Below are 57,671 nucleotides of genomic sequence, written 5' to 3'. Positions count from 1 at the left end.
CAGTCGCCGTGGCTCGCGCGGCCGCGGTCGGGCGCGCCCGACCGCCCGCCACGCTCGGGAGCCTCGCTCCAGTGCCCGGTGCCGTCCACGACCCGGCCGGTCTCGTGCCAGTCGGCGTCGCGGTCGGAGACCCGCTCCGACACGCGCTCCGACACCGGGCGGCGCTGCTGCGGGATCTCGACGGGGCGGGCGCCGTACACGGTGCCGTCGCGCCGCTGGTCGGTCGGGTCGACGACCATCGTCTTGGTGGTGACCTGCACGGTCTCGGTGTGCCGGAGCACGCCCTGCGGGACCGCGGCGGAGCCGACCGGCTGCGGGCCGCCGTGCTGCGCGGCCGCCGCCTGCTGCGCGGCGCGCGTCGCGCGCTCCAGCTGGCCGCGCATCATGTCGACCTGGTTGCGCAGCGCGTCGACGGTCTCGTGCAGCACGCCGATGCGCTCGACGAGCTGACCGTGCGTGGCGCGCGCCGCGTGGGTGATGTCGCCGCGGATCTCGTCGCGGAGCGTGTCCATCTCCTCGAAGACCGCCTCCTCGACCTCGCTGCGCACGTTGTCGTTGTCGGGGCGCAGCGCGATGGACAGGCCGATGAGCACGACGACGCCGACGGCGAGCACCGCGGCGAGCTGCAGGACGAACCCGCCGCCGACCAGCAGTAACAGTGCCGCCAGCGGAGCCAGGCCGACGCCGGCCCAGAAGAGGATCTGGAGCAGCTTCGCGCTCGGCCGTCCTCCGGTGGTCTCCGCGGCTGGCATGAGCAGAGACCTTACCTACTCTTCAGGGCAAGCGAAATGCCCGCCCTGGAAGGCCAGGACGGGCATCCGCCAACTACCGTGCGTATCGGAGGAGCTAGCCGAGCGAGCCGTCCGAGGAGAAGACGAGCGCGATCGTGGCCGTGCCCTTCTTCAGCGCGTCGAGGCTCTGCGGGCCGCCCGCGTCGAGGCTGACGAACTTGCCGAACTGGATGCTGTAGGTCTTCTCCAGGCCGGGCTGGCAGAACGGCCGCTGCGGGCACTCGGCCGGACCGCCGAGGACGGTGTCCTTGCCGGAGCACTTGGCGGCGAAGTCGCTGAGCGTCTTCACCCCGTTCTTGTCGGCGAACGCGGTGGTGACCGCGAACGCGTTCTGGTCGGCCGCCTTCGACGCCTTGCCGAAGGACAGGCCGGCCTTGCCGCCGATCTCCTTGAGCGCGGTGACGGTCTTGTCGACGTCACCCGAGGCCAGCGTCTTGGCGTCCTTGCCGTTGACCTGCCCGTTGATGAACTCGGTCAGCGTGCCGGCGTACTCCGGGATGACCTGGATGTCGCCCTTGGTCAGCTGGCCGTAGTAGACCTCGCGCTTGCCGATGGTCTGGACGGTCGCGTCGTAGCCGGCGGCGTCGAGGACGATCTCGTAGAGCGCGCCGAGCGTGGCGCTCTCCGCGAAGTCGGCGGCGCCGATCTTGATCGCCCCGCCCTTGCCCTTCTCGATGCCGGTGGTGAGGTTCTCGGCCTTGGCGAAGTCCTCCGCCGCGACCTTGGACGTCTTGCGGTCCACGACGACCGCCTTGTTGAGCTGGATCAGCTTCTCCGTGGTGAGCGCGTCGGAGACCTTGTCCAGCGCCGCGACGAGGGCCGGGTCGGCGGCCTTCGTGTTGATCGCGGCGATGATGTTGTCCGCCGTCTGCAGTTGCTTGTCGTCGGTGAGGACGACGAGCTTGTCCCCGGCGACAGGGGCACAGCCGGCCCCGCTCACACTCGCCGGCGCCTTGGTGCCCGAGGAGCCCTCCTCGCCGCAGGCCGCGAGGCCCACGGTGGCGAGGCCCAGCAGGACCCCGAGCGTGGCGCGCATGGCAGTTCGCAAAATGGCCCGCCTTCCGTGTCCCGGCGCGATCACTGTGACCGGCCGCGTGTCCGACGGACGGCGCTATCGGCTTGAAGCCCGCCCGCTGCTAAATAGGCAACTCTGGCTATGGGAAATCGGCAACCGCAACCAGGCACGGTTTCGTAACAACCCGTCACGGAGCAACCTTCACCGCTGCCCCGGCCGCCGCCGCACCCCTGGTGACCGGCCTTCTGGACCGGTCACGCCCGGCCTGCGGCCTGCCGCAGCACCTTGGGTGTGACCTTGCGCTCCACCAGGGCCATCAGCCCGTCGATCAGCAGCGCGAGCAGGGCCACGAGGACCGCGCCGGCGAGGATCTGGGCGTCGCCGCGGCCCGGGCCGAGACCGAAGCCGGCGGAGATGATGTTGCCGAGGCCGCCGCCGTTGACGAGGGTCGCGAGGGTGGCGGTGGCGACGACCTGGGTGGTCGCGATGCGCAGGCCCGTCGCGAGGTAGGGCACCGCGAGCGGCAGCTCGACCCGCATCAGCATCTGCGCGGACGTCAGGCCCATGCCCCTGCCCGCGTCGCGGACCTCCTCGTCGATCTCGCGCATGCCGGTGTACGCGTTGGCGAGCAGCGGCGGCAGGCAGAACACGGTCAGCGCGACCACCACGGCCGGCTTGCCGATGCCGAGCGGGCTGAGCGACAGGATCGTCAGCAGCGCGATGACGGGCATCGCCTGCGTGATGTTGGACAGGATGACGACCACGCCCGACCCGGCGCCGCGCCGCCCGAGCCAGATCCCGATCGGCCAGGCGACCAGGCTGCCGAAGAGCACCGACAGGAACGAGATCTCCAGGTGCTCCTGCAGGCGCACCAGTACCCCGTCGGGATTGGTCCAGTTCAGCGGATCGTTGAACCAGTTGATCATGTCATTGATGGCGCTCATGCCTTGCTCCTCCTGGTCCACGGGGTGAGGGCCCGGGTCAGTGCGACCAGGAGCAGGTCGAGCACCAGGGCGAGCAGCACGCAGACGAGCGCGGCGGTGGCGATCTGCGCCTTGTAGAAGTTGTTGCGGAAGCCGCTGAGGATCAGCGCGCCGAGGCCGCCCTGCGAGCCGACGGCCGCGCCGACAGTGACCAACGCCACTGTCGAGACCGTCGCGAGCCGCAGCCCGGTCAGGATCGCGGGCAGGGCGAGGGGGAGCTCGACGCGCAGGAGGCGGGCGCCCCGGCCGTAGCCCATCGCGGTGGCGGCTTCGCGCACGTCGCCCGGCACCTGCTGCAGTCCGGTGAGCGAGTTGCGGATGATGACGATCAGCGCGTACATCACCAGCGCCACGACGACCGGAGTGCGTCCCGTGCCCAGGAACGGCGCAAGGAAGGCCAGCAGCGCCAGCGACGGAATCGTGTAAAGCACGCTGGCTGATGTCAGAATCGGCGTGGCGAGCGGGCGCACCCAGTAGGCCAGCACCGCCAGCGGCACCGCGATGGCCACCGCGATCGCGACCGACCACACGGTGATGGCCACGTGATCCAGCAGCGCGTCGCGGATCGTGTCGGCGTTGTCCCGGACATAGCTCCAGGAGAACCAGGGGTTGCCCGCCTCACCGCGAGCCAGGAAGGACATGCGTGGACCGTACCGCGAAGGCCGACGGCGCGCCGATCATGCTCGATCGGCTGGGCAAGACGTATCCGAACAACACCACGGCGGTCGAGGAGCTGAGCCTGGAGATCGCCGGCGGCGACGTGACCGTGCTCATCGGCCCGTCCGGCTGCGGCAAGTCGACCGTGCTCAGGATGGTCAACCGGCTCATCGAGCCGACCCGCGGCCGGGTGCTGGTCGACGGCGAGGACGTGACGCGCGCCGACCCGGTGCGGCTGCGGCGCACGATCGGCTACGTCATCCAGAACGTCGGGCTGTTCCCGCACCAGACGGTCCGCACCAACGTCGGCACCGTGCCGCGGATGCTCGGCTGGGACAAGCAGCGCATCGCCGCTCGCACCGACGAGCTGCTGGAGCTCGTCGGCCTGACGCCGAAGCAGTACGCCTCCCGCTACCCGCACGAGCTGTCCGGCGGCCAGCGGCAGCGGGTCGGGTTCGCCCGGGCGCTCGCCGCGGACCCGGTGGTGCTGCTGATGGACGAGCCGTTCTCCGCCGTCGACCCGATCAACCGCGGGCGGCTGCAGGACGAGTTCCTGCGGCTGCGGCAAAGCGTGCGCAAGACGACGATCGTGGTCACGCACGACCTGCAGGAAGCGATCAAGCTCGGCGACAAGATCGCGGTGCTGTCCGACCGCGGCCACCTAGAGCAGTACGCGACGCCCGCGGAGCTGCTGGCCAACCCCGCGAACGCGTTCGTCGAGCAGTTCATCGGCGAGGACCGCGGGCTGATGCGCCTGTCGGTGACCCCGATCCCCCGCGACCGGCTGCACTCCCTGGACGGCGCGCCCGGCGACCTGCCGGCGGTGTCCGCGGACGCGACCCTGCGCGTCGCCTTCGGCGCGATGCTGGCGGCCGGCGTCGACGCGGTGGTGGTGCGCGAGGGCGACCAGCCGCTCGGGTTGCTGTCTGCCGCTGATGTACGGGTAGCGCTCGCCGAGGCCGACGCCGTCAAACGGTGACCGGCGGTGGGGAGTTCCCGCCGCCGGCGTGCCGCTCTGTCAGGCCCGCGTCTGCCGCGGCGGGCCGCTTCTCGCCAACCCTGTTGCCGTTCTGTCAGGGCCGGCGGCCGGCCATGGTGGCGAGGCCGATGATCCAGCCGACGATGAGCCCGTAGCCGGCGCCACCGGCGGCGGCGACGACCGCGCCGCCGATCGAGGCGTCAGCCAGCAGGAACGCGGTGATGAGGGCGGCCAGCGCCGCCGCGAACATGTAGGCGGCCCAGCCGGTCAGGATCGCCGAGATGGTGCCGCGCGCGCTGGCGAGCTGCGCGCCGACGAGCAGTGTGATGAACACTGCCGTGAACAGGACCAGCAGGATCGCCTTCAGATCGGCGGCGAGCAGGTCACGCACCGACTGGTCGGTGTCGAAGTTCCACGCGGGCCACGCGAGCGTCTCCAGGAACACGCCACGGTCGCCCTCGTTGACCCAGTCGACGTACCAGGGGCTGCCGAAGATCAGCACCAGGAGGAACGCCACCAGGGTGCCCGCGCTTGACGCGGTGCGGTAGCGCGAACGAGTGATTGCCATGCCCCGGATGAGTCCCGGGAAACACGTTTTATAAACAAATACCGATAGTTACTTGGCCGGCGACATGATGTAGTCGATGAACGCGGCGCGGACCAGCGGCTCGGACTCGCCATAGGTGTGGTCGGTGACCTCGCGCCACAGCGCCACGACGTCGTCGATGGTGGCGTCGAGCGAGCCGAGCCAGCCGTCCTGCGTGTCGTCGTTGCTGGTCGTGACGTGCTTGAAGAGGTCCCAGAAGAACTTCACGTCGCGACGCTGCCGGGCGAGGGCGAAGGCACGTTCGCGGAGCTCCTCGGTGGGTAGTGCGTCAAGCTCCGCAAGGGTGGCGTTGGTCATGACCACAGCTTAGCGAGACACCCGCCGCCCTGGTCGGTCGCGCTCACGCCCTCCGTCGCCAGCACTACCCGCACCCAGCGACCCGACGGCACTCGCCCGGCGTGCCGCAGGCCGCTACCCCGGATATGTCCGCTCCGCGAACATATCCGAAATTTCGGTTATGTCGGGGAGCGCAGCGAGTCGACATAACCGGCCTAGGGCGGCACCTGGAGACCGGAGCGAGCCGACATGCCCGCGCTAGAGAAGGAGGCAAGCCGCCACGACCGGCTCGGCGGCGGCACCGAGGAGCGACGCAAGCAGCCCGCCCCGGTGAGGTCCACCCTTCGCCCCGACATATCCGAAATTTCGGTTCTATCGAGGAGCGGAGCGAGCTGACATGACCGGCTCGGCGGTGCAAGAGAACGAGCCAAGCCGACATGAGCAGCCCAGCGGCGACGCCGGAGAAGGACCCGAGCCGACATGACCGGCCCAGCGGCGGTGTCGGAGAGCGAAGCGAGCAGCCCCCGGATATGTCCGCTCCGCGAACATATCCGAAATTTCGGTTATGTCGGGGAGCGGAGCGAGTCGACATAACCGACCCCGGAGTGGTGCTGGAGACCGGAGCGCGCCGGCATGAGCGGCGCGGCGCGGTTCAGCGGTTGCTGCCCCAGCGCTCCTCGACGCCCCAGTCCTCGTCGGTGCTGCGGGCCGGCAGCTGGCTGGTCCAGCCACCGGTGCGCGACGCCGACCAGGCGCTGTCCGGCTCGGCCTGGCTCGACCCGTAGCCGGCGGTCGAGGTGCTGGGCGTCCAGACCTGCTCCTCCTCGACGTCGTCCTCCACGGTCCGCGGCCGGCCGAACGTCTCGATCAGGCGGGTCACGACCAGCCCGATGGCGATCGCGCTACCGCCGACGGCGAGCGGAGCGATGTTCCACTGCTCGGCGGCGGAGTACTGGAACAGCAGCGTGATCGCGGCGACCGCGAGGACGGTGCCGAGCACGCCGCCGCGGCGGCCGTAGACGGAGGTGCCGCCGAGCAGGGCCGCGCCGAGGGCGAGGATGGTGATGGAGAGCCCGGCCGCGGCCATGCCGTTCTGGGTGGTGGTGACCTCGCGCTGGTCGAGCGCGGTCAGCACGCCGGCGAAGGAGGCGAGCAGGGCGGAGCCGGCGATCGCGAAGCCCGTGATGGTGGCGGCGCCGCCACCGCGGCGGCGGGCCGGGTCGGCGACCGGGCGGAAGCGGCCGACCGCGCGGCGGACCGGCCGGATCAGGCCGATGGCGCTGCCGGCGACGGCGACGAGCACGACCCCGAGCATCCACCAGAGTGCCTGGCCGTGCGGGTCGTACGCGCCGGTGACGACCTTCTCGTCGTTCTGGTCGGCGATCCAGGCCATGAGCGCGACCGCGACGCCGAGGCTGGCCGCCCAGCCGGGCACGTGGAAGCCGACGACCAGCACCGCGATGACCACGCCGACGCCGAGCGCGATGAGGGCGGTGATGCCGGCGGTCATCGCCAGGCCGCGGTCGGAGTTGTCGGCGAAGAACAGCGCCGACGCGTACGCGATCGGGCCGAGCGCCAGGTTGGCGGCGCCGGCACGCAGGGTGAGCCCCATCGCGATGCCGACGAGCCCGAGCTCGGCGCCGGCCAGCAGCAGCGACTCGAGCTCGGTGCCGCGCAGGGCCTCCGGTCGGGCGTCGCGCAGCAGGTACAGCAGCGACACCGCGGCGAGGAGCAGCACCATCTCCCAGAGCGCGTGGACGGCCAGCCGGTCGCGGCCGGGCTCGCCGTGCTCCGGGTCGTCGAAGACGTCGCCGAGCTGCGCCGGGCTGGGCGTGGCGCGCCTGGCGGCGAGGCCCAGCGTGCTCTCCGACGGCGGGACGCTGTAGTCGGTGTTCGCCGCGTACGACCCGGGGGTGTAGACGGACTGGTTCGAGACCCCGAGCGTGGGAGCGTCCTCGGGCACCCCGCCCGAGCGGAAGTCGGGCTCCTCCCGGAACCCGGGCTCACCGCGGAACCGCGAGTCGTCGTACGCCATCGCGCGCGCCTCCTGCCAGCCGACGACCGGTTACGCGTCGCACAGTAACCGCGGATTGTGGCCTGCGACAGTCTTTGGGCGAGGAAGACGGCAGTGTTTATGCCAGATCTCTATCGATCGAGGCTTTCGTCCTCGCTGCGATCACCCTCCCGGCGTCCGTCCATGCGGCCCTGCCTGGGAAGATCCTTGTCGCGCTGGCTGGGTGGCACCTGGCACGACCGCTCCAGCCACAGCGCGGCGGCGAGCAGGACGATCGATGCGGCGACGCCCAGCAGCGCCTGCGGCAGGTTCTCCGAGACCTTGGCGAGCACGCCCCGCTGGGTCAGCAGCCACGACGACATGCCCAGGTAGAGGCCGCCGAACAGGGCCGCGACCAGCGCCGACGCCTTGCCGAGCACCGCGTACCGCGCGATGACCAGCGGCTGGAGCGGGCCGGCGCCCTCCTTGCGGAGGATCCGGTTCCGGGTCGAGTACGCCTCGAAGCCCTCGAAGATCGCCAGGCCGATCAGCGTCAGCGGCGGCAGCCACGGCAGCGTCGGCAGGCTGTTCCACAGGCTGCTGATGCCGATCCAGGCCAGCGCGGTGGTCGCGAGCGCGGCGATGACGAGGGTGGCCGGCCTGGTCGGCTCCATCCGGCCCTTGGGTCCGTTCGCGTTCGGTTCGTCGGGTGGCGGCGTGGCCATCGGCTCGGCTCCAGATCACGAATCGAGGTGGATGTCTTCCCGCGGGCGCAGGTCGGCGAGGTCGGCGGCGACCGGGGCGGCCCGGACCAGCTCATACAGCCATCCGTGGCCCGGCACCTGCCCGTAGGGCTGGATGTCGAGCCACGGCCGGAGCACGAACGCCCGGAGATGCGCCCGCGGGTGGGGCAGAGTCAGCTCCGGGTCGTCCGACACGACCGGCCGGTCGTCGTCGTCCCAGACGGCGATGACGTCCACGTCAAGCGTACGCGGGCCGAAGCGCCGCTCCGGATCGCGCACGCGACCGGCGGCCTGCTCCAGCCGGTGGGCGCGGTCGAGCCAGTCGCGGGGCGTCGCGGCCGGGTCGACGGCCAGCACCACCGCGTTGAGGTAGAACGGCTGGTCGGCATCGCCCCACGGGGGTGTCTCGTAGACGCCGGAGACCGCCCGGACGGCGTCGCCGAGTCCCGTGACGGCGCCGCGCAGGTTGGCCTCGCGGTCGTCGAGGTTGCTGCCCAGCGACAGCACGGCCCTGGTCACGGCCTCGTCCGCCGGATGGTCACGGCGACGTCGGCGAACTCGTGCGGGATCGGCGCCTGGGGCTTGTGCACGGTGACGGTCGCCGCCCGTACCCGCGAATCCTCCAGGCAGGAGCCGGCGAGGCGGTGGGCGAGGGTCTCGATCAGGTTGACCGGGTCGCCCGCGACGATCTCCGCGAGCCGTCCGGCCAGCTCCCCGTAGTGCACGGTGTCGGTGACGTCGTCGGACTCCGCGGCGGGGGCGAGATCGAGCTCCAGGATCACGTCGATCACGAAGTCCTGGCCGTCGCGGCGCTCGAAGTCGAACACGCCGTGGTTGCCGCGGACCCGCAGCCCCGTCAGGGTGATCCGGTCAGCCGTCATGCCCTTGTCATCCTCATTCGTCACCGCGCCGCCTGTACGGCCTTCCACACCTTGATCGCGTCCACGTTGCCACGGACCTCGTGGACCCGCACACCCCAGGCACCCGCCGCGACGGACAGCACGGTGGTGGCGATCGTGGCCGCCTCGCGCTCCTCGGTCGGGCGCGGGGAGCCGTCGGCGGCCTGCAGGAGCCGCCCGAGGTGCGACTTGCGGCTCGACCCGACCAGCACGGGGTAGCCCAGGCCGATGAGGTCCGGCAGGTGCGCGGCGAGCCGCCAGGTGTGCTCGGCCTTCTTCGCGAAGCCCAGCCCGGGGTCGAGGATCAGCCGTTCGGGTGCGACGCCGGCGGCGACGGCCTCGTCGACCCGCTCCAGCAGTTCGGCACACACCTCTTTGACGACATCGTCATAAACGGCCAAATCGGCCATCTTGCGCGAGTGGCCGCGCCAGTGCATGAGCACCCAGGGGCAGCCGGCGTCGGCGACCACGCGGGCCATGTCGGGGTCGGCGAGCCCCCCGGAAACGTCGTTGACCAGGGCAGCACCGGCGGCGACGGCCTCGGCGGCGACCGCCGCGCGGGTGGTGTCGATGCTCATCGTGACGCCGGCCGCGGCCAACTCGCGGATCACCGGCAGGACCCGGTCGAGCTCGGTGCGCGCGTCGACCCGGTCCGCGCCCGGGCGGGTGCTCTCACCGCCGATGTCGATCACGTCGGCGCCCTCGGCGACCATCTGCATGGCGTGGTCGACCGCGGCGCCCAGATCGGCGTAGCGGCCGCCGTCGGAGAAGCTGTCCGGGGTCACGTTGAGCACCCCCATGACCACGGGGGAAGGACGGCGAAGGAGCGTCACCTGAATGAAGGTACTCACCTCCGGTCAGTCACCTGTCCCCCACCAGGGGTAACCGCTCAGGCGCCTCATCCGCAACACTGATCACGGACCGGTCAGCTTGTTGGAAAGAGGGCTGCACCGTACTCTCTGCAAGTGAACGTTATTCGGACCGTTAAACCCGACAATGGGCATTTAGCAGGGCAAACGCCCGGATAAGGTTCCGCTGGAGGGCGACACAGCAGCCGGGGTCGTATGACCGGGTCGTCTTATCAGCGAGGCTTAACGCGCGGCGTGCACCTCGCCCGTCGCGCCTCCGGGGAGGTCTGATGATGTTGTTGGAGATCGGCCACGCGTTGTGGGGGGAGACGACCCGCGTCGCTGATGCGATCGCTCTGGCGCCGTCGCCCGAACCCGCACCGAAGACGATCAACACCGACGGCATTCTGCAGTTCTTCACCACGAAGATCGTGCCGATCCTCCTCGCGGCGCTCGGCGTGATCTTCATCGGCCGGGCCAGCAAGGGTGAGGTCTCCCGGGTGCTGACCAGCTCCGCCATCGCGATCATCGGGCTGGCCTTCGTCGCGGGCGCCGCGTCGCTCTTCTTCTTCGGCGACTCCCTCGTCAAACTGCTCTTCAACTAGAGCTGCCGTGCCTTCCGGACTCACTGCTGAGCCTCACTGCTGAGACGAGTGAACAAGACATGCGGCTGCGCACCGACGACGACATCTACCGGGCCCGCCTGGTCTACCTCGGGCCGCCCGGCTACACCCTGCCCATCCAGCTGCCCTATGCGCAGTATGGGGTGTTCGCGCTCCTGGTGCCCCTGTTCATGTTCATCCGTTACCTGATCACACTGCAGGTCGACTACTTCCCCGCCTACGAGATCGCCCTCGCGATCGTGGCGACGTCGCTGATCTTCCGCTACGTCGACCCCGATCGTCCCGCCCGGATGGTGGTCCGCACAGCCCTGACCGACTGGCGCCACACCCGGGAGCCGAGCCACGAGCAGCGTGACGCTCGGCTCGTGGCCACCAGGGTGCGTATCCGCCCGGAACTCACCGGTGATCTCGCATGACCAACCCGCCTCCCCGCCGTCCTGGGGGCTACTCCAACCAGCCGGACGTCGATGACGACGCTGCGCACACGTCCGATTACGACGGTGGCCTGCGGGCCGCCGCCGAGGGCGGTCGCGTGGCGATGTTCCGCGGGCCGGCCCGCGGCCCGTCGGCCGACCGCCCGGCGAGCGCGCCTCCGGCGGCCGACGTCGACTCGCCGTTCCTCGGGCTGTTCGACGACCCGCCGGGCGGGCGGCCGCGCGACCGCGTGACGGCCGGCGACCCCGGCAACCGGCCGATCTCCGGCATCCCGGTGTCGGCGGCCCCGACGTCCGGCGCCGGGCGAGCCCCCGAGGACCTGCGGGCGCCGAAGCGGGTGGTGCCGCGGACGGAGGCGCTGCCGTCCTCCGCCTCCCCTTCCGCCGCTCCGACGTCTGCGGTCCCCTCGTCCGGTTCCGCTTACGACCGGCGGTTGGCCCCGGCCGAGCGGCGGCTGGTGGACGCCGCTGAGCGGCGGCTGCTGGACGCGGCCGCCGAGCGGCAGCAGGCCGACGTCGCCGAGCGGCGGCAGATCGAGGCCGCCGAGCGGCGGCAGGTGGATGCCTATGAGCGGCGGCAGTTGGACCGGGCACCGGCCGACCCGCCGCCCGCGCTTCCCCCGGCCGCCCGGTCCGGACCGCTGACGGCCGCCGAGCGCCTGGAGCGCAGCGGCGAGCACCCGGACGCCTTCGACTGGAGCGGCGAGCACCCGCGGCTCCCCGGCCGGCTGGGCACGGGCGAGCACCCGCAGGTCCCCGGACGGTCAGGCACCGGCGAGCACCCGCAGTACCCCGGACGACCGGGCACCGGTGAGCATCCGCGGCTTCCCGGCAGGCCGGGCACGGGCGACCGCGCGCCCGTCGAGCGGCAGCGGCCGGCGCAGCGGCAGGCGCCAGATCGCGCTCCCCGTCTGACCACACCGGCGATGGGCGACGGCGGCAGTCGTACAGGCGCCAGAACCGCAAACGGAAAAGTCGTGCCGGGCAAGGACCTGGTGCCCCCGGCGCGGCGCTCGAGCCCTCCGCCCAAGCAGCCCGCCCGGCCCACCGGCAAGCGGACGCCGCTGGACCGCACGCCGAAGCCCCGGGTCCGGGACCGGCAGCCGTCGATCGACCTGGCGATCACCGAGATCGCCGGGCACCTGACGTTCACGCCGAACACCGTCACGGCCTGGTACTGGCTGCCCGAGGTCCGCTGGGCGTTCCGCCCCGACGCCGAGCGCGAGGCGCTGCTGTCGGCGATCTCCGAGCAGTACGCCGGACTCGCCGGCTTCCGCCTGCACCTGCGCCGCACGACCCGGCCGTTCCCCGCCGACCAGTGGGCGCGCGTGGTGGACAACAACACGCCGTTCCCGCTGCCCACGGCCGGCGCCGGCCCGTCGTGGACCGACCACCTGGTCGCCGCGCAGAAGCACCTCTTGGCGATCAACCACGCCGAGGGCCAGACGTACCTCGGCATCTCCTTCGCCCGGCGCACCCTCGGCGACACCTTCGCCGAGCGCATCGGCGCCCTCTTCCGCCGCGGCGTCGCCGACGCCGAGCGGCGCCGGATGGCACGGACCGTCGAGCAGTTCGACGAGGTGCTCGGCGCGTTCGGCATGCGCGGCCGCCGGGTCACCGCCTACGAGCTGGAGTGGCTGCTCTACCGCTCCGTCGCACTGTGCATGTCGCCGCCGGCGCACGTCACCTCGCTGGACGGCGGCTGGGACCGCGGCGACCTGCTCGCGCTGACCGAGCAGGTGGAGCGCTACCGGACGCCGTACGGTTCGACCGTCAAGCTGGTCAACCGGGTCAGCGGCGAGGAGCGGCACGTCGCCGTCCTCACCGTCGGCCGCATGGAACCCCTGGAGATCCCCGAGCGGCACGAGCCGTGGCTGCACTTCCACGAGCGGCTGCCCTGGCCGATGGAGCTCTCCTCGCGGATCGACATCCTCGGCCCCAACGACTCGTTCCGTAACCTCGAGCACCGGCTCCGGCTGATCCGCTCCCAGCAGGCCGACTACAGCGAGCACGGCATCGACGCCCCGCCGGAGCTGGAGCGGCTCGCCAAGCGCGCCCTCACCATCGGCGACGAGATCAGCACCGGCCTGCCCGTCGACTCCTCGCGCGCGCACGGCTGGCACCGCATCGCCGTCGGCGGCCGCACCCGTGAGGAGTGCCTGGAGCGCGCCCGCCGGGTCACGCAGATGTACTCCCGCGAGATGCGCGTCGCCCTGCAGCACCCGAAGCAGCAGGACTGGCTCGCGCGCGAGTTCATCCCCGGCGAGCCCCTGGCCAACACCGGCTACCTGCGCCGCATGCCGGTGAAGCTCTTCGCCGCCGCCCTCCCCCAGGCCGCCTCGACCGTCGGCGACCGCCGCGGCGACCTCATCGGCCGCACCGCGGGCACCTCCCGCCGCCCCGTCTTCCTCGACCTGCACTTCCCGATGGAGGTCCGCGAGCGCTCCGGCCTCGCCGTCTTCGTCGCGGAGCCCGGCGGTGGCAAGTCCACCCTCATGGGCGCCCTCGGCTACCTGAACGCCCGCCGCGGTGTACAGGTCACGCTGCTGGACCCCTCAGGGCCGCTCGCCCGCCTCTGCGCGATGCCCGAGCTCGCCCCGTACTCGCGCGTCCTGAACCTCACCGGCTCGGAGCAGGGCACCCTGGCGCCCTACTCGCTGATCCCCACCCCGCAGCGCGGCCACTACGTCCCCGGCCCCTCCGGCGACCGCGAGTTCGAGATCGCCATCTCCAACGCACGCGCCGAGCGCCGCATGCTCGTGCAGGACATCTGCATGATGCTGGTCCCGCCGCAGGTCGCCCGCGAGGCCTCGACCGCCACGATGCTCCGCCACGCCGTCCGCCAGGTCCCGGCCGAGGAGTCGTCGACCCTGGAAGACGTCATCCGCTCCCTGCGCGACACCGGCGACCACGACGCCCTCGAGCTCGGCAACCTCCTCCTGGACACCGCCGAGATGCCCCTCGCCATGCTCTTCTTCGGCACCCCACCGGCCGGCCTCCTCGGCGCCGACGCCACCCTCACCGTCATCACCATGGCCGGCCTGCGCCTACCCGACCTCAAGATCGAGCGCGAGTACTGGTCCGCCGAGGAGTCCCTCGCCCTCCCCATGCTCCACACCGCCCACCGCCTGGCCGTCCGCCGCTGCTACGGCGGCGACATGACCCAGCGCAAGCTCGTCGGCCTGGACGAGGCCCACTTCATGGAAGGCTGGCGCTCCGGCCGCTCCTTCCTGGTCCGCCTCGCCCGCGACTCCCGCAAGTGGAACCTCGCCGCCCTGGTCGCCTCCCAGAACCCTCGCGACATCCTCGGCCTGGACGTGCAGAACCTGGTCTCCACCGTCTTCGTCGGCCGCATCGCCGAGGACTCCGAGATCGCCGCCGAGGCCCTCCGTCTCCTGCGCGTCCCGACCGACGTCGGCTACGAACAGACCCTGGCCGCCCTTTCCCAGGTCGACACGTCCTCATCCTCGCGCCTCGGCTTCCGGGAGTTCGTCATGCGCGACGTCGACGGCCGAGTCCAGAAGGTCCGCGTCGACGTCTCGTACGTCCGCGACCTCCTGCGCTACCTCGACACGACCCCAGGCGGCATCCCAACCGGCGACACCGTCGGCGGCGAGATCGTGGACATCCACGACGACGACTCGGAGGTCGACCGGTGAGACGCCTGCCCGTGCACGCAGCCGTGGTCATCGTCACCGCCCTGGCAACCCTCTTCGCCGGCCCCATCTCCCCAGCCACCGCCACCCCAGCCCGCGCCCCAGGGGACCCGTTGTGCACGGTCCAGGAATGGAGAGTACCGGGGAACTTCGAGAACTGCGCCGATCGATTGCAGGTAGACGTCCAGTCTCGAATTAGCTGCCTGGACGCACCAACTCCGAGCGCGCCAGATTCAGGCATGGCGGGCTGGTTTGCCAGCCGACCCAAAACCGGCACAGGTCTACGCTTTGCCTACCGCTATAGCGAGTATGGATACGCCGGTTACGACTTTTCGACCTACGACTTGAAATGCGCTTCAGTAGTCAGGAATCCAAGCGCAGAGTTCGAAGGAACGATTGCCAACGGCGAATTCCTCGTTGCAACTTCGATCATTGGGGCATCTAACGCTCTGCGAGAGCGGGCGTGGGATCCGTCAGCGACTTGGGGTTGGGCGGATCCTCTCGTCGAGACCGCAACCAAAGCAGTATACGAAAAAGTCTTCACTGCTTTTGGCGCAGTAACATTGACCATTGTCGGAATGTACCTACTCTGGCGCTCACGGCAGGCAGATCTCTCCGGTGCGGTGACCACGGCGGGCTGGGCAATCTTTGTGATGGTCCTCATCACGGGCATTGCATCATGGCCGCAACTCTCTGCCGGTCTCGCCGACAAGACATTGATCGGCAGCCTTGGCGTAATCCACGACGCCATCGGCCCACCTGACGAAAGCATCCCGGCAGATAAATGCCGTAACCCCGAACCAAAAGCGTGCATAGACATACGACCTCCAGCGGCGCGGGCAAGCGACACGGTCGTTGACGGACTTCTGTATCGAAATTGGCTTCGCGGGACACTCGGGTCCGCGGACAGCATCACAGCCCAAAAATATGGCCCCGCACTATATGACGCAAAGTCCTTTAGTTGGGATGAAATTGACAGAATTCGCGCCGCCGAGTCACGGGCTCGCGAAAGCGAAGAAGAACGAATCCGCCTGAAGCGCCCTGGGCCGGCTGTCGAGTCAAACGAACGCAAGATTCTGACTGATCAGAAGAAGAAGCGTTGGATGCAGGTCGCCGAACAGATCAAGACGGAAGATCCTGAGGCGTACGAGCACCTCCAAGGCAGCAATGGCATGGACCGAATCGGCGCCGGATTCCTCGCGATCCTCTCCGCACTGTTCTTCGCCTTATTCGACCTGACCGCATCGGTGCTCGTTTTCCTCGGATTCTTGATTTTCCGATGGGCCGTAATCGCGGCACCAATCCTGGGCACTGTCGGCCTTCTACGCCCAGCAAATGCGGGCCTTCGCCGACTCGGCAATGCGGTGATCGCGGCGATATTCAACATCGTCATTTTTGGAACAGGATCAGCAATCTATCTGCTGGCAGTTACATTGATTCTCGGAACTTCTTCGCTTGCCGGGTGGCTCCAGGTTTTGCTTATTTGGCTGACTGGAGTCGTCGGCTGGCTGTTGCTGCGGCCTTACCGGCGGATCACGCAACTCGGTGGGAAGGATTCCACTCGCGCCATCACATCCGCTGGTAGCTGGCACCGGTTGTTCTTGCGGGACGTGCGGCAGGCTGCGGCGCTCAAGGTCGTTGACGCCGGTGGAACGAATGAGCCGCGGCAACGTGGGGACAGCCTGACGGGGCATCAGCGGCCAGAGCACCGGCCGGAGACGCGGGACGAGGACGTCGTGACGGTCGGTGGGGGTGGCGACCGGACGCGTCCTGAGGAGCGGACGACGCGGCAGGACGGTCCGCAGCGACGGCGGCGGGAGCCGACGTGGGAAGAGCCCGACTTGCCGCAAGAGACCGCGCCGTCGTATTCGATCTATCGGCCCGACTCCGAACGGTCCACGTCCGACCGGTCGCCGGCGCGACGGCCGGAGTCGGCGAACCTGCCGGGGTGAGCGTCCATGCGTACGGTTCTGCGTCTGCTCGGCACGCGGTACGGCATCGCCATGGTCCTGATCGTTGTTGTGCTGATCGTCGTGGGATTCGGCCGCACCGTCTTCACGGACGATGACGGGACCGGCAACGACGCACTCGGACCTACCGTTGCTCCCGCAACGACGACGCCGGACCCGTACAACTCGCTCGGTGACGACGGTGTCGTGGAGGAGCCGAGTTCGGCGGCGCCGTCCCTGAGCAAAGGGGCCGCCGACGCGAGCACGGTGGCCACTCGGTTCGCGAAGGCCTGGCTGCGCAAGCCCGGTATATCCGGCGCCCAGTGGCGGGACGGGTTGAAGCCGGACGCGACGAACGAACTGATGGAAGACCTGGCCGACACGGATCCGAGCGACGTCCCTGCCGCTACGATCACCGGCTCTACGGTCGTGGAGAACCTCGGACAGGTCGCTACCGCCAAGGTTCCGGCTGATGGCGGAACGATCATCCTGCAGCTCGAGGCCATCGGTGGCCGCTGGCAGGTCACCTCGCTGGACTGGGAGGTGGCGTGACCGACTTCGAGACCGCTGACGAGCACGGTGAGGGCGGACAGCGAAGGCTCCGCCCTGCGCTGCTGGTGGCGCTCGCCGCGGTACTGATTCTGGTCTGTTGCGGCGGAGGCGTGGTGTCGTTCTTCCTCGATGCGGCGAACAAGACCGTCACCTACGATTCCGGTTGCGGCAACGGGAAACTGGTCGACGTGGCGGCAGAAATGCCGAATCATCGCAGGCTCGGCCAGGAGCAGGTACGTAATGCGGCGATCATCGTGCGGGTCGGGCAGGATCTCAATGTGCCGCCCCGGGGCTGGGTGATCGCCGTCGCGACGGCGATGCAGGAGTCATGGCTCCGTAACCTGCCGAATCTGGGCGCTCGCAACGACCACGACTCACTCGGGCTCTTCCAGCAGCGACCCAGCACCGGCTGGGGTACACCCGAGCAGATCATGGATCCGAAGTACGCGTCGCGGAAGTTCTACGAGAAGCTGGTGACGATTCCCGGCTGGCAGACCATGAGCCTGACTCGCGCCGCTCAGAAGGTGCAGCGCAGCGCGTACCCCAATGCCTACGCAAAGCATGAGGAACTGGCCTCGACGGTGGTCAACTCCTTGACGGGCGGCGCAGCCCGCGCGGTCGGCGATCAGACCGACCTGCAATGCGTCAGTGCCGGCCAGATCGCCGCCTCTGGCTGGACGGCACCGGTCAAGGGAAAGGTGGGGTCAGGGTTTCGGACCGCCTCCCGCCCCACTCATCAGGGCGTCGATCTCATCGTTCCGCGAGGTACCGTCATCCACGCTGCGGCGGCGGGGCGTGTCATCAAAGTGCGCTGCGACGCGATCGGCCCGAACGGTAAACCGTGGGGCTGCGACCGGGATGGTTCACCATCCGTTCGTGGCTGCGGCTGGTTCGTCGACATTCTGCACGCCAATGGCATCATCACGCGGTACTGCCACATGGTGAAACAGCCGAGCGTCGTGGTGGGCCAAAGCGTTGCGCCCGGTCAGGAGATCGGGCTCTCGGGCACGACCGGACATTCTTCGGGTCCTCACGTGCATTTCGAGACGCACCGGAACAGCGACTCGAGCAAGAACGGCGCGATGGATCCAGTTCAGTTCATGCAGCTGATGGGGGCGCCACTCGGAGGGGAGCCGTGAGCGGTTTCCCGAGCGATGATCTACCCGACTGGGATCTGATTGCCGGCGGCGCCGAACGTGCTCCTGCGGGCATCGAGCTGGTGCCTGCCGTGTCCGTTCGCGACCTCCGCGGGAACCGGGCGATGGTTGGCATGCCGGGTCTTGGCTGGCGGGGTGATCTGCGGGTCGATGACCCGGTGGTGCAGGCGAGCCGGACCTATGTGCCGGCGTTGCCGGAGCAGGAATGGTACCGAGCCGAAGCGGAAAGAACCGAGGTATTTGCGCCGCTGGTGCCGATCGAGCGGGTGTGGGTGGAGCGGACGTCTTCGGCTGTGACCCCCGCCGAGGGGCGTTCAGACCTGGTGGGACGGCTCGTTTCGCTTGACGTGCCGCCGCCTCGGCCGCCTCGGCCGATTCGGGAGGTCGGGGTGGTAACCGGACTCCGCGTGGTACGCGTCGCAGGCCCTGACAACAAGGCCGGGAGGGACGAGCGGAATCTGCGAGCGGTGACAGAGCCGTACAGCAGCACCGAGGGCGACATCTGCGTGCGGGTCTGTAAAGAGTTGGACTGGTATCGGTGGGCTTGGAGCGGACAAACACCGAAGACTCTTGAACTGCCGATCCACCTAATCTGGATCGAGTAGGCGCTACAGCTGCTCCGCACTGCAGATCAACCAGCTGCGGCTCTTTTCCAGCAGGAAACGCCATTCCTGCAAAGAAACAGTTTCACGTCCATCCGACTCTGGCACGAAGACGTTCAGCGTCGCCTTAACCTCTGCCTGAGTCCCGACGGCATTTACATCGAACCGAGCAGGCTTCACCGTAATCCTAATGGCGAATTTTGCCTCCCGCTCTTTGACTGCAGCGAGCGCAGCATCTACTTCCTTAAGGCTAGCAGTGGGACACTCGAAGAGCTTCGCTCGAATGTTGTCTCTGGAGGAAAATTTTGCCTCGATATATTGCTCGAGAACACCTTCGGGCGTGCTGCGGTCGGGGGTGGTGGCTTTGTCGTACAGGATGTATGCGGTAATTGAGCCGCCCAGGCAGAGGCCGGCGGCGGCTACTGCGATCACAAGGAGCAAGGTCTTACGGAGGCCGAGGCCTCGCTTCGGGGGGCTGGATGGCGGGGTGGGGGCGGGGCGGCCGAGGGGCTCGTCCTTGCCGATGATCTCGCCTTCGAGGACCTCGTCGTTGCCGGGGCGGGATCTCGGGATCGACCTGCCCTGATCGAGGTTTGGCTCGTTCGGCTTCGATGCGTCCACGGTTCAGAGGCTATCGGGCCGCATCGAGGCTGGCACGCTCCCACGCGCTCTGAGGGATCGGCGGGGGTGGGTGCAAGATCGGGAGGGGGTGGGGTGTGGTTGGGAGGGTGTGGCGGTCACCTGCGGGAATACAAGACTCCCAGTGCGCCTACTGACTGCTTCCGCGGACTGCGTTACCGTTCCGGCATCTGCTGGATCGGAGCGGGCGGAAAGGGGCACGGTGGCACGGCTGCGGGCACGGATCGAGCGAGCGGCAGCGCTGCACCGGCACACCGCTGCGCTGGTCGCCGCCGCCGGGCCGATCCTCGATGGTTACTCGCCCAGTGCGGCGCCGACGGAGCAGTACGCGGAGCAGCACGACCTGACCGCCGGGCTGCGGGCCGACGCGAACCTGCTGGCGCCCGGCTGGCTCGGGGCGCAGCTGGACGCGCTCTCGCCCACCACGCCGCTCGGGGGGCCGCTGCCGCCGACGTTCGTGCGGGTCGGGCAGGCGCATCCGCTGGATGACGCGCGGTTCCCGGTGGTGGTGCCGTTGCTCCGGGCGGGGCACATCGCCATCGACGCCGACGCGAGGGACAGCCGGGTCGCGGGGTTGCTGCGCAGTCTGGTGCTGCGGCTGCTGGCTTCGTCGCCGCCGGGTTCGGTGCGGATTCGAGCGGTGGACGCGGTCGAGGAAGGGTCCACGTTCGGATGGTTCGCCGGCATCGAGTCGATCATGCCGCCGCCGGCGACCGATGCGGAGGGTCTTCGCGCGGTACTGGATGAGGGCGAGCACTGGCTCGCCGCCCGCACGGACGGTGCCGGGCCGACGCTGCTGATCGTGATCGCGTCGCTGCCGGAGCTGACGGAGGGCCGGGACCTGGCCAGGATCGCGGGGCTGGCGCACGCGGGTCCGGCGGGCCGGCTGCACCTGATCGCCGCGGGCTGGCCGCCGCCGCCGCTGACGGCTGAGACCACGCAGGCACCGTTGCCGCACGCGACGCAGATCGCCATCCGCAACCCGCACGCCTGGGTGGGCGATCCGCCGGGCGCGACGTTCTCAGGCACAGGCGTCACGCCCGGGAGGCTCAACGCCCCGGTGTACCTCGACCCTGAACCGCCCGCGGATCTGGTACGCCGGGTCTGCGCCCAGCTTGTCGGCCCTTGGACCACGCCACCCGCCCCGGTCGGTGAGCCGAGCCGCACGGCCTGGCTCAACTACGTCGCCGCCGGGCAGCGGCTGGACACGGTCCGGCGCGAGGTGATCGCCGTCGTCGCGGAGCACAAAGCAGCGCTGAAGGCCGCCCGCGACGACCTCGCCGCGATCCGGGCGAAGCTCGCCCACCACCAGGCGTACCTGACGGAGGTCGCCCGCGAGGTCGGTGGCCGCCCGTTCGACGTGGTGCCGAGCTGGCAGGAGACGCAGACCGCGGCCTCGGTGCTGACCGGCGCGGCCCAGCCCGGCGGCCGCCGCAGGAGCGCGCCGCAGCAGGCCCCCCGCACGACGGCCCCGGTGAGCTCCCCACCGGCGCCACCGTCATCGCCAGCCGGACCTGCGGGCGCGGTCCCGCCGGTGACGGGCAACCTGTACATGGGCAGCACCGCCGGCAACACGGGCGCGATCATGGGCCCGTACCAGACCTACCCTGGCGCGCTGAACGGCCCCACGGGCGCCCAGCCCGTCTACCGCCCCCCGGGCGGCGCGCTGAACGGCCCCACCGGAGCCCAACCCGTCTACCGCCCGCCGGTCAGCGGCGTCCCCGCCCGTCCGCAGAGTCCGGGTCAGGGTCCGGCGCAGGCGAAGAGCCCGGCTCAGGTCAGCGGCGGCCCCGTGCGCCCCGCGGCCGTCAGCGGCGTGCCGGTCTCCGTTGCGGGCGGCGCGAGCGGTACGGGCGCTGTACGCCCCCAGAGCCCTCCAGCGCCCGAATCGCTGCCGGGGAGGGTGTCCCATGCCCTCCGCGTGGCGGCGGCCGGTCTGAAGCAGTCTGAGGCGGCGCTGGCCGCCCCCGGCAGGTCCGACACCGCCTCCAGCACCAGGGTCTGGATCAACGCCGCGGTCTATTTCACGTTCGCTGTGCTCGCCGCCGTCGTACAGGTGCCGACGCTGCTGGCGGGCGAGCGGTTCGACGAGATCAGCCTTCTGGCGCTGCCGTGTGCTCTGGTACTGCCGGCCCTCGCCTTCGCCCTGGGCTGGCTGACGATCGGCGCGACGACCCGCCGCCCGACCTCCAGAACGCCCGTCATGGGCATGGCGATCAGCCTCCTCGCCCTGATCCCCATGATCGTCTTCGCCGCCGTACTCTTCCTGGGCTGACACCCTTCACGAGCCCCCCCGGCGAGTAAGCCAAGCAACCGCCGGGCAGCCAAGCGCCGCGCCGGAATAGGCAGCACCCCGCCGGGAAGCCAAGCGCCGCGGCGGAATGGCAGGCGCCGCGGCGGTCAGCGCCCGCAGGAAACGCGAAAGCCCGGCCACCAACCGGCGACCGGGCTCAGCAAACACCTGGGCGCTAGCCGCTCAGAATCAGCGACATCGCCTCGGCGCGGGACTTGGCGTCGTCGCGAAGCAGGCCGCGGACCGCCGACGTGATCGTCCGCGAGCCGCCCTTCTGGATGCCCCGCATCGACATGCACATGTGGGCGCACTCGATGACCACGATGACGCCGCGCGGGTTGAGCTCCTCCATCAGCCGGTCGGCGATCTGCGCGGTGAGCCGCTCCTGCACCTGCGGCCGCCGCGCGTACACCTCGACCAGCCGCGCCAGCTTCGACAGCCCCGTGATGCGGCCGTCGTGGCCCGGGATGTAGCCGATGTGCGCGACGCCGTGGAACGGCAGCAGGTGGTGCTCGCACATCGACATGACCTCGATGTCGCGGACGAGGACGAGCTCCTCGTGGTCCGCCTCGAAGGTCGTGGAGAGGACCGTGGCGGGGTCGACCCGCAGCCCGGCGAAGAGCTCGGCGTAGGCCCGGGCGACCCGGCCGGGCGTCTTGCGCAGCCCGTCGCGGTCGGGGTCCTCGCCGACGGCGATGAGGATCTCGCGGACGGCGGCCTCGATGCGCTTCAGGTCGACGTTGCGCTCGACCTCCACACCTCCGAGCTTCCCACTGACGAGGCGGGCGGCCACGTGGTCGAGCTCGCCACTGACGAAGGGCTCCGTGGAAACACCGAACCCGGCGCCATCGTCATCGGCGTCGGGCTCGGTGCTGCTGATCTCGTTCAGTTCTTGCCGTCCGTGGTCTCGCCGCCGCTGGTGATCCGCACGTGGTCACCGTCGCCGTTCACCCCGACGGGCGTCCCGAGCTCGGCACCGTTGGCGCCGGCCTCCAGAGCCCTCCGCCGGCGGCCGTTGCCGCTGTACGGCGCCATCGGCGGCCGCTTCACGACGCGGGCGCAGATGCGCGCCATGTCGTTCTGCGAGATGGTCTCCTTCTCGAACAGCTCCTCGACGATCTGGTCCAGGACGTCCCGGTACTCGACCAGGATCTCCCACGCCTCGTCGTGCGCGATCTCGATGAGGGCGCGCATCTCGCCGTCGATCTCGGCCGCGACCTTCTCCGAGTAGTCCCGCTCGTGGCCCATGGTGCGGCCGAGGAACGGCTCGCCGTCGCCCACGCCGTACTTGACGGCGCCGAGCTTGGAGCTCATGCCGTACTCCGTGATCATGGAGCGGGCGAGCGCGGTCGCCTTCTCGATGTCGTTGCCGGCGCCGGTGGTCGGCTCGTGGAAGACGAGCTCCTCGGCGGCCCGGCCACCCAGCGCGTAGGCGAGGGTGTCGATCATCTCGGAGCGGGTCTGCGTGTACTTGTCCTCGGTCGGCAGGACCAGCGTGTGCCCCAGCGAACGGCCACGGGACAGGATCGTCACCTTGTGCACCGGCGCCGAGTGCGGCAGCGCCCAGGCGACCAGCGCGTGGCCGCCCTCGTGGTAGGCGGTGACCTTCTTCTCGTGGTCGCTCATGATGCGGGTGCGCCGCTCGGGGCCGGCGATCACCCGGTCGATGGCCTCTTCGAGGTAGTCGTTGGTGATCGCGCGCTTGTCGCTGCGGGCGGTGAGCAGCGCCGACTCGTTGATGACGTTGGCCAGGTCCGCACCGGTGAAGCCGGGCGTGCGGCGGGCGACCGAGTCGAGGTCGACGTCGGGCGTGAAGGGCTTGCCCTTCGCGTGCACCCGGAGGATGGCCTTGCGGCCCTCCATGTCGGGCCGGTCGACGGCGATCTGCCGGTCGAAGCGGCCCGGGCGCAGCAGCGCGGGGTCGAGGATGTCGGGCCGGTTGGTCGCGGCGATCAGGATCACGCCGCCCTTGGTGTCGAAGCCGTCCATCTCGACGAGGAGCTGGTTGAGGGTCTGCTCGCGCTCGTCGTGACCGCCGCCCATGCCGGCGCCGCGGTGACGGCCGACGGCGTCGATCTCGTCGACGAAGACGATGGCGGGCGCGTTGGCCTTGGCCTGCTCGAACAGGTCACGGACCCGGGAGGCGCCGACACCGACGAACATCTCGACGAAGTCCGAGCCGGAGATCGAGTAGAACGGCACGCCGGCCTCGCCTGCGACGGCGCGGGCCAGCAGCGTCTTACCGGTGCCGGGCGGGCCGTAGAGCAGGACGCCCTTCGGGATCTTGGCACCGAGGGCCTGGTACTTCGCCGGTGCCTGCAGGAAGTCCTTGATCTCGTGCAGCTCTTCGACGGCCTCGTCGGAGCCGGCCACGTCGGCGAAGGTCGTCTTCGGCGTGTCCTTGGAGATCAGCTTGGCCTTCGACTTGCCGAAGTTGAGCACCCGCGAGCCGCCGCCCTGCATCTGCGACATGAAGAGCAGCAGGAGGACGACCAGCACCGCGATCGGCAGCAGGTTGATCAGCAGGCTGACGAAGATATTGTCCTGCGTGACATTGACGTTGTACTGGTCGAGCTTCTTAGCCGCCTGCAGCTCGTTGAGCTCATTCTGCAGGTCGTTGGCCGACCGGGCGGTGAACTGGGTCTCGACCTTGTCGGTCTTGGAACCCTTGATCGACTCCTTCGTCTTCAGGTCAAGCTTGAGCGTCTGCTCCTTGTCCTGAATCACCGCCTTCTTGGCCTTGCCCTCGCGCAACAAGGCAAGCACCTGCGATGTGTCCGCCTTCGTGTAGCTGGGGCCGGACGTGAAAAGGGAGCTAAGGATGATCGCACCGATGATCACCACAAGGATCCAGACCACCGGCCGGCGGAACAAACGGGTACGTTCCATGTTGTCGTCGAGCGCACGCGGCGCCCGGCCCCTCCATCCGTAAGACCGCTGACCGCGCCGGACCCAGTGTGCCGACGCGATGTCGAAAGCGTCGACAGAATGGCCTAGTTGACGCTCGCGACCATTTGACGGTACACCGTGGCACCGACAGTCGCGGATCGGCGTGGGCCGGGACGGAGATGCTCCCAGCAGACTCCCAGGAAGTGCGGGGTCAGCCGCGGCCGTACACCGACGGCTTCAGGACACCGACAAAGGGCAGGTCACGGTAGCGCTCGGCGTAGTCGAGCCCGTATCCGACCACGAATTCGCTAGGGATGTCGAAGCCGACATACCGCACAGGAACGTTCACTCTCAGCGCATCGGGCTTGCGCAGCAGCGCCACCACCTCGACCTGGGCCGCGGAGCGGCTCTCGAGGTACTTCAGCAACCAGGACAGCGTGAGGCCGGAGTCGACGATGTCCTCGACGACGATCACGTGCCGGTCGGTGATGTCGCGGTCCAGGTCCTTGAGGATGCGGACGACCCCGGACGAGGTCGTGCCCTGCCCGTACGACGAGACGGCCATGAACTCGAGCTCCACGGGCGGGCCGACCCGGCCCAGCGCGCGGGCGAAGTCCGCCATGAACATGACGGCGCCCTTGAGCACCCCGACCAGGAGGATCGACTTGGCGTCGGCGTGGTCCGCCGCCACCTGCTTGGCGAGCTCCGCCGTCTTGTCGCGGATCTGCTCCTCGCTGATGATCACGTGGTCGATGTCGGACGCGTGCCAGGTGCTGCCGTCGGCCATGGATCTAGCCTGCCGTATCGGCCCTCCCGGATCGACGGCGGGTCACCCTCAAGGAGACATCCGCCATCAATAGCCCAGTGCCGCGCCGTCGGCCCGCGGCTCGGAGCCCGCCACGTAACCGGACGGTGTGCGCCAGATCGCCTGTCCGTAGCCGAAGGCGCCCTGCTCGTCGACGATGCGCACCCGGTGACCGCGCCGTCGCAGGTCGTCCGCGGCGCCGGCGAGGCCGGGCTCGAGGCGCACGTCCAGCCCCGTGTGCCAGTACCAGCGCGGCCGGTCGAGCGACGCCTGCGGATCCAGCAGGTCGTCGACGGTCGACCGGACCACCTGCACGTGGCCTTGTGGCTGCATGTGGCCACCCATCACGCCGAACGGCCCGACCGGCGCTCCGTCCCTGGTCAGGAAGCCCGGGATGATCGTGTGGAACGGCCTGCGCCGCGGTCCGACCTCGTTCGGGTGACCCTCGGCGAGCACGAACCCGGCACCCCGGTTCTGCAGGCTGAAGCCGGTGCCCGGCACGACCACGTGCGAGCCGAAGCCCATGTAGTTCGACTGGATCAGGCTGACCATGCGGCCGTCGGCGTCCGCGGTGCAGAGGTAGACCGTCCCGCCCCGCGCGGGATCGCCGGGCGGGTGCTCCGCGGCGTCCTCGCCGATCATCTCCCGCCGCTTCGCCAGATAGTCCTCCGTGAGCAGCGGCGGCCACTGTACAGCCGGCGAAGGGTCGCCCACGTAAGCATGGGCGTCGGCGAACCCGAGCTTGACCGCCTCGATCTGCCGGTGCAGGTCAGCGGCGCCGCCGGCCCCGAAGCCGTCGAGGATGCCGAGCGCCTGCAGCGCCACGATGCCCTGGCCGTTCGGGGGCAGCTCCCAGACGTCGTGTCCGCGGTACCGGACGGAAAGCGGCTCGACCCAGAGCGACGCGTGCTCCGCCAGGTCGGCCTCCCGCAGCAGCCCACCGGTCCGCTCGGCGTGCGCCACCATCCGCTCGGCCAGCTCACCGCGGTAGAACGTGGCACCGCCGGTGGCCGCGATCGCGCGCAGCGTGCGGGCGGCGTCCGGGTTGCTGAACCGCTCCCCCGCCCGCGGCGCCCGGCCGCCCAGCGTGAAGACGCGGCCCCACTCGGCGAACTCCTCGCCGGACAGCCCCGCGTGGACGGCCTCGACCGCGCGGTCCCAGTGGTGCGCGACGGTCGGCGAGACCCCGTAGCCGCGCTCGGCGTAGGCGATCGCGTCGTCGAACAGGTCCGCGAACGGCAGCGACCCGAAGCGTTCGTGCAGGTCGTGCCAGCCCGCCGGGGCGCCGGGCACGGTCACGGGCAGCCAGCCGCGGGCCGGCATGACCTGCGCCGCGACGGCCTGCGCGCCGCCGAGCGCGGCGGTGGCCCGGGCGGCCGGGTCACGCTCGACGACGAGGTCGCGGGTCAGCAGCGCCGGCGACCGGCCGGACGCGTTCAGCCCGTGCAGCCGCTCGCCGTCCCACACCAGCGCGAACAGGTCACTGCCGATGTCGTTGGACCCCGGCTGCAGCACCGTCAGCGCCACGGCGGTCGCGATCGCCGCGTCGACGGCGTTGCCGCCCCTGCGCAGCACCGCCAGCCCGGCCGACGCCGCGAGCGGCTGGGTGGTCGCCACGACACCGCGGGGCGCGTACACCGGCCGGCGCGGATGCAGGTCCTTTGACATCTGTGGATCTTACGTGATCCGCCGCAGCCTGCCGCCCTGGCGGGCGACCCGCAGGCCACCCGGCAGCGCCGCGGGCCCCTGCCCGTGCCAGTCGGTGACCAGCGCGTCCATGGCGACCACGTGGCGGTGGGAGAGCGCCCCGCCGGAGACCCCGAGCCGCCGCGCCCACGAGTGCAGCACCCGCGTCCGTACCGGCGCCGGGAGCCGCTCCAGCTGGGCGATGTCGAGCTCGTCCGCCCCCGTCGTCGCCTTCTCGAACGCGTCCGACGCCAGCTCGTCGAGGTGCGCGGTGTCGGCCGCGATCAGCGCCGCCGTGCGGGCCAGATTGTCGATCACCGCCGGTCCGAGCGCCGCCACCAGCGGCCGTACCCGCGACCTGGCGAACGCGTGATCCGTGTTGTGCGGGTCCTCCCACGGCGTCAGCCCCGCCACCTCGCACGCGGCCCTGGTGTCGGCCCGTGTCACGTCCAGCAGCGGCCGGGCGAACAGCACGCCCTGCCGCTCCCGCCTGGCCGGCATCCCGGCGATCCCGCGCGGCCCGGCACCCCTGGTCAGCGCCAGCAGCACCGTCTCGGCCTGGTCGTCGCGGGTGTGGCCGAGCAGGACCAGCGCCGCCCGGTGCGACTTCGCGGCGGCGACCAGCGCCGCATACCGCGCGTTGCGGGCGGACGCCTCGGGCCCGCCGTGCCCGGCCACCTTGACCGTCCGCACGTCCACCGGGTCGAACTCGTGGTCTCTCGCCCACGCCGCGAGCCTGGCGGCCCGCTCCCCCGACCCTGCCTGCAGGCCGTGGTCGACGGTCACCAGCCCGCAGCGCACCCGCAGCCGGGCGGTGACGAACCTGGCCGCCACCGCCAGCGCCAGCGAGTCGGCGCCGCCGGAGCAGGCGACCAGCACCGTGTCGCCGGCCGCCACGTCGCCCAGGCTGCGCCGGACCGCGGCACGCACCGCCGCCACAGCCGGCGGGAGCGCGGCCACCTCGATCAGCCGGTGGCGTCGGGCTTGGCCGGCTGCTCCTGCGCGCCCTCGTCTCCTGCTGCCGCCTGGCTGCCGCCCTGCTTGGCGACCAGCGGCTCCACCTCGGCAGGCTCCGCCTCGGCGTCCTCGCCGGTCCCTTCCGAGGACCCGCCGACCGGCTCTGCCACCGTCTTGGTGGTCGCCGCGGCAGCCCCGTCACCCGGGGCAGCCGTCGTCGCGGGCGTGACCGGGGCGGCCGTCGTCGCGGGCGGGGCCGTGACCTCTTCCACGGACAGGCCCGCAACCTCGGTGGCGTCCGCGATCCCCGCCTCCGCCGGCGCCGTCTCGGCGGGCTCCGGCACCGTCGGCACGGGCGCCGGAGGCGCCTCGACCACGCCGGCCTTCGCGGGCGAACCCTCCGTCACCGGGGGCGCCGCGGCGGCCGCCGCCGGCGGGGCGGGCGGCGAGACCATGGGCCGGTGCAGCGCGCTCGACCCGTGCACCCGCACCACCCAGGCGTCGGGGTCGCTGAGCTCGTCGAGCCGCGGGATGGTCAGCGGCGACTGCCAGATCTTGTTGAAGCCGTCCATGCCGACGCGCTCCACGACCGCGTGGACGAACTTGCGGCCCTCGGCATACTGGCGCATCTTCACGTCGACACCGAGCAGCTTGCGTAGCACCCGGTCGAGCGGGTTGGCGGCCGCTTCGCGGCGCCGGTTGAACTTGGCCCGGATGTCCTCGACGGACGGCACCACGTCGGGGCCGACGCCGTCCATGACGAACTCGGCGTGCCCCTCCAGGACGGTCATCAGGGCGGTGAGCCGGTCGAGCACGGCCCGCTGGCCGGGCGTCTGGACCAGGTCGAGCACCGACACCTTGCTGTTGGGGTCGCGGACCACGTCGGCAAGGGCGCCGATGCCGCGCCGCAGCCGCTCAGCGAGCTGGTCCTGGTTGAGCTGCGACGCGTCCACGAACGCGCCGACCTCGCCCAGGAAGTAGCCCCGCATCCAGGGCACGGCGGTGAACTGGACCCGGTGGGTGACCTCGTGCAGGCACACCCAGAGCCGGAAGTCGCGCGGCTCGGCACCGAGCCGGCGCTCCGCCTCGACGATGTTGGGGGCGACCAGGAGCAGCTGGCCGGGGTCGACGGAGAACACCTCATACTGTCCGAGCACCTTGCCGGACAGATACGCCAGCACGGTGCCGGCCTGCACGCCGGTGAACCGTGACCCGATCGCGCTGGCGACCGGCCCCGGCTGCTTGCCGCCGGCGAGCCGCTCCGCGAGCGGCTGGATCACCTGCCGCAGGCCCTCGATGTTGGTCGCCGCCCAGTCGCGGCGGTCGACGATCCGCACCGGCGGAGCGATGACCTTAGTGCGCAGGCCGGTGAAGGAGCTGACGTGCTCGGTCGCCTCGTCCGCCAGCCCCCGGAGGTTGGTGACTGCGGCGGCGGCCTCCTCGTAGGACACGGCAGGGCCGCTCTTGCCCAACGCCGCGGCGGTTGCAGCGGCCAGATCCCAATCGACGAACTGCGCCATGCACCCACCGTACCCGCGCCGGACCACCGGCTGCTGCTGAGAAGACCCGGAGTCGACCCGTAGCGACGGGCCGACTACCGACAGCCACAAGCGGCGAGCGCGGCAGCGACCCGGTCGAGCGCGACCACTGCCTTGTCCCGGTCGGTGGTCGCGTCGGCCATGAACGCGAAGGCGAGCGTCCGCCCGTCCGCGTCCACCACGATGCCCGCCAGCGAGTTGACCCCGGTCAGTGTGCCCGTCTTGGCCCGGACCAAACCCGCGGCGCCCGCCCCTTCCTGCGTTTTGACGAACCGTCCGGTGAGGGTTCCGCTGTACCCGGCGACCGGGAGCCCGCCGAAGATGCCGTGCAGGTCGGCGCGGTCGGAACGCGCGGACATCGCCAGCAGGGTGGTCAGCAGCGCCGGGGACAGCCGGTCGTTGCGGGAGAACCCGCTGCCGTCGACCAGCCCGTACCCGGTCACGGGCACGTTCAGCTCCTCCAGCACCATCCGCATCGCGGCGGCGCCGCCCTCGAACGACGCGGGCTGGTTCTTGGCGAGCGCGACCTGCCTGGCCAGGATGTCGGCGAGCACGTTGTCGCTCTGCAGCAGCATGGACTCGACGAGCCGCACCATCGGCGCCGACTCGACCTTGCCGAGCTCCTTGGCACCGGCCGGCGCGGTGCCTGCGACGGCCGCGGTGGCCGGCAGGCCGAGCATCTTGGCGAACGCCTGCGCCGCCTGCACGTCCGGCTGCGGGTACCGCTTGGCGTACTGGCCGCCGTTGGGCCGGCCGCCCTCGGTCATCAGCGGGGTGATCACCGCGCCGGACCCCTCGGTGGTGGCATCGGCGTCCCAGCCGGGTCCGATGCCGGAACCGACGAAGAGGGACATGTCGTACACCACCTTCGTCGGCGCGGTGTCGCCCAGCGACTTCTTCACCTGAGCGGCGAGGTCGTCGAGCCGAGCGGCGCCCGGGTAATACGGCGTCTGGAACACCGCGAGCGTCGGGTCGCCGCCGCCGATCAGCACGACCTCGCCGGGTTGCGCGCCGGCCACGACACGGGTCGGGATGCGGTACGCGGGCCCACGCGCGGCGAGCGCCGTCACAGCCGTCACGACCTTCGTCGTCGACGCCGGCGTCATGGCCGCGTCGGGCTCCGAGGAGTACAGGACCTGCCCGGTCGCCACGTCCACGACGGAGGCGGTGATGTGCGGGCCGAGCGCGGGCGCGGTCAGCAGCGACCCGATGGCGGCCTTCACCCCGTCCGGCGACGGCAGCGGGGCCTGGCTGTCCATCGCCGCCAGTACGGCCGGCGGCAGCTCCGGGGTGACCCCTGCGGTCCACTTGGCCTGTTCGTCCGATCCCACGAGTCCCAGCAGGCGGATGGTCTGCGGTCCGGCGTACACCGAACCGAGCGCGGCGACGAGCGCCACGACCAGCGCGACGGCCGCGACGACAGAGCCCAGCTGTGGTCTTTCCCTCGCCAACCGACCCTCCCCGTTCTTCACCGTGGTGCTGTCAGGGAGACTAATGGTCGGCGCAGCGGTGCGAGGGTGAGGAGTCATCAGATGGACTTCGACGTGACGGTCGAAATCCCGAAAGGCCAACGCAACAAGTACGAGGTTGACCATGCGACCGGCCGGATCCGGCTCGACAGGACGCTGTTCACCTCGACGCAGTACCCGGCCGACTACGGCTTCATCGAGGGCACGCTCGGCCAGGACGAGGACCCGCTCGACGCGCTGGTGCTGGTGCAGGCGCCGACGTTCCCGGGCTGCCTGATCCGCTCCCGGGCGATCGGCATGTTCCGGATGACGGACGAGAAGGGCGGCGACGACAAGGTCCTCTGCGTGCCGGCCGACGACCCGCGCCTGGAGCACCTCCGCGACATCCACCACCTCGGCGAGTTCGACCGGCTGGAGATCCAGCACTTCTTCGAGGTCTACAAGGACCTGGAGCCGGGCAAGAGCGTCGAGGGCGCGACGTGGGTCGGACGGGTCGAGGCCGAGGCCGAGATCGCCGCTTCCCGCAAGCGCTACCAGGAGGCGGTCGCCAACGGCACCTACCACGACCCGGGCGTCGCCCCCAACGCGCACCCGACCGAATAGCCCCTTTTCGCCCGCCTCGACGCGCGGAACTCCGCCCGCGTCGAGGGGCGAAACCCCAGCCCACGTCCACGAGCGGACCTGAGCGTGCCCTGACGGGCGAGCTCAGCTCCCGCATCGAGACAGGGCCCCGCGTCGACACGGAACCACGACCCGTGTCGACGCACGGAAACCGAGGCCGCGCCGACACCCGGCGCCAACCCCGTCGACGCGCCACGAACGTCGACGCCAGGGCAGCCTCGACGACCAGGCCGGCGCACTCGACCCGCATCCATGCGGACCCCAACCCGTGCCGACGCGCGAACTCAGCCCGCGTCGACACCCGAGGCCCAGCCGCCTCGACGCGGACCTCAGCCCCCGCGTCGAGGCGGACCTCGGCCCGCGCCCCGCGTCGACGCCCGAAGGTCAGCCGGTCTCGACGCGAACCACAGCCCCGCGGTGATGTCCGGAGCTCGGCCCGTGCCGACCCGCGGAACTCAGCCCGCGCTGAAGTCCGAAGCTCAGCCGGCCTCGACGCGGAACTCAGCCGCGGCGACGCCCGAAGTTCAGTCAGTCTCGACATGCGCGACCTGCACCAGACGCGCGCCGTCGCGGCGGGTGACCAACCACCCCCGTCCGGGCGGCAGCGGGCCGGGACGGAGGTTGCCGAGCAGCGCCCCCTCCTCCCGGTCCCCGGACAGCAGCAGCCCCGGCGACGAGAGCTCCCGCAACCGCTGCAGCACCGGCTCGAACAGGGCCCGTGCGGCGCCGCCGCTGCGCCGGGCCACGACCAGGTGCAGACCGATGTCGCGGGCCTGGGCGAGGTACGGCAGCAACGGCTCGATCGGATTGCCCGACCCGACGGCGACCAGGTCGTAGTCGTCGACCAGCACGAAACACTCCGGCCCGGCCCACCAGCCGCGGCTGCGCAGCTGCTCCTGGGTCACGCCGGGGCCGGGCAGCCGCCGCTGCATGTACGACGCGACCGAGGCGATCAGCTCCTCGGTCTCCTGCCCGCCGGTGCCGTCGCCGATGAGGTGCTCGGTGCTCACCGCGCCGAGCAGGCTGCGCCGGTGGTCGACGAGCACGATCCGCGCCTCCTCGGGCGTGAACCGCTCGGTGATCGTCGTGGCCAGCCCGCGCAGCAGCGTCGACTTGCCCGACCCGGCGTCGCCGAACACCAGCAGGTGCGGCTCCGCGCCGAGGTCGACCAGCGCCGGGCGCAGGTCCGACTCGGCGATGCCGACCGGCAGGTCCAGCGGCTGGCCGGGCTCGGCGGCGGCCGTCATCGCCGCGTGCGGCACCAGGCTCGGCAGCAGCCGCACGCGCGGCGCCGGCGGCCCGTCCCATGCCGCCGCGACCGCCCTGACCAGCCCGGCCTGGTCGCCGCCGGTCAGTGAGGGCAGCGCGACCAGCAGGTGCAGCCCGTCGACGGTGACGCCCCGGCCGGGCGACTCCTTCGGCACGTTCGCCGCGGCCTTGCGCGAGGCGTGCGAGTCGCTGTCGTCGCCGAGGCGCAGCTCGATCCGGGAGCCGAGCAGGTCCCGCAGCGCCGGCCGGAAGTCCATCCATCGCGACGCGGACGCGGCCACATGGATGCCGTACGAGAGGCCACGGGTCGCGATGTCGGTGATCGTGCCCTCAAGGTCCTCGTACTCGCCGCGGACGGTCGCCCACCCGTCGATCACCAGGAACACGTCACCCCACGGGTCGTCACCCCACAGCCCATCGCCTGACGGAACGTCGCCGGCCGAAGGTGCACCCGACCAGAGTTCGCCTGACGAGGGTTCGCCTGACGAGACTTCGCCTGACGAGACGTCGGCCGGCGGGCCGCCGGGCGCGACGCCGGCCCGGTGGCGGCGATACGTGGCCATGCTGTCGATGCCGGCCTCCGCGAACCGCCGCTCCCGATCGGTGAGCAGCGCGGCGACCTCCCCGACGGTGCGGCGGACCGCGGCCGGGTCGAGCCGGCCCGCGACCCCGCCGACGTGCGGGAGGTCGCGGAGCCCGAGCAGCTGCCCGCCGCCGAAGTCGAGACAATACACCTGGACCTCGACCGGCGTGTGGGTCAGCGCGAGCGCCGCGATCAGCGTGCGCAGCGCCACCGACTTGCCGCTCTGCGTGCCGCCGACGACCGCCACGTGCCCGTTGGCGCTGTCGAGGTTGAGCCACAGCACCTCGCGGCGCTGCACCAGCGGCTTGTCGACGACCGCGACCGGCACCTGCAACGCCCCGCGCAGCCGGGGGTCTGTGACCGTCAGCCCGCGCCCCGGCTCGGGTGCGACCGGGCCCAGCAGCTCGTCCAGCGGCGGCGACGCGTTGAGCGGCGGCAGCCACACCTGGTGCGCGGGGACGCCCTGCCCGACCAGCCGGTCGACGAGGATCTCGAGCAGGCTGGAGGTGGCGGCCGGCTCGTCGGTCGCGTCGGGCCGCGCGACCGGCGGCGGCACGAACCGCGTGTCATACGCCGTGACCCGCCGACCGTCGCCGCCGGCACCCGGCCTGCGGCGCCGCCGGTGCGCGCCCGACACGTACGCCGTCTTGAACCTGGCCAGCGGCTCGGTGCCGGCCTTCAGGTAGCCGTGCCCGGGCGATCGCGGCAGCTCATACGCGTCGGGGACGCCGAGCACCGTGCGCGACTCCAGCGACGAGAACGTCCGCAGCCCGATCCGATACGAAAGGTGCGTGTCGAGCCCGCGCAGCCGCCCCTCCTCGAGCCGCTGCGATGCCAGCAGCAGGTGCACGCCCAGCGACCTGCCGACCCGCCCGATCTGCACGAACAGGTCGATGAACTCGGGCTTCGCCTCCAACAGCTCGCTGAACTCGTCGCAGATCACCAGCAGGCTCGGCAGCGGCGCGAGCGGCGCCCCACCGGCGCGGGCGCGCTCGTAGTCGCGGAGCGAGTCGTAGTCACCCGCGCGCCGCAGCACCTCCTGCCGCCGCACGACCTCGCCGTTGATCGCGTCGGTCATGCGGTCGACCAGCGGCAGCTCCGCCTCCAGATTGGTGATGAACGCGGCGACGTGCGGCAGGCGGTCCAGCCGCGCGAACGTCGCGCCGCCCTTGAAGTCGATCAGCACGAAGTTGAGCGTCTCCGACGAGTGCGTCGCGGCCAGGCCCAGCACCAGCGTGCGCAGCAGCTCCGACTTGCCGGACCCGGTCGCGCCGATGAGCAGCCCGTGCGGCCCCATCCCGTCCTGCGCGGACTCCTTCAGGTCGAGCTCCACCGGCTGCCCCTGCGGCCCCACCCCGATCGGCACCCGCAGCCGGTCCCGGTGCGGGCGCGGCGCCCACGCCCTCGCCACGTCGAGCGACCACGGGTCGTCCAGCGCCAGCATCGCCGCCAGGTCGGCACCGGTGTCTCCTCTGGCGTTTTCCTCGTCGGTACGACCAGCGACCGCCAACCGCAACGGAGCCAACCGGCGGGCGATCGCTTCGACCTCGGCGGTGGTGAGCTGGTCGGGCACGCCGATGGACTCGCCCGGCACCACGGGATCGCCGCCGGTCGGCACCGACGTCGTCACCAGCCGGCCGCCGGACGGGTCGAGCACGATCGCGGTCCGATCGGGCAGCCGCGCCGGCGCGCCGCCCAGGTCGATCAGGGTGACCCCGTCGACGCCGCCGTCGGTGCCGAGGTGGGCGCTGCCGGCCAGGTCCCCGCCGTCGAGCACGACGACGATGTGCGGCGACGAGCGCTGCGCCGCCGCCCGGTCGGGCGTGAACCTTCCCCGGTTGGCGAGCAGGTCGTCGAGAAGGCCCTCCAGCTCGACGGCGGAGTCCGCGACGAGCCGGACCGGCCCGACCGCGTCGGTGCGGGTCGGGTGCATCGCGTGCGGCAACCACTTCGTCCACTCCCACCGCTCCCGGCGGTCGGTCGCGGCGCACACCGCCACCAGCAGGTCTTCCGGCGCGTGGAAGACGACCAGTTGCGCCAGCACGGCCCGTACCAAAGCTGCTGACGCCTCATCGGGAGCCTCTGCGCTCAGATGGATGCGGGCGAAGCTGCGCAGCGAGATCGCGACCGGCAGGTCCGGCACCACCGAGCAGGCGTCGAGGAAGCGGCGCAGCGCCCCGGCCGTCAGCGGCTCCAGATCCTCCAGCGGCCCGGTCAGGGGCGGGTGCAGCGGCGTGGCCAGGGTCTGCGGGCCGACCGCCACGCGCACGACCGCGAAGTCACCGTCGGCCGGGCGGCGCTCCCAAAGCCGGAAGCTGTCCACCGTCGACCACAGCGAACCCGGATCGGGATGCCGGTAGTGCAGGCCCGTGCGCTGCTTCTCCGCCGTGTCGCGGACCTGTCGCCGCAGCGACGCGAGGTGGCGCAGATAGTCACGACGCGCCGCCATCATCTGCGCCTTCTTGGGCCCGCTGCCCGCGCCGGCCGAGGTCAGCAGCATGCCCAGCGTCGAGAAGCCGAAGACCGCCCCGATCACGTAGGAGTAGGTGCCACCGTCACGCCCGGCGAACAGCAGCGCGGTCGCCAGCGTGCCGGTCAACATGGGCACCACCTGGACCATCTGCTGCCAGCGCGACGGCGGCGCCGGCGGGATCTCGGGCGGCGGCTGGACAACCAGCTCACCGCTCGGGATCTCGGGCGCGGGGCGCCGAGGCAACCGATTGACGACGATCGTGCTCACGCCAGGCACTGTAAGACCTGCACGAGCAGCGTGGGACGAGGTTGCATCGAGAGTTACATCTCAGTCACACAACGTGCGATCCGAGGTCGCGGGGCGCCATCGCGGCATCGATCGTGGTACCCCTGAGGCATGCCCGCAGCATCCCCTGGCCTGGCCCGCGTGACGATCAACTCGCCCCAGCGGCGCGTCGACGTCGCGCTGCCCGACGGCGTCCCGCTGGCCGAGCTGCTGCCCGAGTTGCTGCAGCACGCGGGGGTCGGCCTCGCCGACGACGGCGAGCGGCACGGCGGGTGGCTCCTGCGCCGCGGCGACGGCACCGCACTGTCCACCACCACCGGCCTGGCCGGTCAGGAGGTCCGCGACGGCGCCGTCCTGCACCTGGTCCCGGCCCGGTCGAGCTGGCCCGATCCCGAGTTCGACGACGTGGTCGACGCGATCGCCGCCGGCGCCCGTCGCCAGGGCGTCGCCTGGAACCCGGCCGCGACACGGGCCGCCGCGCTCACCGCCGCCGGCGCCGGCCTTGCCGTCGTCCTCGTCGCCACGGTCCGCGGCGATCTGGCGCTGGTCGCGGCGGTCGCCGCGCTGGTCCTCGTCCTCACCGGCACCGTTGCGTCCAGGGCCTATGGCGACGCCCTGACCGGCGCGGTCGTGGCCGCGTCCGGGCTGCCGTTCGCGGCCGCGTTCGGCTGGCTCAGCGCCCCGCCGCTCACCGACGCCGCCGGGCGCGTCCTGCTGGCCTCCACGGCACTCCTCGTCATCTCGCTGCTCGCCGGCGCCGGCGTCGCGCACCTGCTCCGGCTCTTCGTCGCCGCGGCGACCGCCGCGCTGCTCGGCGCCGGGGGCGCGTTCCTGGCCGTGCAGCTGCGCCCGGCCGCGGCGGCCGCCGTCGTCCTCGCGGTCGTCGTGGCCGGCGTCGCGGGCACTCCGCTGCTCGCCATCAGGCTGGGCAAGCTGCCCATGCCGGTCGTCGCCCTGCCCGGCGACCTCACCGCGACCGGCGCGGGCCTCGGCACGCCACCGGACCGCGACCGCGTCTTCGCGGCCGTCGCCCGCACCGACGAGATGCTCACCGGCATGCTGCTGGGCTCGGCCCTCGTCGCGGGCGTCGCCGCCGCCGTGCTCACCCACTCCCGCGATGTGTCCGGCCTGGTGCTGGTCGCGGTCGCCGGCGTGGCGCTGGTGCTGCGCGCCCGGATGTTCGTCACGGTGCGCCACCGTGTGCCGTTACTCGCGGCGGGCGGGTGCGCCCTGGTCGCGCTCGCCCTGTCCGCTCCGCCGGGGGCGGTGCTGACGTCGCTGATCGCGGCGGCGGCGCTGGGCACCGCGCTGGTGGGAGCGCGTGCGGCGTTGCGGCCGTTGTCGCCGTACGCGGGCCGCGCCGCCGACATCCTCGACGTCCTCTGCCTGGTGTCGGCGATCCCGCTGGCCTGCGCCGTCCTGGGTCTCTATGGCCTCCTCCGGTGAGACGCATCGCCCTGTACGGGGCCGCTGACGTGAGAGGACGCACCGGCCGGTAGCGAGCTGCTGACGCACCGGCCAGTACGCGGACCGCTGACGGTGAGGACGCACCGACCGGCACGCGGGCCGGTGAAGGGGCCGCTGACAGGCCGCTGACGGGCTGAAGGGGAGGACGCACCAGGAAGGGCGCACCTGGCGGGTCCGGGTCGACGACATGAGAACGCACCGACCTGTACGAGCTGGCTGGCATGAGGATGCATCCGGGCCTGCGCGGCCATCGACGTAGGGGACCCGTCGGCTCAATGAGGGCTTGACGTGAGCTCGCATCGGATCGGGGTTGGTTCTTGGGGGACGTTTAGCGGCTGGTTAAGAATCTGGCGGGACGGTCAGGATGGCTGACAGAGCCTGCCGGCGCGGTCCAGAATGGGTGGCATCGCACCTGTTTCCCTCTTCCGCGCCGCCGCCCGTGGCCTTGTTACGGCGGTCTTCGCGCTGCTGGTGTGCCTGGTCGCGGCGCAGCCGGCCGGGGCCGACCAGACCAGGTCGGCGCAGTGGCAGCTCAACGCGCTCGACGCCAAGGATGCGTGGAAGGTGTCGACGGGCAGCGGGGTGATCGTGGCGGTGCTCGACAGCGGGGTCGACGCGAAGCATCCCGATCTCGCGGGGCAGGTGCTGCCGGGCGTGGATCTCGTCGACGGCGGTGACGGGCGGGTCGATCCGGTCGGGCACGGCACGACGGTCGCGGGGTTGATCGCGGGGCGGGCCGACGACAACAGCGGAGTGGCCGGCGTCGCGCCGGGGGCGAAGATCCTGCCGGTGCGGGTGCTGGACAGGTCGAACAAGTACGACGACCCAGCGGTCGTCGCCAAGGGTGTGCGGTGGGCGGTCGACCACGGGGCGAAGGTGCTCAACCTGTCGCTCGGCGGCGCGCTGCGCAGCGACGAGATCGCCGAGGCGCTGCGGTACGCGGCGGCGCACGACGTCGTCGTCGTGGCCTGCACGGGCAACGTGGCGACGGACCCGTCGATCCACGAGGTCTGGTACCCGGCCCGCGAGCCCGGCGTCGTCGCCGTGGCCGGGCTGAGCGGCGGAGGCGCGGCGCAGCCGAGCGCGAAGCCGGCGCCGAGCACGACCGCCAGTGACAGCGCCGGCGGTGCGGCGGGCGGGGCGGGCGGGTTGTGGACAGGCTCGTTGACGGGGCCGGAGACGGTGCTGACCGCGCCCGCTGACAATCTCACCGGCGCCAGGCCCGGTGGCGGGTACTGGCAGGTGCAGGGCACCAGCTTCGCCGCGCCGCTGGTGGCTGCGACGGCGTCGCTGGTCAGGGCGAAGTATCCGACGATGAGCGCCGCGAACGTGATCAACCGGTTGATCGGCACGGCGAAGGATCTGGGGCCGGCGGGGCGGGACGACGAGTTCGGGTTCGGCGAGGTCGATCCGCTGGCGGCGCTGCGGGAGCCGGTGGCCGAGGTGGTCGCGAACCCGCTGACCGTGGCACCGCCGAAGGGCGAGGCCGGGAAGCCTGCTCAGAGCGGGGCGGCGCCGAGGGAAGAGGCCACCGAGGTGCCGCAGGAGGGCGGCGCCGCGCCGCTGCCGGCCAGCGAGGCGGCCGGCCTGGCCCGGGCCCGGCAGATGGCGGACAGGAGCGTGCCGGTCGGGTCGAGCATCACCGTCGGGCTGCTGGCGATGCTGCTGATCCTCGCCGCCGGCGCCGCCGGAGTCGTGCTCCATCACAGAGCCAGGCACGCCAAGCGCTTCTGACACCGGCAACCGCATCAGACAGCGTCCACCGGCGACGCCGCCAGCTGTCGGGCCGCCGCCCACGAAAGACACCGGAGCCCACTCGAGGCAGCCCACAGTCATCGGAGCCGTAGGGGCACGCGGCCACCAGCGGACTACAACAACATCAGCGAGCCGAAAGCCCCGGCGGCAGTGCCGTACAGGAGGCGAAAAGGCATCAAGCGCACTTGCCTGTGCCTGTCGGGTCGGTGTGGGTCTTGCCGGCGTCGGCGACGGCCGCTGCCTCATCGGCGGTGATGGCGAAGCCCGTGTTCTGGTCGTCGGCGGCGGCGGCGAAGATGACGCCCAGGACGGTGCCGTCGGGGGAGACGAGCGGGCCGCCGGAGTTGCCGCTGCGGACCAGGGCACGGATCGTGTAGATCTCGCGGGTGACCTTGCCGTCCTCGTAGATGTCGGGGCCGGTGATGTTGCGGTGCTCGCGGATGCGGGCGGACTGGGCGTTGTACGGGCCGTCCAGCGGGTAGCCGATCACGATGGCGTCGGCGTTGGTCTCGGCCTTCTTCGTGGCGAACGGCATGATCGGGGCGTTCAGCCCCTTGACGTAGAGGACGGCGAGGTCGCGGTCGGGGTCGTACGCGACGACGACGGCCTTCTTCTGCGAGCCGTTGACCTCGACCGTGGTGGACTTCGTGCCCGCGACGACGTGGGCGTTGGTCATGACGCGGTCGGTGGCGTAGACGAAGCCGGAGCCCTCGATGCGGCGGGAGCAGCTCTGCGCGACGCCGCGGACCTTGACGACTGAGCGCTCCGACTTCTTCACCAGCTCGGAGCCGGCAAGCTTCGGGTCGGGCGCCTCGACCTCGCGGACGCGGGTGGGCGAGAGGCCGTCGAACACGTCGGGGAAGCCGCGCGTGTCGACCGTGTCGCGCAGCGCCTCGGACAGCTTGTCGGCCTCCGAAGGCATGAGCTTGTCGACGCCGTTGAGGATGAACGAGTTGCTCACCGAGCGGGCCAGCCACGGCAGCGACGACTGGCTCAGGGGCGCGGCGACGAGCCAGACCACGACGAGGACGGCGATGACGGAGACGACCGCGCCGCCGGCGTTGTCGAGGCCCTGCGCGGTGCGGTTGACGATCGCCGTACGCAGCCGGTTGCCGACGAAGCTGGCGAGGGCCTGACCGGCGACCGCGAGCCCGAAGACCGCCGCCAACGAGATGACGACCCGGATCGGGTCGTCATCGAAGTGTTCGGCCACGAGTGGCCCGATGCGCAGTCCGAGCAGCGCGCCGCCGAAGAACCCGGCGAAGGACAGCAGACCAACGAGGAACCCCTGGCGGTAGCCGTTGACGGCGAACATCACCACGAGGAGCACAAGGACGATATCGATCACGCTGCCAGACACGCATTCAGCCTACGGGGGCGGCACCAGGTGTCGGCAGTTCCTCAACCCGGTCTGTCGGCCACTCAACCGCCCATCCGCCGAGTTCCAGCAGCGTGGAGACCACGCCGGCGGTGAAGCCCCACACCAACATGTCGTGAATCCGAAACGCCGGACCGATCCATCCGCTGGGGTGACGCACCCGGAGACGGTTCGCCGGGTCGACCAGGTCACGGATCGGCAGGCGCTCGACCCGGGCCACCTCGGCCGGATCGGCGGGTCCGACGAGATGTGGCGAGCGCCACCACGCGACGACCGGCGTGACGAGGAAGTTGCTCACCGGGATCCACAGGGTCGGCAGGGTCGTGATCACCTCGACGCTCGCCGGGTCGAGCCCGACCTCCTCCTCCGCCTCGCGCAGCGCGCACGCGATCGTGTCGGCGTCGGTCGGGTCGACCGCGCCGCCCGGGAACGCGGGCTGGCCGGCATGGTTCCGCATCGTGGCGGCCCGCTGCAGCATCAGGATGTCGGGGCCGCTCTCCTCCTGCTCGCCGAAGAGCACCAGCACCGCGCTCTGCCGCGGCCCCTCGCCGTCGGGGGTCGGCAGCCGCGTGAAGTCGCTCGCCGAGGTGTCCCGGAGGCGGTCGAGCAGGGGTTGGAGCCAGTCGGGACGGTCACTCACGCGGACACCTCAATCCCCAGATACCCGGCCGTGAGGGCGCGGATCTTCTCCTCGTCGAGGGCTTCCCCCTGGTACGTGTGGACGATCCGTCCCCCCGGCGCGACGAACAGCGTGGCCGGCAGCGCGCTGGAGACGGGTTTGCCCACCGCCTGGCTCAACGCGATCGAGAACTGCTGGTCGCGGTCCTCCAGCATCGGGAATGTCAGCTTCTTGTCATCGATCACCGACTGCGCGGCGCTCCGCGAGTCCTTGACGACCACGCCGACGACCCGGACCTTGCCGCCGGCCGCCGTCACGAACCGCTGGAACGCGGGCAGCTCCGTGCGGCAGGGCTCGCAGTACGACCCCCACAGGTTGATGATCGTCGGCGCGTTGCCGAGCAGCGCCGCGTCGACGTAGCGACCACCGTCGAAGCACTTCACAGCCATCGCGGGCAGCGGCTTGCCGTCTTTCGAGGCGGCGGCGGGCGACTCGACGGGGGTCAGGCACGGCGGGCCGGCCGGTGCGGCGGCGGCTCCGTCGTCGGCTGCCGGTGCGTCGCCGGTGCAGCCGGACAGGGCGAACAGGGCGGCCACGACCAGCCCGGTGAGCAGGCGCTTCATGAGGCGAGCGCCAGCTCGGTCAGCTCGGCGACCCGTGGCCCCTTCAACAGGCCGATCGCCGCTTCGAGGTTCGTTTCGCCTATCCCGTACGAGGGGCAGTCGCGCCGCAACGTGCAGGCACCGCACGCCGGTTTGCGGGCGTGACAGACCCGGCGCCCGTGGAAGATCACCCGGTGCGACAGCATGGTCCAGTCGCGGCGCTCGATCAGCGCCCCGACCACGTGCTCGATCTTCACCGGGTCGGTCTCCGTGGTCCAGTGCCAGCGCTGGGTGAGCCGCTGGAAGTGCGTGTCGACGGTGATGCCGGGCACACCGAACGCGTTGCCGAGGATCACGTTGGCGGTCTTGCGCCCGATCCCGGGCAGCGCGACGAGCGCGTCGAGCGTGCCGGGCACCTGCCCGTCGTGCCGATCGATCAGCGCCTGCCCCAGCTTCATCAGCGAGTCGGTCTTGTTGCGGAAGAACCCGAGCGGCACGAGCATTTCCTGCATCTCGATCCGGTCGGCGGCCGCGTACGCGGCAGCGTCCGGGTAGCGCGCGAACAGCTTCGGGGTCACCTGGTTGACCCGCACGTCGGTGGTCTGCGCGGACAGGATCGTGGCGACGGCGAGCTCCAGCGGGGTGCTGAAATCCAGCTCGCAGTGCGCGTCGGGATGGATCTCCGCGAGTGCCCGCCCCATCCTGCGCGCACGCCGCTTCAGCCCCAGCGCAGTCTCAGTCACGCTCCGACTCTACGTCGCCGCCCGGCGGCGACCGGCTCAGCGTCACCGCGCGGAGCTGGCCTGCCCAGCGTCAGCCGCCGGCCCCGCCGGACGATGGGTCAGCCGCTCGGCTGGGTGATGGTCCCGTCGGCGGCGATCTTCGCCCCCGTGGACGGGAAGTCCTGCTTCGTCAGGTTGGATACGAACGGGATCGCCTGCTTCTTCGGGTCCGGCTTCGGCAGGCCCGGCGCCACCATGTACGTCGCGGTCAGCGATCCGCTCTTGAAGGTGCCGTCGCCGGTCATCGTCACCTTGAGCACCCCGCCGATGCCGACGGTGCCGTTGTAGCTCAGCGCCTTGTAACCGGCGAAGTTGCCGAGGCTGTACGCGATCAGCCGGCCCTTGTAGAACTCCATCGCCCGCATGACGTGCGGCCCGTGCCCGACGACCAGGTCGGCGCCGGCGTCGATCACCTTGTGCGCGAACGCGATCGTGTCGCACCGGTTCTCCCCGAGGAAGAACTCCGTGCCGGGCTTGGTGTGCGTCTTGTCGGAGCCTTCCGCCCCCTGGTGGACCTGGACGACGACCAGGTCGGCCTTGGTCGCGGCCTCCTTGATGATCGTCTCCGCCGCGCCGAGGTCGCTGCACAGGTTCGACCACTTGTATGACGCGAACCCGACGACCGCGATCTTCACGCCCTTCGCCTCGCCGACCGAGATCATCCCCGGCCATCCGGTGTACTTGATCCCGGCGCCGTCGAGGGCCTTCTGCGAGTTCTTGTACCCGACCTCACCGAAGTCGTAGGCGTGGTTGTTCGCCATGGTCATCATGTGGAACCCGGCGTCCTTGAGGTTGCTGACGTAGCCGGGCGGCGTCCGGAACGCGAAACACGTCTTGCCGGCCGACTCCGCGGAGCACTTGCCGACACCCGTGTCCTCGGTCAGCACCTGCTCCAGGTTGCCCATCTGGAAGTCCGCGGTCAGGAACTCCTTGACCGGGTCGAAGAACCCCTTGCCGTTGTTGGGCGGCAGGCCGCCCGGCGCCATGCCCATCACGATGTCGCCGGTGGCGGTCATCGTGACCTCCTGCCCGGCCGCCCCGCCCGCCGCGGGCGCGGACGTGCCGCCGCCCGGCGTGCTCGCCTGGCCGCCCGGCTGCGCGACCGCCGGCTGGCTCTTGGTCGGCTCCGGGTCGTCACCGCCCAGGAACGTCGCCGCGCCCGCCGTCCCGGCCCCGATCACCAGCGCCGCGAGCACGCCCAGGATGATCGCCGTCCGGCGGCCGCCCCCGCTCTTCTCCGGCGGCGCCTCCCCGGGCAGCGGCAGCTTCCGCCGCCCGGCCCGCTCCTCGGGCTGGTACGCCTGCGCCGCGAACAGGTCGTCCGGCCCGCGGGTCGCCCCCGGGTCCGGCGCCCGCGTGGCGTTGTAGACCGGCCCGGCCGGCTGGGCGCCGTAGACCGGCCCCGAGGACTGCCCGGTGCCGAAGCCCCGGCCGGAGGGGCCGTCGTTGTAGCTGGGTCCTTCGCCGTACGCGGTTCCTTCGCCGTACAACGGACCGCTCACCGCACCGCCCGAGGCCCGCAGCCCGGCGTCGCGGAACGTGCCCGTGGCCTGCGGGTGCGGATCCCTGAGCGGCCCCGACGGCGGCACATCCCGCAGCGCGCCGCCCTGCGGGTCGCCGTCGCGGAACGTCCCCGTCGCCGGCGGCCGGCCTTCCCGGAACGCACCGGTGGCCTGCGGGTCCGCGTCGCGGAAGGTCCCCGTCGCGGGCGGGCGGGCCTCCCGGAACGCGCCGGTGGCCTGCGGGTCCGCGTCGCGGAACGTGCCGGTCGCGGGTGGCCGGCCGTCACGGAACGAGCCGGTGGCCTGCGGGTCGCCGTCGCGGAAGGTGCCGGCGGCCTGCGGGTCCGCGTCGCGGAAGGTCCCCGTCGCGGGCGGACGGGCCTCCCGGAACGCGCCCGTGGCCTGCGGGTCCGCGTCGCGGAACGCGCCGGTCGGCTCGGCGCCGGGGACGGCGGCGGCGCCATACGTGCCACTCACCGGCCTGGCGCTGCCGCGGACCTGGCCCGTGGCCGGCGCGCCCGGGTCGAACAGCGGTCCGGCCGGCGAAGCGCTCCCCCGGACCTGCCCCGTCGGCTGCCCGCCGGTCTCGAACATGGAGCCCGACGGCTGCGCGCCGCCGCGGACCTGGCCGGTGGGCTGCCCACCGGTCTCGAACATGGACCCGGACGGCTGTGCGCTCCCTCGGACCTGGCCGGTGGCCTGCGCACCCGGGTCGAACAGGGAGCCGGTCGGCTGGGCGCTGCCCCGCGCCGGAAGGCCCGCGTCGAACGGCGGGGGCGGCGGCGCGGCCGAGCCCCGCACCGGGGGCGGGCCGTCATAGCCGGCCGGCGCGGCACCCCGCGGCGGGCCGGACGGGTCGAACAGCGGTCCGGCCGGCGAAGCGCTCCCCCGGACCTGGGAGGTGCCCTGCGCACCCCCGCCGAAGGCCGGGCCGGAGGTCGGCTGCGGGCCGCGGTCGTCGTCGGGCGCCCACGCGCTGCCGGGCGGCTGCGTCGCCCGGAAGTCGCCGCCGCGCAGCTCGCCGCCCTGCGGGTCGCCGGGGCGAGGATCGCCAGCACGGGAGTCGCCCGGACGGCGATCGCCAGAACGGGGGTCGCCGGAACGGGGGTCGGGGCGGGTGTCGGCGCGCCAGGCGGCCGTCGCGGGATCGGCGCCACGGCCGTCACCGCCCCAGACGGCGGCACCGGCGTCGGCGCCCCACGCCGCGGTCCCGGGCTCGGCGGCCCAGTCTCCGGCGCGCGGATCCGGGCCGGGCGGGCCGTAACCTTCGTCGCGGCCGGGCGGTTGGTCCTGTGGAGGCTGCTCGCGATCGTCGGGCCAACGGGAGGGCGATCCGCCGTACACCGTCATGCGCTTCCCACCCCACAGCTGAAACCGGTGGGGTCCACTCGCCCCGCGGCGAACATATCGCACCCCCGCGACCTCGTGACCGTCCGGTTCCGCTGCGTCACCGGTACCGTCGAGAAGGGGCGCGCCCGCAGGTCGGCATGTATTGTGATCATCCTGCCCGACGCCCGGGAGACGACCCCGTGTGCATAAACTGACGTTCGCGTGATTGCTCATGGCGAGCGACGCGCCGACGGATTCGAGGTGGACGCGATGGACGAGGTACTGGCGCGCAGCGGCATTTTCCAGGGCGTCGAGCCCGAGGCTGCCGAATCCCTCGCCAAGGAGATGGAGACGATCGACGTCCGCAAGGGCGAGATCGTGTTCAGTGAGGGCGAGCCGGGCGACAGCCTGTACATCGTGCTGTCCGGAAAGATCAAGGTGGGTCGCCGCGCCGCGGACGGCCGGCAGAACCTGATCGCCGTGATGGGCCCGAGCGACATGGTCGGCGAGCTGTCGCTCTTCGACCCGGGGCCGCGCACCGCGACCGCCACGGCGGTGCTCGACACGCGGCTGGCCCGGCTGCGCAAGCAGGCGCTGCGGCCCTGGCTGACCAACCGGCCGGAGATCGCCGAGCAGCTGCTGCGCGTGCTGGCCAGGAGGCTGCGCCGCACCAACGACGCCCTCGCCGACCTGATCTTCACCGACGTGCCGGGCCGGGTCGCCAAGACGCTGCTGCAGATGGCGGGCCGCTTCGGCACCCGCGACGGCGGCGTCCTGCGGGTCAACCACGACCTGACCCAGGAGGAGATGGCGCAGCTCGTCGGCGCCTCGCGCGAGACGGTCAACAAGGCCCTCGCCGACTTCGCCTCCCGCGGCTGGCTCCGCCTCGACGGCAAGAGCGTCATCATCATGGACCCCGAGCGCCTGGCCCGCCGCGCCCGCGTCTGAGGCACAGAGGAACAGGACAGAGGAACAGAACAGACACCCCAAAAAGGCACGCCGCCGCGTGCCTTTTTGCTTGCGGTCAAAAAAATCAGGCTTGACTGTTTGTTTTGAAGAGGCCAACCTCGAAGGTGTGAGCGCAACCCGAGCCCCGCAGCAGGAGCGCAGCCGCGCCACCCAGCAGCGCCTGCTGGAGGCGACCGTCGACTGCCTGGTCCTGCACGGCTGGTCGGGCGCCACGACCACGGTCATCGCCGAGCGCGCCGGCGTCTCCCGCGGCGCCCAGCTGCACCACTACCCGACCCGCGCCGCCCTGGTGCTCGCCGCCGTCACGCATCTCGCCGAGCGGCGGGCCGAGGAGATCCGCACCGAGGCGGCCGCGCTCACCGGCGACCGCGACGAGCGGCTCGACAAGGTCCTGGACATGCTGGCGGCCGCGTTCACCGGTCCGTTGTTCGTCGCCGCCCTCGAGGTGTGGGTCGCCGCCCGCACCGACGCCGACCTCCGCGACGCGCTGGTGCCCCTGGAGGCGCGGGTGGGCCGCGAGATGCACCGCCTGACGGTCGAGCTGCTCGGGGCCGACGAGCGCCGCCCGGGCGTCCGCGAGGCGGTGCAGGCGACCCTCGACCTGCTGCGCGGCCTCGGCGTGGCCAACCTGCTCACCGACGACAGTCACCGCCGCGGCCAGCTGCTCGCGGCGTGGAAAGTGCAGCTCACGACGATCCTGGGGACCTGAGATGGTGACGTTGGACGACGTCCTGCAAGACCTGGAGGCGGAGTCGGCATCGCTCGACCGCCTCGTGTCGGCGCTGGACGACAAGGACTGGAGCCGGCCGACCCCCGCGCAAGGGTGGACGGTCGCGCACCAGATCGCGCACCTGCACTGGACCGACACGGTGGCGACCCTCGCGGCGACCGACCCGGCGGCGTTCGTCGAGCGGATGAGCGCGATCGAGGACCCGTTCACGATGGTGGACCGCGCGGCGGCCGAGCACATCGCCCCGCCCGAGGAGCTGCTGCGCCGCTGGCGCGACGGCCGCGACGCGCTGGCGAAGGCGCTGACCAGTAAACCCAAGGGCGAGAAGCTGCCGTGGTTCGGCACCGCGATGTCGCCGCTGTCGAGCGCGACGGGCCGGATGATGGAGACGTGGGCGCACGGCCAGGACGTGGCCGAGACGTTCCCGGAGCGGCCCGACGCCCAGGAGCACCGCCGCCCGACGGACCGCCTGCGGCACGTGGCCAACCTCGGCTTCCGCACGATCGGGCACAGCTTCCTCAGCCACGGCCGTAGCGCGCCGGCGGGCCCGTTCCGGGTCGAGCTGTCCACCGTGGACGGCGCACTGTGGACGTTCGGACCCGAGGACGCGCCGAACCGGGTCGCCGGCCCGGTCCTGGACTTCTGCCTGCTGGTCACCCAGCGCAGAAACCCGGCCGACCTCGGGCTGCTGGCCACCGGCGACGAGGCGCGGGAGTGGATGACGCTCGCCCAGGCGTTCGCCGGGCCGCCCGGGCAGAAGCGGGAGCCGCGGCAGTGATCCGCGTCGGCAACGCCTCGGGGTTCTACGGCGACCGCGCCACGGCCTGGCAGGAGATGCTCGACGGCGGCTCGCTCGACGTGCTCACCGGCGACTATCTCGCCGAGCTGACCATGCTGATCCTGGCCAAGGACCGCATGAAGGACCCGGGCACCGGCTACGCCAAGACGTTCCTCAGGCAGCTGGAAGGCTTCCTGCAGACCGCCCGCGACCAGGGCACGAAGATCGTCACGAACGCCGGCGGCCTCAACCCGGCCGGCCTGCGGAAGGCGATCGAGGCCGTCGCGCCGGGCGTCAAGGTCGCGCACGTCGAGGGCGACGCCATCGCGCCCAACGCCAACGCGTACCTCGGCGCGTTCGGCATCGCCGAGTGCCTCAAGGCCGGTGCGGACGTCGTCGTCACCGGCCGGGTCACCGACGCGTCCCTGGTCGTCGGCCCCGGCATCGCCCGCTACGGCTGGACCCCCGGCGACCTCGACGCCCTCGCCGGCGCCACCGTCGCCGGCCACATCCTCGAGTGCGGCGCCCAGGCGACCGGCGGCAACTACTCGTTCTTCACCGAGATCCCCGACCTCGACCACGCCGGCTTCCCGATCGCCGAGCTGCACGGGGACGGGTCGTCGGTCATCACCAAGCACCCCGGCACCGGCGGCGCCGTCACGGTCGACACGGTCACCGCGCAGCTGCTGTACGAGATCGGCGCCCCCGAGTACCTCGGCCCGGACGTCACCACCCACTTCGACACGATCCGGCTCACCCAGCTCGGACAGGACCGGGTCGAGGTCACCGGGGTCAAGGGCAGCCCCCCGCCGGACACGCTGAAGGTCGGCACCATCGCCCTCGGCGGCTTCCGCAACAGCATGACGTTCGTCCTGTGTGGACTGCGGATCGAGGAGAAGGCCGCCCTCGTCGAGCGGCAGCTGCGGCGCAGGCTGGACCACCCGATGGAGTTCACGCTGGCCCGCACGGACCACCCCGACGCCGACGACGAGCAGCGGGCGAGCGCGCTGCTGGCCGTGCACATCAAGAGCACCGACCAGAAGGCGGCCGGCCGGGCCTTCTCGCAGGCGGCCGTCGAGCTGGCCCTGGCCTCCTATCCCGGCCTCACGCTGACCGGCCCACCTGGCGACGCCACGCCCTTCGGAGTGTTCTCAGCGGGTTCGGTACCGCGCGGCGAGGTCCCGCACGTCGCGGTCCTCCCTGACGGCAGCACGGTGGAGGTCCGATGAGAGTGCCACTGGGGACGCTGTTCGGGGCCAGGTCCGGCGACAAGGGCGGCGACGCCAACATCGGTGTCTGGGCACGCTCCGACGAGGCGTACGCGTGGCTGCGGGCCACGCTCACCGAGGACCTGCTCAAGACGCTGCTGCCGGAGGTGCGCGACGTCAGCCGGTATGAGCTGCCGAACCTCCGCGCGCTCAACTTCGTCGTGCGCGGCATCCTCGGCGACGGGGTCGCGGCCAGCACCCGCTTCGACCCGCAGGGCAAGGCCCTCGGCGAGTGGCTGCGATCGAGGGTCGTCGACATCCCCGACGAGCTGCTGCCATGATCGACGCGTTCGCGAAGCCGGAGCTGCGGGACCTTGTGCGGAAATTCACCCGCAACGAGATCGTGCCGCACCTCGACGCGTGGGAGCGGGCCGGCGAGGTGCCGCGCGACCTGCACCGCAAGGCCGCCGAGCTGGGCCTGCTCGGGATCGCGTTCCCGGAGGAGGTCGGCGGCGAGGGCGGCAACCTGCTCGACTCGATCGTGGTCACCGAGGAGATCATCCAGTCGGGTGGCTCGTCGGGGCTGATCGCGGCCCTGTTCACCCACGGGATCGCGCTGCCGCACATCGTCGCGAGCGGCGACGCCGACCTCATCGACAGATATGTGCGGCCCACCCTGCGCGGCGAGCGCATCGGCTGCCTGGCGATCACCGAGCCGGACGGCGGATCCGACGTCGCCGGGATCCGCACCACCGCGAAGGCCGACGGCGACTCGTACACCGTGAACGGCACGAAACTCTTCATCACCAGCGGCGCCAGGGCCGACTTCGCCACCACGGCGGTGCGGACCGAGGACGGCGTGCGGCTAGTCGTGGCGGAAGGCTTCACCGTCACCAGACGACTGGAGAAGATGGGCTGGCACTGCTCGGACACCGCCGAGCTGTCCTTCGTGGACGTGCGGGTGCCGAGGAGCCACGACGTCGGCGGCGTCCAGACGCTGCTGGCGCACTTCGCCGCCGAGCGGCTGTCCCTCGCCGTGCAGTGCTACGCGACCGCGCAGCGGTGCCTCGACCTGACGCTCGCCTGGGTCCGCGACCGGCACACGTTCGGGCGGCCGCTCGCCAGCCGGCAGCTGGTCAGGCACCGGCTCGCCGAGATGGCCCGGCAGGTCGACGTCGCCCGCACCTACGTGCGACACACCGCGCTGCGTGTCGCAAGCGGCGATCAACTCGTTACGGAGGTGGCGATGGCGAAGAACACGGCGGTCGCGGCCTGCGACCACGTCGTCGACCAGGCCGTGCAGCTGCACGGTGGCCTCGGGTATCTGCGCGACGCCGAGGTCGAGCGCCATTACCGGGACGCTCGGATCATGGGCATCGGCGGCGGGACCACGGAGATCATGAACGAGATCATCGCGAAGCAGTTGGGGGTCTGAGGCATGCCGATCCTGACCAGTGCGCTGGACCCGCGCGGGGCCGCCTACCTGGACAACCGGGAGGCGATGCTGGAGCGGCTGACCGAGCTGGACTCGGCGCTGCGGCAGGCCCGCGGCGGGGGCGGCGAGAAGTACGTGACCAGGCACCACGCCCGCGGCAAGCTGCTGCCCCGCGAGCGGATCGAGCTGCTGGTCGACCGCGACTCGCCGTTCCTGGAGATCTGCCCGGTCGCCGCGTGGGGCACCGACTACCCGGTCGGGGCGAGCGTCGTCACCGGCATCGGCATCGTCGAGGGCACGCCGTGCGTGATCGTGGCGAACGACCCCACGGTCCGCGGCGGGGCGGTCAACCCGTTCTCGCTGAAGAAGACCCAGCGGGCGGGGCAGATCGCCCGCGAGAACCGGCTGCCGATGATCAACCTGGTCGAGTCCGGCGGCGCGGACCTGCCCCAGCAGGCGGAGATCTTCATCCCGGGCGGTGCGGCGTTCCGCGACCTGACCCGGCTGTCGGCGGCGGGCATCCCGACGGTCGCGGTGGTGTTCGGCAACGCGACGGCCGGCGGCGCGTACGTGCCCGGCATGTCGGACTACACGATCTTCGTGCGGGACCGGGCGAAGGTGTTCCTCGCCGGCCCGCCGCTGGTGAAGATGGCCACCGGCGAGACCGTCGACGACGAGACGCTCGGCGGCGCCGCGATGCACGCCTCCCGCTCCGGCCTGGCCGACTACATCGCGGAGGACGAGCGCGACGCGCTCCGCCTCACCCGGGGCGTCGTCCGCAATTTCGGGCATTCCGTCGGCCGGAGCTACGGCACCGAGCCCAAGTTCGACGCCGATGACCTCCTGGGCATCCCGAGCGCCGATCTCCGCGTCCCCTTCGACCCCCGCGAGATCCTCGCGCGGATCCTCGACGGCAGCGAGTTCGACGAGTTCAAGCCCGCCTACGGGCAGGCCCTGTGCACCGGCTGGGGCGCCATCCACGGCCACCGCATCGGCGTCCTCGCCAACGTCCGCGGCGTGCTCTTCTCCGCCGAGGCGCAGAAGGCGGCCCAGTTCATCCAGCTCGCCAACGCCGCCGGCACGCCGCTGCTCTTCCTGCAGAACACCACCGGGTACATGGTGGGCAGCGAATACGAGCAGGGCGGCATCATCAAGCACGGCGCGCTCATGATCAACGCGGTGGCGAACTCCAGGGTCCCGCACCTGACGGTCAACATCGGCGCGTCCTACGGCGCCGGCAACTACGGCATGTGCGGCCGCGCCTTCGAGCCGCGGTTCCTCTTCACCTGGCCCAACGCCAAGTCGGCCGTCATGGGCCCGCAGCAGCTCGCCGGGGTGCTGTCGATCGTCGCCCGGCAGGCCGCGGAGGCCAAGGGCCACGCCTACGACGAGGAGCAGGACCGCACCATGCGGTTCATGGTGGAGCACAAGGTCGAGCAGGAGTCGGCCGCCCTGTTCCTGTCCGGCCGCCTGTACGACGACGGCGTCATCGACCCGCGCGACACCCGCACCGTGCTCGGCATGTGCCTGGCACTCGTCCGTTCAGGTGACCAGAACCCCAACTTCGGCGTCTTCCGCCTCTAAGCAAAGGACCAGCCGTGATTCGCAGGCTACTTGTCGCCAACCGCGGCGAGATCGCCCGGCGGGTGTTCGCCACCTGCCGGGCGATGGGCGTCGAGACGGTCGCCGTCTACTCCGACTCCGACGCCGACGCGCCGCACGTCGCCGAGGCCGACTACGCCGTCCACCTGCCGGGCAACGCGCCGGCCGCCACCTACCTGCGCGGCGACCTGCTCATCGCGGCGGCCCGCAAGTGCGGCGCCGACGCGGTGCACCCCGGCTACGGCTTCCTGTCGGAGAACGCCGAGTTCGCGCGGGCCGTCATCGACGCCGGGCTCACCTGGGTCGGGCCGTCGCCGAAGGCGATCGCGCTCATGGGCTCGAAGATCGAGGCGAAGGCGCTGCTCGCCGACGTGGGCGTGCCGATGCTGCCGACCGCGCTCGAGCCCGAGCAGGTGGAGACGTTCCCGGTCCTGGTGAAGGCGTCCGCGGGCGGCGGCGGCCGGGGCATGCGCATCGTGCGGGACCGCGAGTCGCTCGCCGAGGCGGTCGCGGCCGCGCGGCGCGAGGCGGCGTCGGCGTTCGGCGACGGGACGGTGTTCTGCGAGCGGTACATCGAACGGGCCCGCCACATCGAGGTCCAGATCATGGCCGACTCGCACGGCAACGTCGTGACGCTCGGCGAGCGCGAGTGCTCCATCCAGCGCCGGCACCAGAAGATCGTCGAGGAGACGCCGTCGCCGGCCGTCGACCCACAGCTGCGGGACCGGCTCTGCCAGGCGGCGATCGCCGCCGCCCGGGCGGTGTCCTACGTGGGCGCCGGCACCGTCGAGTTCCTCCTCGCGCCGTCGGGCGAGTTCTTCTTCCTGGAGATGAACACCCGCCTGCAGGTCGAGCACCCGGTCACCGAGTGCGTCGTCGGCGTCGACCTCGTGCGGCTCCAGCTGGTCGTCGCCGAGGGCGGGTCGCTGCCGTTCAACGGCCCGCCGCCGCTGCGGGGGCACGCGATCGAGGTCCGCCTGTACGCCGAGGACCCCGCCTACGCGTGGATGCCCTCGACGGGCACGCTGCACCGCTTCGACGTGCCGGGCGTCGCGCACGCGTTCGGCCCGCTGCCCGCCCCGGGGCTGCGCCTGGACGCCGGGGTCGTGGACGGCTCCGTGGTCGGCGTGCACTACGACCCGATGCTCGCGAAGCTCATCGCCTGGGCGCCGACCCGCGCCGAGGCCGCCAGGATGCTGTCCAACGCCCTCGCCCGCGCCCGCTTCCACGGCGTCACCACCAACCGGGACCTGCTGGTGCGGGTGCTGCGGCACTCGGCGTTCCTGGCCGGCGGCACCGACACCGGCTTCCTCGACCGGCACCCCGAGGTCTTCGTGCCGCTGCTGTCCTCGGTGGACGCCGTGCGCCTCTCGTGCCTCGCCGCCGCGCTGTCCGGCGCCGCCCGCCGCGCCAAGCGGGCCACCCTGCCGGGGCTGCCCTCCGGATGGCGCAACGTCCCGAGCTCGCTGCAATCGGTGGTGTACGAGGGGCCGACCGGCGTCATCGAGGTCGGCTACCGGCTGGACCGCCTCAACGACCTGGCCGCCTGGGCGGTGCGCCGCGTCGACCCCGACGACGTCGACCTGCCGGGTGCCGCGCTCGACCCGGCCGGCGCGCCCGACCACCCGCTGGTCGAGATCCTGTCCGCGACCGGCGACCAGGTCGTGCTCGACGTCGCCGGGGTGCGGCTGCACTTCTCCGTGCACGAGGTCGGCCCGGTGTCCTACGTGGACAGTCCCGAGGGTTCGGTGACGCTGGCCGAGCTGCCCCGCTACCCGCTGCCGGTCGCCGAGCAGCCCGAAGGTTCCCTGATCGCGCCGCTGCCCGGCGCGGTCGGCCGCGTGCTCGTCGTGCCCGGCCAGCGGGTCGCCGCCGGCGAGCTGCTGCTGACCGTGGAGGCGATGAAGCTCGAACACCCCGTCCACGCCCCCACCGACGGTGTCATCAGCGACCTGCGGGTCGCGGCCGGCTCGCAGGTGGAGTCGGGAGCCCTGCTGGCGGTGCTGTCGCCGGCCTAGCCTTGGTTTCGCTTTTTTGATTGGAGCCCACCCCTCATGGACTTCGACTACACCCAGGAACAGCAGGACCTCCGCGACGCGGTGGCGAAACTCGGCAAGCGCTACGGGCACGAGTACTTCGTGCGCAAGGCGAAGGCCGGCGAGCACTCCGACGAGCTGTGGGACGAGGCGGCCAAGCTCGGCTACCTCGGCGTCAGCGTCCCCGAGGAGTTCGGCGGCGGCGGTGGCGGCATCACCGAGCTGGCGATCGTCTGCGAGGAGCTGGCCGCGGCCGGCGCGCCGCTGCTGCTGCTCGTGGTGTCGCCCGCGATCGCCGCGACGATCGTCGACCGGCACGGCACGCAGGCGCAGCGGTCCCGCTGGCTGCCGGGCTTCGCCGACGGCACGCGGAAGGTCTGCTTCGCCATCACCGAGCCCGACGCCGGCTCCAACTTCCACAAACTGTCCACCGTGGCCCGCCGCGACGGCGACGACTACGTGATCACCGGCCGCAAGGTGTACATCTCCGGCGTCGACGAATGCTCGCAGGTCGTGGTCGTCGCCCGGATGGCCGACGACCGCACCGGCAAGCTCAAGCCGGCGCTGTTCATGGTCCCCACGGACGCCCCCGGGCTCTCCATGTCCAAACTGGACATGGAGATCGTGTCGCCGGAGAACCAGTTCCTGCTGTTCTTCGACGAGGTGCGGGTCCCGGCCTCCTGCCTGATCGGCGAGGACCCCGACGCGGGCCTGCCGGCGCTGTTCTCCGGCCTCAACCCGGAACGGATCACGGTCGCGGCGATGGCCTGCGGCACCGCGCGGTACGCGCTGGAACGGGCCTCCACCTACACCGCCTCCCGCTCCGTCTGGGGCCGCCCCATCGGCAGCCACCAGGGCGTCGCGCACCCCATGGCGCACGCGCACATCCAGGTCGAGCTGGCCCGGCTTATGGTCGCGAAGGCGGCGGCCCTCTACGACGCGGGCCGCGACCTGGAGGCGGGCGTCAACGCCAACATGGCCAAGTACGCGTCGGCGGAGGCGTCGGCGCTGGCCGTGGACACCGCGATCCAGGCGCACGGCGGCAACGGCATGACCACCGAGTACGGCGTCGCGACCCTGCTCGGCGCCACCCGCGCCGGCCGCATCGCGCCGGTCTCGCGGGAGATGATCCTCAACTTCGTCGCCCAGCACCTGATGGGGCAGGAGAAGTCTTACTGACGCGCAGCTGCTGGCCGGTGAACGTGCCCGGCGGCTCGCCGGCCAGGCAGCGGAACGTGGTCGGTCCCGCCTGCTGCTGCGCCACGTCGGGCAGCAGCACGTCCACGTCCCATCCCACCGCCGGCAGGTACACCAGCAGCAACGTCTTCACGCTGCACACCTCGCGGACCGTCTGGCTGTCCTGGGCCGACCGCACCTGGCTGCCCTTGGGAAGGTCGCCGTAGGCGAACACCTCCCAGGTGTGCGGCATCTCACAGCCGACCGGCTTCTTGGCCGCGTCGAAGCACTCCACGGTCTGCGAGCAGCGGGCGGCCCTCGGCGCGGTCGGCGGGCAGGCGATCGTCGCCGGGACGCCCTTCTCGGGGGCCGCGCTCGCGGTCGGGCTCTTCGCCGGGTCGGGGCCTTCCTTCTTGTCGGCCTTCAGGTTGTACGCGATACCGGCGCCGGCGAGGGCCGCCACGAGCAGCAGGACGGCCGCGGCGACCAGGATGAACCGCTTGGCGCCCGGCGGCGGGGTCGGCGTGTCGAGCACGACCTCCGGCCGCTCTTCGATGCCATGCTGGACCGTTTTGTCGGGATCCTCCCTCATCTCGGCCGGCGGCTTCGACGTGTACACCGGCTCCACCGGCGGCGATCCGAGCGGCGGGACGACCACCTGCGGCGGCGCTTCCAGGCGCAGGTTGATCAGCTGGTCGCGGAGCTCGATCGCGGACGGCCGGGCGGTCTCGTCGTTGGCCATGCCGGCCCGCAGCACCGCCATCAGGTTCTCGGGGCAGCCGGGCAGGTCGGGGATCTGCTCGTTGAACATGTCGACCAGCGACAGCAGGCTCGGCGCCTGGTCCTCCCGCCACCGCGGCGGGCGCCCACGCATGAGCGCGTACAGCGTGGCGCACAGTGAGTACACGTCCGCCGACCCGGCCGGCGGCGACTGCCGGAACGTCTCCGGCGGCGCGTAGGCCGGCGTCAGCGTGTCGAGCGTCATGGACTCATCGCGCCACTCGGCCAGGATCGCCAGCCCGAAGTCCGCGAGCGCCGGCTCCCCGAACCGGCTGAACAGGATGTTCGCCGGCTTCACGTCCCGGTGCAGCACCCCCAGCGCGTGCGCGTCGGCCAGCGCATCAGCGATCTTGAACCCGACGTCCCGCGCCTCGGCCGCACTGAGCGGCGAGTCCCGCATCCGCTCGGCGTACGACCCGTCGCACAGCTCCATGATCAGGTACGGGTGCCCGAGGTCGGTGACCCCCGCGTCGAACAGGTCGACCACGTGCGGGTGGCTCGACATCCGCCCGGCGGCCCGCGCCTCCCGCATGAACCGCCGCCGGTCCCGCTCGGACTCCAGCGTGCGATGCTCGACCTTGACCGCCACCTCCCGCCCGACCGACTCCTGCGTCGCCCGGTAGACGGTCGCATACCCGCCACGCGCAAACACGGTCAACCCGGTCATCCCGGGCACCGTCGGCAGGGGTACGGCATCGGCCACGGCTAGAACGGTACGACAGCCACCCGACATTCGCCGTCACGCATCGGCCACAACACCCCGCCAGCCATCGATACCCTTCGCCCACACCGCCCACCCGCCCCTTGATCACCCCGCAAACACGCCACCCATTCATCCACAAGAGCCGTCGCCCCACCTGCCACCCCGCCACGCAGGCACGAACTCGTCGTCCACGTCCACGTCCTCGTTGTCGCCGCCGCCGAGTCCGCCAGTCCGACGGCGCCGGGATCACCGCCGGGGCCGGGGCCGCCGCCAGAGGCCGGGGCCGCCGCCAGAGGCCGGGGCCGCCGCCAGAGGCCGGGGCCGCCGCCAGAGGCCGGGGCCGCCGCCAGAGGCCGGGGCCGCCGCCAGAGGCCGGGGCCGCCACCAGAGGCCGGGGCCGCCGCCAGAGGCCGGGGCCGCCACCAGAGGCCGGGGCCGCCACCAGAGGCCGGGGCCGCCACCAGAGGCCGGGGCCGCCACCAGAGGCCGGGGCCGCCACCAGAGGCCGGGGCCGCCACCAGAGGCCGGGGCCGCCACCAGAGGCCGGGG

General features: G+C 71.7%; 44 protein-coding genes and 2 pseudogenes (1 of these 46 running past the window's edge). 20 read left to right on the top strand and 26 right to left on the bottom strand.

The features are described 5' to 3' along the window. The 4 genes from ABD332_RS54740 to ABD332_RS54725 all read right to left on the bottom strand — a co-directional run. On the bottom strand, positions 1-752 hold the 5' end (the start) of the coding sequence (locus tag ABD332_RS54740; RefSeq protein WP_344514159.1) for a hypothetical protein. 1,279 nt of this gene lie to the left of the window's left edge; the window shows 752 of its 2,031 coding nt (coding positions 1-752); it begins with the start codon at positions 750-752; its stop codon lies off the left edge, out of view. 94 nt (positions 753-846) lie between these two features. Beyond that, positions 847-1,827, bottom strand: a complete 981-nt coding sequence (locus ABD332_RS54735) for a glycine betaine ABC transporter substrate-binding protein (protein WP_344514158.1) — start codon at positions 1,825-1,827, stop codon at positions 847-849. Between the two features lie 233 nt (positions 1,828-2,060). Beyond that, positions 2,061-2,750: an ABC transporter permease gene (locus ABD332_RS54730; protein ID WP_344514156.1), complete on the bottom strand. Its 690-nt coding sequence runs from the start codon at positions 2,748-2,750 to the stop codon at positions 2,061-2,063. Then, a complete protein-coding gene (locus tag ABD332_RS54725; RefSeq protein WP_344514154.1) occupies positions 2,747-3,430 on the bottom strand; it encodes an ABC transporter permease in 684 nt (227 codons plus the stop codon). The genes ABD332_RS54730 and ABD332_RS54725 overlap by 4 nt, the downstream gene beginning before the upstream one ends. A gap of 38 nt (positions 3,431-3,468) precedes the next feature. Here ABD332_RS54725 and ABD332_RS54720 point away from each other — a divergent pair, with 38 nt between their 5' ends. Further along, entirely contained in the window at positions 3,469-4,425 is a 957-nt protein-coding gene (locus tag ABD332_RS54720) for an ABC transporter ATP-binding protein (protein WP_344514207.1), read from the top strand. 94 nt (positions 4,426-4,519) lie between these two features. Here the strand turns inward: ABD332_RS54720 and ABD332_RS54715 are convergent, their stop codons facing one another. From ABD332_RS54715 to folP, 7 genes are all read right to left on the bottom strand, one after another. After that, the gene (locus ABD332_RS54715) at positions 4,520-4,993 is read right to left on the bottom strand and encodes a hypothetical protein (protein ID WP_344514152.1); all 474 of its coding nucleotides are present in this window, start codon (positions 4,991-4,993) and stop codon (positions 4,520-4,522) included. 48 nt (positions 4,994-5,041) lie between these two features. After that, a complete protein-coding gene (locus ABD332_RS54710; protein WP_344514150.1) occupies positions 5,042-5,329 on the bottom strand; it encodes a hypothetical protein in 288 nt (95 codons plus the stop codon). Between the two features lie 631 nt (positions 5,330-5,960). Continuing rightward, the gene (locus tag ABD332_RS54705) at positions 5,961-7,343 is read right to left on the bottom strand and encodes an ABC transporter permease (protein ID WP_344514147.1); all 1,383 of its coding nucleotides are present in this window, start codon (positions 7,341-7,343) and stop codon (positions 5,961-5,963) included. Positions 7,344-7,453: 110 nt separating this feature from the next. Beyond that, positions 7,454-7,975, bottom strand: coding sequence for a DUF3180 domain-containing protein (locus ABD332_RS54700; RefSeq protein WP_344514145.1), 522 nt, complete (start codon positions 7,973-7,975; stop codon positions 7,454-7,456). A 66-nt stretch (positions 7,976-8,041) separates the two neighbouring features. Next, complete coding sequence (folK, locus tag ABD332_RS54695) at positions 8,042-8,563, bottom strand: 2-amino-4-hydroxy-6-hydroxymethyldihydropteridine diphosphokinase (RefSeq protein WP_344514143.1); 522 nt, start codon at positions 8,561-8,563, stop codon at positions 8,042-8,044. Further along, positions 8,560-8,925 carry a dihydroneopterin aldolase gene (gene folB / locus ABD332_RS54690; RefSeq protein ID WP_344514205.1) on the bottom strand — a complete coding sequence of 122 codons (366 nt, stop codon included), beginning with the start codon at positions 8,923-8,925 and terminating at the stop codon, positions 8,560-8,562. Before folB ends, folK begins: the two co-directional genes overlap by 4 nt. A gap of 20 nt (positions 8,926-8,945) precedes the next feature. Next, entirely contained in the window at positions 8,946-9,743 is a 798-nt protein-coding gene (gene folP, locus ABD332_RS54685) for a dihydropteroate synthase (RefSeq protein WP_344514203.1), read from the bottom strand. 341 nt (positions 9,744-10,084) lie between these two features. Here folP and ABD332_RS54680 point away from each other — a divergent pair, with 341 nt between their 5' ends. The 7 genes from ABD332_RS54680 to ABD332_RS54650 are packed head-to-tail and all read left to right on the top strand — an operon-like array spanning position 10,085 to position 18,767. Continuing rightward, a complete protein-coding gene (locus ABD332_RS54680; protein WP_344514201.1) occupies positions 10,085-10,396 on the top strand; it encodes a hypothetical protein in 312 nt (103 codons plus the stop codon). A 59-nt stretch (positions 10,397-10,455) separates the two neighbouring features. Next, on the top strand, positions 10,456-10,830 hold the full coding sequence (locus ABD332_RS54675) for a hypothetical protein (protein WP_327006656.1): 375 nt from the start codon (positions 10,456-10,458) through the stop codon (positions 10,828-10,830). Continuing rightward, on the top strand, positions 10,827-14,507 hold the full coding sequence (locus tag ABD332_RS54670; RefSeq protein WP_344514140.1) for an ATP-binding protein: 3,681 nt from the start codon (positions 10,827-10,829) through the stop codon (positions 14,505-14,507). Before ABD332_RS54675 ends, ABD332_RS54670 begins: the two co-directional genes overlap by 4 nt. Before the next feature lie 23 nt (positions 14,508-14,530). Further along, positions 14,531-16,456 (top strand): MFS transporter, encoded by a 1,926-nt coding sequence (locus tag ABD332_RS54665; RefSeq protein WP_425552456.1) that lies wholly within the window; start codon positions 14,531-14,533, stop codon positions 16,454-16,456. Between the two features lie 6 nt (positions 16,457-16,462). After that, entirely contained in the window at positions 16,463-17,005 is a 543-nt protein-coding gene (locus ABD332_RS54660) for a hypothetical protein (protein WP_344514138.1), read from the top strand. Beyond that, a complete protein-coding gene (locus ABD332_RS54655) occupies positions 17,002-18,144 on the top strand; it encodes a M23 family metallopeptidase (protein ID WP_344514136.1) in 1,143 nt (380 codons plus the stop codon). The genes ABD332_RS54660 and ABD332_RS54655 overlap by 4 nt, the downstream gene beginning before the upstream one ends. Next, positions 18,141-18,767, top strand: coding sequence for a hypothetical protein (locus tag ABD332_RS54650; RefSeq protein WP_425552454.1), 627 nt, complete (start codon positions 18,141-18,143; stop codon positions 18,765-18,767). Before ABD332_RS54655 ends, ABD332_RS54650 begins: the two co-directional genes overlap by 4 nt. Positions 18,768-18,770: 3 nt before the next feature. Here the strand turns inward: ABD332_RS54650 and ABD332_RS54645 are convergent, their stop codons facing one another. Continuing rightward, a complete protein-coding gene (locus tag ABD332_RS54645; RefSeq protein WP_344514134.1) occupies positions 18,771-19,385 on the bottom strand; it encodes a hypothetical protein in 615 nt (204 codons plus the stop codon). A gap of 220 nt (positions 19,386-19,605) precedes the next feature. Between ABD332_RS54645 and ABD332_RS54640 the strand changes: the two genes are divergently transcribed. Next, positions 19,606-21,678, top strand: coding sequence for a hypothetical protein (locus ABD332_RS54640; RefSeq protein WP_344514132.1), 2,073 nt, complete (start codon positions 19,606-19,608; stop codon positions 21,676-21,678). Positions 21,679-21,871: 193 nt separating this feature from the next. Here ABD332_RS54640 and folE read toward each other — a convergent pair whose 3' ends face one another. The 7 genes and pseudogenes from folE to dacB form a co-directional block, all read right to left on the bottom strand. Next, positions 21,872-22,489: a GTP cyclohydrolase I FolE gene (gene folE, locus ABD332_RS54635; protein ID WP_344514130.1), complete on the bottom strand. Its 618-nt coding sequence runs from the start codon at positions 22,487-22,489 to the stop codon at positions 21,872-21,874. A gap of 92 nt (positions 22,490-22,581) precedes the next feature. After that, positions 22,582-24,585: an ATP-dependent zinc metalloprotease FtsH gene (gene ftsH / locus ABD332_RS54630; RefSeq protein WP_344514128.1), complete on the bottom strand. Its 2,004-nt coding sequence runs from the start codon at positions 24,583-24,585 to the stop codon at positions 22,582-22,584. Positions 24,586-24,796: 211 nt separating this feature from the next. After that, positions 24,797-25,372: a hypoxanthine phosphoribosyltransferase gene (gene hpt / locus ABD332_RS54625; protein ID WP_344514126.1), complete on the bottom strand. Its 576-nt coding sequence runs from the start codon at positions 25,370-25,372 to the stop codon at positions 24,797-24,799. Positions 25,373-25,438: 66 nt separating this feature from the next. Continuing rightward, the gene (locus ABD332_RS54620; RefSeq protein ID WP_344514124.1) at positions 25,439-27,058 is read right to left on the bottom strand and encodes a gamma-glutamyltransferase family protein; all 1,620 of its coding nucleotides are present in this window, start codon (positions 27,056-27,058) and stop codon (positions 25,439-25,441) included. Between the two features lie 9 nt (positions 27,059-27,067). After that, complete coding sequence (gene tilS, locus ABD332_RS54615; RefSeq protein WP_344514122.1) at positions 27,068-28,036, bottom strand: tRNA lysidine(34) synthetase TilS; 969 nt, start codon at positions 28,034-28,036, stop codon at positions 27,068-27,070. A gap of 473 nt (positions 28,037-28,509) precedes the next feature. After that, positions 28,510-29,553: pseudogene (locus ABD332_RS54610) on the bottom strand (zinc-dependent metalloprotease); the annotation flags it as partial. A 74-nt stretch (positions 29,554-29,627) separates the two neighbouring features. Next, complete coding sequence (gene dacB / locus ABD332_RS54605) at positions 29,628-31,100, bottom strand: D-alanyl-D-alanine carboxypeptidase/D-alanyl-D-alanine endopeptidase (protein ID WP_425552453.1); 1,473 nt, start codon at positions 31,098-31,100, stop codon at positions 29,628-29,630. A 3-nt stretch (positions 31,101-31,103) separates the two neighbouring features. Between dacB and ABD332_RS54600 the strand changes: the two genes are divergently transcribed. Then, entirely contained in the window at positions 31,104-31,643 is a 540-nt protein-coding gene (locus ABD332_RS54600) for an inorganic diphosphatase (RefSeq protein WP_344514118.1), read from the top strand. A 542-nt stretch (positions 31,644-32,185) separates the two neighbouring features. Here the strand turns inward: ABD332_RS54600 and eccCa are convergent. Beyond that, positions 32,186-36,253: a type VII secretion protein EccCa gene (gene eccCa, locus ABD332_RS54595; RefSeq protein WP_344514116.1), complete on the bottom strand. Its 4,068-nt coding sequence runs from the start codon at positions 36,251-36,253 to the stop codon at positions 32,186-32,188. 129 nt (positions 36,254-36,382) lie between these two features. On the opposite strand from eccCa, the gene eccD reads away from it, so the two are divergent. Together eccD and ABD332_RS54585 are read left to right on the top strand one after the other, a co-directional pair. Further along, the gene (gene eccD, locus ABD332_RS54590; protein WP_344514114.1) at positions 36,383-37,717 is read left to right on the top strand and encodes a type VII secretion integral membrane protein EccD; all 1,335 of its coding nucleotides are present in this window, start codon (positions 36,383-36,385) and stop codon (positions 37,715-37,717) included. Positions 37,718-38,134: 417 nt separating this feature from the next. Continuing rightward, positions 38,135-39,472 carry a S8 family serine peptidase gene (locus tag ABD332_RS54585; protein ID WP_344514112.1) on the top strand — a complete coding sequence of 446 codons (1,338 nt, stop codon included), beginning with the start codon at positions 38,135-38,137 and terminating at the stop codon, positions 39,470-39,472. 196 nt (positions 39,473-39,668) lie between these two features. Here ABD332_RS54585 and ABD332_RS54580 read toward each other — a convergent pair whose 3' ends face one another. From ABD332_RS54580 to ABD332_RS60360, 5 genes are all read right to left on the bottom strand, one after another. Next, a complete protein-coding gene (locus ABD332_RS54580; RefSeq protein ID WP_344514110.1) occupies positions 39,669-40,853 on the bottom strand; it encodes a MarP family serine protease in 1,185 nt (394 codons plus the stop codon). Between the two features lie 4 nt (positions 40,854-40,857). Beyond that, positions 40,858-41,511: an NUDIX hydrolase gene (locus tag ABD332_RS54575; RefSeq protein ID WP_425552452.1), complete on the bottom strand. Its 654-nt coding sequence runs from the start codon at positions 41,509-41,511 to the stop codon at positions 40,858-40,860. Next, a complete protein-coding gene (locus tag ABD332_RS54570) occupies positions 41,508-42,113 on the bottom strand; it encodes a TlpA family protein disulfide reductase (RefSeq protein WP_344514108.1) in 606 nt (201 codons plus the stop codon). Before ABD332_RS54570 ends, ABD332_RS54575 begins: the two co-directional genes overlap by 4 nt. Further along, a complete protein-coding gene (gene nth, locus ABD332_RS54565; protein WP_344514193.1) occupies positions 42,110-42,793 on the bottom strand; it encodes an endonuclease III in 684 nt (227 codons plus the stop codon). The genes ABD332_RS54570 and nth overlap by 4 nt, the downstream gene beginning before the upstream one ends. Before the next feature lie 140 nt (positions 42,794-42,933). Then, complete coding sequence (locus ABD332_RS60360; protein WP_425552455.1) at positions 42,934-44,133, bottom strand: CapA family protein; 1,200 nt, start codon at positions 44,131-44,133, stop codon at positions 42,934-42,936. Between the two features lie 1,842 nt (positions 44,134-45,975). Between ABD332_RS60360 and ABD332_RS54555 the strand changes: the two genes are divergently transcribed. From ABD332_RS54555 to ABD332_RS54520, 8 genes and pseudogenes are all read left to right on the top strand, one after another. Continuing rightward, on the top strand, positions 45,976-46,653 hold the full coding sequence (locus tag ABD332_RS54555; protein ID WP_033363643.1) for a Crp/Fnr family transcriptional regulator: 678 nt from the start codon (positions 45,976-45,978) through the stop codon (positions 46,651-46,653). A 127-nt stretch (positions 46,654-46,780) separates the two neighbouring features. After that, positions 46,781-47,383 (top strand): TetR/AcrR family transcriptional regulator, encoded by a 603-nt coding sequence (locus ABD332_RS54550; protein ID WP_425552451.1) that lies wholly within the window; start codon positions 46,781-46,783, stop codon positions 47,381-47,383. A gap of 1 nt (position 47,384) precedes the next feature. Next, positions 47,385-48,182, top strand: a complete 798-nt coding sequence (locus tag ABD332_RS54545) for a TIGR03084 family metal-binding protein (protein ID WP_344514103.1) — start codon at positions 47,385-47,387, stop codon at positions 48,180-48,182. Between the two features lie 56 nt (positions 48,183-48,238). Then, positions 48,239-49,731 (top strand): annotated as a pseudogene (locus tag ABD332_RS54540) (acyclic terpene utilization AtuA family protein). Beyond that, a complete protein-coding gene (locus ABD332_RS54535) occupies positions 49,728-50,825 on the top strand; it encodes an acyl-CoA dehydrogenase family protein (protein WP_344514101.1) in 1,098 nt (365 codons plus the stop codon). The pseudogene ABD332_RS54540 and the gene ABD332_RS54535 overlap by 4 nt, the downstream one beginning before the upstream one ends. A 3-nt stretch (positions 50,826-50,828) precedes the next feature. Further along, positions 50,829-52,409, top strand: a complete 1,581-nt coding sequence (locus tag ABD332_RS54530) for an acyl-CoA carboxylase subunit beta (RefSeq protein ID WP_344514099.1) — start codon at positions 50,829-50,831, stop codon at positions 52,407-52,409. A gap of 14 nt (positions 52,410-52,423) precedes the next feature. Further along, positions 52,424-54,445: an ATP-binding protein gene (locus tag ABD332_RS54525; protein WP_344514097.1), complete on the top strand. Its 2,022-nt coding sequence runs from the start codon at positions 52,424-52,426 to the stop codon at positions 54,443-54,445. A gap of 36 nt (positions 54,446-54,481) precedes the next feature. Next, positions 54,482-55,642: an acyl-CoA dehydrogenase family protein gene (locus ABD332_RS54520; RefSeq protein WP_344514095.1), complete on the top strand. Its 1,161-nt coding sequence runs from the start codon at positions 54,482-54,484 to the stop codon at positions 55,640-55,642. On the opposite strand, the gene ABD332_RS54515 is transcribed toward ABD332_RS54520, so the two are convergent. Further along, positions 55,596-57,086 (bottom strand): serine/threonine-protein kinase, encoded by a 1,491-nt coding sequence (locus ABD332_RS54515; protein ID WP_344514093.1) that lies wholly within the window; start codon positions 57,084-57,086, stop codon positions 55,596-55,598. The two genes, ABD332_RS54520 and ABD332_RS54515, sit on opposite strands and share 47 nt — an antisense overlap. Positions 57,087-57,671: the final 585 nt, after the last annotated feature.

Origin of the sequence: Dactylosporangium maewongense, assembly GCF_039531485.1 — a bacterium.
GTDB classification, from domain to species: domain Bacteria; phylum Actinomycetota; class Actinomycetes; order Mycobacteriales; family Micromonosporaceae; genus Dactylosporangium; species Dactylosporangium maewongense.
Note: the sequence above shows the minus strand (reverse complement) of the source record. Positions and strands in the feature narration are given on the sequence as shown.

What these genes read in the sequence shown, in the direction of transcription:
- ABD332_RS54735 (WP_344514158.1), bottom strand. Translation starts at nt 1,827, where the DNA reads ATGCGCGCCACGCTCGGGGTCCTGCTGGGCCTCGCCACCGTGGGCCTC.
- ABD332_RS54730 (WP_344514156.1), bottom strand. Translation starts at nt 2,750, where the DNA reads ATGAGCGCCATCAATGACATGATCAACTGGTTCAACGATCCGCTGAAC.
- ABD332_RS54725 (WP_344514154.1), bottom strand. Translation starts at nt 3,430, where the DNA reads ATGTCCTTCCTGGCTCGCGGTGAGGCGGGCAACCCCTGGTTCTCCTGG.
- ABD332_RS54720 (WP_344514207.1), top strand. Translation starts at nt 3,469, where the DNA reads ATGCTCGATCGGCTGGGCAAGACGTATCCGAACAACACCACGGCGGTC.
- ABD332_RS54715 (WP_344514152.1), bottom strand. Translation starts at nt 4,993, where the DNA reads ATGGCAATCACTCGTTCGCGCTACCGCACCGCGTCAAGCGCGGGCACC.
- ABD332_RS54710 (WP_344514150.1), bottom strand. Translation starts at nt 5,329, where the DNA reads ATGACCAACGCCACCCTTGCGGAGCTTGACGCACTACCCACCGAGGAG.
- ABD332_RS54705 (WP_344514147.1), bottom strand. Translation starts at nt 7,343, where the DNA reads ATGGCGTACGACGACTCGCGGTTCCGCGGTGAGCCCGGGTTCCGGGAG.
- ABD332_RS54700 (WP_344514145.1), bottom strand. Translation starts at nt 7,975, where the DNA reads ATGGAGCCGACCAGGCCGGCCACCCTCGTCATCGCCGCGCTCGCGACC.
- folB (WP_344514205.1), bottom strand. Translation starts at nt 8,925, where the DNA reads ATGACGGCTGACCGGATCACCCTGACGGGGCTGCGGGTCCGCGGCAAC.
- folP (WP_344514203.1), bottom strand. Translation starts at nt 9,743, where the DNA reads ATGGGGGTGCTCAACGTGACCCCGGACAGCTTCTCCGACGGCGGCCGC.
- ABD332_RS54680 (WP_344514201.1), top strand. Translation starts at nt 10,085, where the DNA reads ATGTTGTTGGAGATCGGCCACGCGTTGTGGGGGGAGACGACCCGCGTC.
- ABD332_RS54675 (WP_327006656.1), top strand. Translation starts at nt 10,456, where the DNA reads ATGCGGCTGCGCACCGACGACGACATCTACCGGGCCCGCCTGGTCTAC.
- ABD332_RS54670 (WP_344514140.1), top strand. Translation starts at nt 10,827, where the DNA reads ATGACCAACCCGCCTCCCCGCCGTCCTGGGGGCTACTCCAACCAGCCG.
- ABD332_RS54660 (WP_344514138.1), top strand. Translation starts at nt 16,463, where the DNA reads ATGCGTACGGTTCTGCGTCTGCTCGGCACGCGGTACGGCATCGCCATG.
- ftsH (WP_344514128.1), bottom strand. Translation starts at nt 24,585, where the DNA reads ATGGAACGTACCCGTTTGTTCCGCCGGCCGGTGGTCTGGATCCTTGTG.
- hpt (WP_344514126.1), bottom strand. Translation starts at nt 25,372, where the DNA reads ATGGCCGACGGCAGCACCTGGCACGCGTCCGACATCGACCACGTGATC.
- ABD332_RS54620 (WP_344514124.1), bottom strand. Translation starts at nt 27,058, where the DNA reads ATGTCAAAGGACCTGCATCCGCGCCGGCCGGTGTACGCGCCCCGCGGT.
- dacB (WP_425552453.1), bottom strand. Translation starts at nt 31,100, where the DNA reads ATGACTCCTCACCCTCGCACCGCTGCGCCGACCATTAGTCTCCCTGAC.
- ABD332_RS54600 (WP_344514118.1), top strand. Translation starts at nt 31,104, where the DNA reads ATGGACTTCGACGTGACGGTCGAAATCCCGAAAGGCCAACGCAACAAG.
- eccD (WP_344514114.1), top strand. Translation starts at nt 36,383, where the DNA reads ATGCCCGCAGCATCCCCTGGCCTGGCCCGCGTGACGATCAACTCGCCC.
- ABD332_RS54585 (WP_344514112.1), top strand. Translation starts at nt 38,135, where the DNA reads ATGGGTGGCATCGCACCTGTTTCCCTCTTCCGCGCCGCCGCCCGTGGC.
- ABD332_RS54570 (WP_344514108.1), bottom strand. Translation starts at nt 42,113, where the DNA reads ATGAAGCGCCTGCTCACCGGGCTGGTCGTGGCCGCCCTGTTCGCCCTG.
- nth (WP_344514193.1), bottom strand. Translation starts at nt 42,793, where the DNA reads ATGGGGCGGGCACTCGCGGAGATCCATCCCGACGCGCACTGCGAGCTG.
- ABD332_RS54555 (WP_033363643.1), top strand. Translation starts at nt 45,976, where the DNA reads ATGGACGAGGTACTGGCGCGCAGCGGCATTTTCCAGGGCGTCGAGCCC.
- ABD332_RS54545 (WP_344514103.1), top strand. Translation starts at nt 47,385, where the DNA reads ATGGTGACGTTGGACGACGTCCTGCAAGACCTGGAGGCGGAGTCGGCA.
- ABD332_RS54535 (WP_344514101.1), top strand. Translation starts at nt 49,728, where the DNA reads ATGATCGACGCGTTCGCGAAGCCGGAGCTGCGGGACCTTGTGCGGAAA.
- ABD332_RS54530 (WP_344514099.1), top strand. Translation starts at nt 50,829, where the DNA reads ATGCCGATCCTGACCAGTGCGCTGGACCCGCGCGGGGCCGCCTACCTG.
- ABD332_RS54520 (WP_344514095.1), top strand. Translation starts at nt 54,482, where the DNA reads ATGGACTTCGACTACACCCAGGAACAGCAGGACCTCCGCGACGCGGTG.
- ABD332_RS54515 (WP_344514093.1), bottom strand. Translation starts at nt 57,086, where the DNA reads ATGACCGGGTTGACCGTGTTTGCGCGTGGCGGGTATGCGACCGTCTAC.